The organism is Streptomyces sp. NPDC002754, assembly GCF_053592315.1.
The window spans coordinates 224,662-280,005 of sequence record NZ_JBSFVM010000009.1 but is presented as its reverse complement, the minus strand read 5'-3'; the positions used below and the strand labels follow the sequence as shown (position 1 = coordinate 280,005).

The window sequence follows — 55,344 nt, the reverse complement described above, 5'->3', positions numbered from 1 at the left end:
ACTTCGCGTTGGGGCGTTCGGCGCGCATCGCGTCGTGCACCAGCGCCTTGACCACCAGGATCGCAGCCGCCTGCTGCGGTCCCGCCTCACCCCCCGCCTTACGGAAGGAGTCGCCGAGCGCGAGCGTCCACGCCTCGGCCGCGGCCTTCGAAGCGGCGTACGCGGCGTTGCCCGCGGTCGGCTTGGAGGCGCCCGCGGCGCTGATGAGCAGGTAGCGGCCGCGGTCGCTGCGGGACAGGCCCTCGTAGAACGCGAGGGAGGTGTGCTGCACCGTGCGGATCAGGAGCTTTTCGAGCAGCTCCCAGTCGGCGAGGTCGGTGTCGGCGAACGTGGCGCCGCCGCGCCAGCCGCCCACGAGGTGCACGAGGCCGTCGACACGGCCGAAGTCCTTCTCGATGCGCCCGGCCCAGTCACGGGTGGCGTGCAGGTCGAGCAGGTCGACGTTGTCGCCGATGACCGTGGCCCCGCCGTGCGCGTAGCGCGCCTCGTCGACGGCCGCCACCAGGCGCTCCGCGTCCGCGTCGGCGCCGATCACGGTGGCGCCGGCCTCCGCGAGCCGCTTGAGGGTGGCCTGGCCCGCCGGTCCCGCTGCTCCGGCGACCGCGATCACCGCACCGTCCAGTGAGTCCCTGGTCCCGCTGGTGTCGCTCATGACAGTCGCCTCCTGCTGCTTTTCGCCGTGGCTCACGCGGCCCCCGATGCAAGCACCGGCTCCACTGGAGCGGCATTCGCCGCGCCCTTCTCTGCGACGCTCTCCGCGGTGATCCCCTTCGTAGAAGCGATCACCTTCTTCAGCTTCTTCGAAAGCGCCTCATAAAACATGCTGAGCGGAAACTCGTCGGGAAGCACCTCGTCCACGAGTTTGCGCGGCGGCAGGGACGTGTCCAGGGCGTCGGGGCCCTTCGCCCAGGTGGAGCCCGGGTGCGGGGACAGGTACGTGGACACCAGGTCGTACGCGGCGAACCAGTGCACCAGCTTCGGGCGGTCGATGCCGTCGCGGTACAGCTTCTCGATCTCGCCGCACAGCTGGTTGGTCACCTCGGGGGCGCGCTGCCAGTCGATGTGCAGCTTGTTGTCCGTCCAGCGCACCACGTCGTGCTTGTGCAGGTACGCGAAGAGCAGCTGGCCACCCAGACCGTCGTAGTTCTTGACGCGGTCGCCGGTGACCGGGAAGCGGAACATCCGGTCGAAGAGCACGGCGTACTGCACGTCGCGCGCCTGCGGGACGCCGTCGGCCTCCAGCTTCACGGCCTCCTTGAAGGCGGTGAGGTCGCAGCGCAGCTCTTCGAGGCCGTACATCCAGAACGGCTGGCGCTGCTTGATCATGAACGGGTCGAAGGGCAGGTCGCCGTGGCTGTGCGTGCGGTCGTGGACCATGTCCCACAGTACGAAGGCCTGCTGGCAGCGGTCCTGGTCGGCGACCATCTCCTCGATGTCCTTGGGCAGTTCGACGCCGAGGATGTCGACGGCGGCCTCGGTGACGCGGCGGAAGCGGGCCGCCTCGCGGTCGCAGAAGATGCCGCCCCAGGAGAACCGCTCGGGCGCCTCGCGCACGGCGATCGTCTCCGGGAAGAGCACCGCCGAGTTCGTGTCGTACCCGGAGGTGAAGTCCTCGAAGGTGATTCCGCAGAACAGCGGGTTGTCGTAACGGGTCGCCTCGAGTTCGGCGAGCCACTGCGGCCACACCATCTTCAGGACGACGGCTTCCAGATTGCGGTCCGGGTTGCCGTTCTGCGTGTACATCGGGAAGAGCACCAGGTGCTGGAGGCCGTCCCGACGCTGGGCCGCGGGCTGGAAGGCGAGCAGCGAGTCCAGGAAGTCCGGGACCCCGAAGCCGTCCCGCACCCAGCGGCTCAGGTCGCGCACGAGCGCCTCGTGGTACGCGGCGTCGTGCGGCAGCAGCGGGGCGAGCTCGTCGACCGCGGCTATGACACGGCCCACGATCCGCTCGGCGTCGGCCTTCGCCGGGGCGCCTTCGGCCTCGAAGTCGATCGAGCCGTCCTTGCTCTGCAGAGGCCTGAACTCCTCCACGGCGTCCTTGAGCAAGGGCCAGGCCGGGTGTTCCACCACCCTGGGTCCGACCACCTGGACCGGAGAGGCCGGAGAATCCGTCTCCCCCGCGCCGGCCTGCACAAGAATTTCCGTCATGTCCCAACCTCCACGGGAGAACCTCGCGTAAGGACACCGTATGCACGCGAGGTTCTCGACCACAAGGGGGATCTCGGGAAATTATCCTGCACTACCCCCTTGATCGCCGCTGTTTTTCCTGTGACGGGCGGTGGTCGCGATCGCCTTTGCCGCTCCGGCGAGGGCCTGCCGGGCGTCGTCGAGCAGCTCCGGGAAGCCGAAGAATCCGTGGAACATCCGCGGGAAGTGGTCCTCCGTGACCGCGACGCCCGCGTCGCGCAGCGCCTTCCCGTACGCCCGGCCCTCGTCGCACAGCGGGTCGCAGCCGGCGGTGACGATGTGCGCGGCGGGCAGCCCGGCGAGGTCCTCGGCGAGGAGCGGCGATACGTGGCGGTGGGCGGGGTCCCCGTCGGCGCCCAGGTACTGCTCGCGGAACCAGCCGCAGTGGGCGGCGGTGAGGAAGTAGCCCTCGGCGTTGGCAGCGAAGGAGCCGGACTTCTGGCGGGCGTCGGTGGCCGGGTAGACGAGGACCTGGCGAGCGATGTCGGGGCCGTCCTCGTCGCGTGCGATCTGTGCGACGACCGCGGCGAGGTTCCCGCCCGCGCTGTCGCCCGCCACCGTCAATGCCTGTGGGTCGGCGCCCAGTTCGCGCGCGTGGTCGGCGGTCCAGCACAGGGCGGCGTACGCGTCCTCGACGGCGGCGGGGAACGGGGCCTCGGGCGCGAGCCGGTAGTCGACCGATACGACGACGGCGCCGGCGTCACGACACAGGGCGCGGGCCGTGCGGTCGTGGCTGTCGAGGTCGCAGATGACCCAGCCGCCGCCGTGGAAGAAGACGACGACGGGGCGGGATCCCGGCGCGTCCGGCTCCGCATCCGCCTCCGGCTTCGGCCGGTACACGCGCACGGGTATCGCGGGCGCGCCCGGCGGTCCGGGTATCGCGCGGTCCTCGACGGACCCCACCGCGGGGGCGGGGAACGGTGACTCGGGGGCGGCGGCGAGGATCCGGCGGGCCTCGGCGGCGTCGGTGACGGTGCCGCCGAGGTCAGGGAAGGCGGTGGCGATGGCGTCGACGAGGGGACGGGCCTCTGGCGCGAGGCGGTCGAGCGGGTGGGGGGTCATGGGCGGCTCCTTGGTTCGGCTCGGCGAGGTTCGGCGGGGGTGGGTGCGGGTGCGGTCGGCCGGGGGCGACGTCACGGGGCTCTGCCCCGGACCCCGCGCCTCAATCGCCGGCGGGGCTTAAATTGCTCGCCGGGCAGCGGGGGTTTACGGGGCAATCGCCGGCGGGGCTTGAAAATGCTCACCGTCGGCGGGGCTTGAAAGTACTCACCACCGGAGGGGCTTGAATTGTCGATCGCCGGCCGGACTTGGCTGGTCAAAAGGCGGCGGGGCTTGATGCGTGCCGGAAGTGTGGGATCACTTTCTCGCCCCATTGCCGAAGCGTCTCCATGCACGCCTCCTGCGGCACCGTGCCCATCTGGATGAGGCACATGATTTCGTCGGCGCCCGCGTCGCGGAGGCGTTCGACGTAGGCGATGGCGTCGTCGGCGGTGCCGTACGCGTGGTCGGCGTTGAAGGTGGCCGTGGCGGTGGGGCGGACGGGGATGTGGTGCTCGTGGAGGCGGGCCACGACCTGTTCGGCGGCCCGGCGCATCTCCTCCGCCTCGTCCGCGCCTTCCACGACGGCCTCGTCGGGGATGCCCGCGCCGCCGTACCAGTGCCCGATGGACTGCGCGAAGAAGCGCTGGCCGCGGATGCCGATGCCGCGGGCCGTCTCCCGGTCGTCGAGCACGATCGTCGGGCAGAGCACGGAGAAGTGGTCGTTGACGACGGAGGAGACATGGCGCTCCGTGGTGCGGGCCGTGATCGCCGCGTCGTAGGCGGCGCGCATGTCGGCGATCGCCTCCGGGCCCGCGAAGCCCATCACCAGGGCGCCGACGCCGAGTTCGGCGGCCTGGCGCAGCGTCTCCGTGCGGCTGCACGCGAGGAAGAGGGGTGGGTGCGGGGTCTGGGCGGGGCGCGGCAGGATCGGGTGCGGGTCGATGTCGAGGAGCGGCCCGTGGTGCTCCAGCTCGTCCTTCTCCCACGCCTTCCCGATGATCCGCAGCGCCTCCTCGACCTCCTGCGTGGTCCGCTCCTTGTCGACTCCGCAGAGCGACGTCTCCTGCGTGGTGCCGCCACGCCCGGCCCCGAGGTCGAGCCGCCCGCCGGACAACAGGTCGAGCATGGCGGCGCGTTCGGCCACGCGCGCGGGGTGGTTGAAGTTGAACGGCATGCACACCACACCGTGCCCGACGCGGATGCGGGAGGTGCGGGCCGCGACCCAGGTCAGGAAGATCTCCGGAGCGGACATGTGGGCGTACCACTTGAGGGAGTGGTGCTCGACCGCCCAGATCCGGTCGAAGCCCATCTCCTCGGCAAACACGGCCTGTTCGACGCTGTCGCGCAGCAGCTGGTGCTCGCGTTCGACGGTGGGGTCGGCGAGCTGGGCCTCGAAGATGACGCTGAACTTCACGGTGCCTCCCGGACGTGGAGCTGCCATATGACTAATAGCTATATGACGAGCCGTCAGAGATGGGAAGGGGTGCGACGCTCCGGACACGCTTTACGCTTCCCCGGTAGCCCCCTCGACCCCCTGGAGTCACCCGTGTTCGACCCCGCCCCGCCCTACCCGTACGACGGGACCCCCGAGCCGCACCCGCTGCTCGCGCCCGTCCTCGGGCTCCTCGGCACCTGGAGCGGCCGGGGAAGCGGCGAGTACCCCACCCTGGACAGCGACTTCACGTACGCGCAGGAGGTCACGTTCAGCCACGACGGCAGGCCCTTTCTGCGGTACGAGGCGCGGGCCTGGCTGATCGACGCCGACGACGCCCCCGTGCGGCCCGCCGCACGCGAGAGCGGCTGGTGGCGGATTCAGCCCGAGGGCCGCGTCGAGGCGCTGATCACGCAGCCCACCGGGATCGCGGAGGTCATGGTCGGTGCCGTCACCGACGGCACGGTCGAGCTCACGACGCACGCCGTGGGCCTCACGCCGACCGCCAAGCAGGTCGACGCCACGGGACGCCGCTACACGCTCACCGACGACGACACCCTCACGTTCAGCCACCGGCTCGCGGCCGTCGGCCAACCGCTCCAGCACCACCTCGCGGCGCGGCTGCGCCGAAAGTAGCTCTTGCGTCCGTGACCTCCGCTGGATTCAATGCGGAGCCATGCCGACCACGCAGCAGCTGCCGCCGACCGCCTGGGCCGTTCTCGGTCTGCTGTCCTTCCCGCCCGGCGAGCGGACCGGGTACGAGCTGAAGAAGTGGGCGGACGCGTCGCTGCGCTTCTTCTACGGCTCCCCCGCGTTCAGCCAGATCTACGCCGAGCTGCGCAGGCTGGAGCGGCTCGGCTACGCCACGTCCAGGCGCTCGGGCCCGGAGGAGCCGCGCACCAAGCGCACGTACGCCATCACGCGCGCGGGCAGGGACGCGCTCGCCGCGTGGGCGGCCGACGACCGGGACACGGCCGCCGTGTCGCTGCGGCACCCGGTGCTGCTGCGCGTATGGCTGGGGCATCTCGCCGCCCCGGGGCGGCTGCGCACCCTGGTCGAGGAGCATGTGGCGCGCGCCGAGGGCGAGTTGAAGGAGGTGCGGGACGCGGCCGCGCGGGCACAGGGCGTGGAGGCGTGGGCGCACCCGCAGATCGCGCTGCGCTGGAGCGAGCGGCACCTCGCGGCCGAAGTCGAGCTCGCGCGCGGCATGTTGGCGGACCTGGACGCGCTGCCCGCCATCCCCGAAGTCAACGCCGACGGGGACGCGCCCACCACCGGGTGAGCGAACTCGCGCCGAGGGTGACCTGCCCGGTAGGACGGGGCCGGACCCCTGCCCGTACCGCTCGGAGGCGCATCCGCCATGAGTACCCGTGCCGTCCTCGTCGCCGCCGTGATCACTGGACTGATCCTCGGGGTCGTGGGTGCCCGAACCCACGACTCCGCTCCTTCTCGCAGGCACGGTTCCCTCGCGCAGACGGCCCGTTAGTGTACGAGTCTGTCGCGTCCGCGCGGCAGCACCGAGCCGCAGTCGACGGAGGCGAGACGACCTTGAACTTCCTCACCATCGGACATCGCGGAGCCATGGGTGTCGAACCCGAGAACACCCTGAGGTCCTTCGTCGCCGCCGAGCGCGGAGGACTGGACATCATCGAACTCGACCTGCACCTGAGCAAGGACGGCGCGCTCGTCGTCATGCACGACGCCGACGTCGACCGGACCACGGACGGCCAGGGCCCGATCGCCGAGAAGACCCTCGCCGAGATCCGCGGCCTCGACGCCGGGCGCGGCGAGCGCGTGCCGGTCTTCGAGGAAGTGCTCGACGCGGTCGGCTCCCCGCTGCAGGCAGAGATCAAGGACACCGCCGCGGCCCAGGCGCTCGCCGATGTCCTGCTGCGCCGCGACCTTGTGCACCGGGTCGAGGTGATCTCGTTCCACGACGAGGCGATCGCGGAGATCGCCCGGCTCGTGCCCGGCGTACGCACGGCGCTCGTGGCCAGCCGCTACGGGACGGGCGTCGTCGAGCGGGCCGTCACCGCGGGGGCCACGACGCTGGTGCTCAACATCCGGCGGCTCACGCAGGAGGTCGTCGAGCATGCCCGCAAGTCCGACCTGCGGATCATCGGCTGGGTCGTGAACACCCAGGACGATCTGCGGCTCGTACGGGCGCTCGGCCTCGACGGCGCGACCACGGACTACCCGGAGATCAAGCGCACGGGCCGCTTCACCGCGTGACCTGTGTGCCTACGCGAGCGGCTTGACGAGCAGTTCGAACTTGAGGTCGTCGCGCTGCGGGATGCCGAAGCGCTCGTCGCCGTACGGGAACGGGATGGTCAGTCCCGTACGGCAGTAGCCGCGGCGCTCGTACCAGGCGATGAGGTCCTCGCGGGCGTCGATCACCGTCATGTGCATCTCGCCCACGCCCCACGTCTCGCGGGCCCTGCGCTCCGCCTCCGCGATGATCGTCTTGCCGAGGCCGGCGCCCTGCTGGGCGGGGCTGACCGCGAACATGCCGAAGTAGGCGTGCTCTCCGCGGTGCTCCAGCTGGCAGCAGGCGACGACCGCGCCGTCCCGCTCCACCGTGAGCAGCCGGCTGTCGGGGTCCTCGATGACCTCGAGCACGCCCTGAGGGTCGGTCCGCTGCCCTTCGAGGATGTCCGCCTCCGTGGTCCAGCCGGTCCGGCTGGAGTCCCCCCGGTAGGCCGACTCGATGAGGGCGACGAGCACGTCGACGTCCTCGGGCCCGGCGTCACGGAAGACAAGGTCGACGGTGGTCATGTGAGGGCCTCCAGGTTGAGGGACGGCGTGTGTGCGGGGCGCCGTCGAGATTAACGCGAGCGGACTACGCTGCGTCGGCATGGTTCACGTACTGAGCAGCAGGGTCCTGATCCGGCCGACCGACCCCGAGCGGTCGCGGGCGTTCTACGGGGAGGCGTTGGGCCTCGCGGTCTACCGGGAGTTCGGCACCGGGCCCGAGCGGGGCACCGTGTACTTCCTGGGCGGCGGCTTCCTGGAGGTGGCGGGCCGCTCCGCGGAGCCTGTGGTGCCGAGCCTCAAGCTGTGGATGCAGGTGGCGGACGTGCACGCGGCGCACGCGGAGCTGGTGGAGCGGGGCGTCACGGTGGTCCGGGAGCCGGTCAAGGAGCCGTGGGGCCTGATCGAAATGTGGATCACGGATCCGGACGGCCACGAGATCATCCTCGTCGAGGTGCCGCAGGAGCATCCGATCCGCTACCGGCCGGGCATCTGAGCCGCTCCGTAGGCCCGCCTCGCTCGAACGGCCTACGGCGGGGCGCCCCGCGCAGGGGGTTGTCCTGACGCGGCGGGGCGCGGGTGAGGAGTCTGGTTCCGTGCCCCGATCGCGTGCGGTGGCCCGGCCCGGGACGGAGGATGGCGGGAGTTCGGGATTCGGGCGTGCCGAATCCGGATACGCAGGGATCAACGACGCCTCACCGGTGCCACGCAGCCCACCCCAGGAGAGATCCGACATGACCACTCCGCGGAACACCAGCGCTTCCCGTACGTCGTCCGTCCCCCGGATCCTGATCATCGGCGCGGGATTCGCCGGTATGGAGTGCGCGCACAAGCTGGAGAAGGAGCTCAAGCCCGGAGAGGCGGTGCTGCGGCTCATCAGCCCCACCGCGCACCAGCTGTATCTGCCACTGCTTCCGCACGTGGCCTCCGGCGTGCTCACCCCGCAGTCCGTGGCGGTGCCGCTGCGCAGGATGCTGCGGCGCACCCAGATCGTGCCGGGCGGCGCGATCGGCGTCGACCCGCAGGCGAAGGCCGTCGTCGTACGGAAGATAAACGGTGAGGTCAGTGTCGAGCACTACGACTACCTGGTGCTCACGCCGGGCAGTGTGACGCGCCAGTTCGACATCCCGGGCCTGGACAAGTACGCGGTCGGCGTGAAGACGCTCGCCGAGGCGGCCTGGATCCGCGACCACGTGATCACGCAGCTGGACCTGGCGGCGGCAAGCTCCGACCCCGCCGAGCGCGAGGCGCGCCTGCAGTTCGTCGTGGTCGGCGGCGGCTACGCGGGCACGGAGACGGCGGCGTATCTGCAGCGCCTGACGACCGCGGCGGTCAAGCGCTACCCCGGGCTCGACCCGAAGCTCATCAAGTGGCACCTGGTCGACGTGGCACCCAAGCTCATGCCGGAGCTGGGCGAGCGGCTCGGCGACAAGGCGATGGACATCCTGGAGCGGCGCGGGCTGCACGTCTCGCTCGGGGTGTCGGTGGCGAGCGTCACGGAGGACACGGTGACGCTCACCGACGGGCGCGAGCTGCCCTGCCACACGCTGATCTGGACGGCCGGTGTCGCGCCCAGCCCACTCGTGGCGACCCTCGGTTCGGAGACCAACCGCGGCCGGCTCGTGGTGACGCCCGAACTGACCGTGCCCGGGCTCGACGGGGTCTTCGCGCTCGGCGACGCGGCCGCCGTGCCCGACCTCGTCAAGGGCGGCGACGCGATGTGCCCGCCGACCGCGCAGCACGCGATGCGGCAGGGCTGGGCGGCGGCCCGCAACATCCTCGCCTCGGTGCGCGGCATCCCGCTGGAGCCCTACCGCCACAAGGACCTCGGCCTCGTCGTCGACCTGGGCGGCATCCAGGCGGTGTCGAAGCCGCTGGGCATCCAGCTGACCGGGCTGCCCGCCCAGGTCGTGGCGCGCGGCTACCACATCGGCGCGCTGCGCACCATGACGGCGCGGTTCCGCACAGCGGCCAACTGGGCCCTCAACGCGGTCGCGGGCGACGACTTCGTCCGCACCGGCTTCCAGCGGAACCGTCCCGCGACGCTCAGGGACTTCGAGATGACCGACGCGTATCTCTCCGCCGAGGAGCTCCACGAGGTGATCGCGGCGCGGGTCGACGGCCGCTCGATGACCCCGGAGAAGCCGGAACTTCCCCTCAGCTGACCCCACCGCTGCCTTCTGGGCCACCCGAACCGGGAAAGGCCCGTCAGGAACATGGCCAGGACCATGACGTTCTTGCGGCCCTTCTGGTCTCCCCAGTGGCCGAGCACCGCGGCACCGATGGGGCGCGCGACGTAGCCCACGGCATAGGTGGCCGCGGCCTCCTCGGCATCGTCCGCCTGGTGGCGGGCGGACGATGCCGAGGTCTCGGCCCGGCGGGCCCAACTCCCCGGCACCCCTTGTCCGGACCCGCGCGCCCCGCTTAGGGTCGACGTAACGGAAAGCGCTTTCCCCTCCGACAGCTCTCCGCGAGGACCCCGCATGCCAAGCCCCGCCCGCCAGGGATCCCGCCTGCGTGCCGCCGTCGTCGGCACCGGCGCGATCGTCACCGGCAGCCACCTGCCCGCCCTCACCTCCCTGCGCGACCGCGTCGAACTCGTCGCCGCCGTCGACGTGGACCAGAGCCGCCTCGACGGATTCCGCGCCCAGGCCGCGGAGGCCGGGTTCGCGGACGTCTCCGTGCACACCGACCTGACCGCGATGCTCGAAGAGGCGCGGCCCGATCTCGTTCTCATCGGCACCCCGCCGGTGTTCCACCGCGAACAGACCGTCGCGGCCCTCAAGTCCGGCGCCTGGGTGCTGTGCGAGAAGCCGCTCACCCTCTCCCTCGCCGAGTACGACGAGATCGCCGCCGCCGAGGAAGCCAGTGGCGCCTACGCGTCCGTCGTCTTCCAGCACCGCTACGGCTCGGGCGCGGTGCACGCCCGCTCGCTGCTGACCGGGGGCGCGCTCGGCCGCCCGCTCGTCGCCCACTGTCAGACGACCTGGTACCGCGACGCCGCCTATTACGAAGTTCCGTGGCGCGGTAAGTGGGCCAGTGAGGGCGGCGGCCCCGTCATGGGCCACGGCATCCACCAGTACGACCTGATGCTGCATCTGCTCGGTGAGTGGACCGAGATCCGGGCGATGGCGGCCCGGCTGGTGCACGACACGGAGAGCGAGGACGTGTCGACCGCGCTCGTCCGCTTCAAGGACGGCGCCCTCGGTACGGTCGTCAACTCCGTGCTCTCGCCCGACGAGACGAGCCGCATCCGCATCGACTGCGAGAAGGCCACCGTCGAGCTGACCCACCTGTACGGACACGGCAACGACGACTGGCGCTACACCCCGGCCCCCGGCAGCCAGCAGCCGCCCGCGCCCACCGCCGACGTACCCAGTTCACACACCGCGCAGCTGACCGCGCTGCTCGACGCGTACGACGCCGGCGCCCGCCCGCCCGGCAGCGGACAGAGCGCCCGCAGCACGCTGGAGTTCGCCGCCGCGCTGTACAAGTCGGCGTTCACCGGTGCCACGGTCGCGGCCGGTGAGATCGGTCCCGGCGACCCGTTCTACGCCGCGATGCACGGCGGCCACCCGGATTGGAGCCCGAAGCAGTGAGTTCCGCAGCAGTGAGCAGCGACATCGGGAACAGCCTTCAGGTCGACCACCTCCTCGGCGACCGCGTCGTGGTGCGCTCCGCGGCCACCGGCGCCGACCTCTTCTCCTACGTCTACAAGCCGGACCCGGACGCCTTCGAGGCCCGCAAGCCGTACGTGCATCCGCTGCGCACCCTGTCCGGCAACCTGGTCTCGGGCTACCGGCCCAATGACCACCGCTGGCACAAGGGCCTGCAGATGACGGCCAGTCACCTCTCGGGGCAGAACTTCTGGGGCGGCAACTGCTATGTCCACGGCGAGGGTTACCTCCCCCTGCACGACCGGATCGGCTCGATGCGGCACGACGGCTTCGACGCCGTCGAGGCCGGTGGCGACGAGCTGAGCCTCACCGAGCGCCTGTCCTGGATCGAGAACGGCGGCGACGAGTGGGCCCGCGAGCGGCGCGGCGTGCGGGTGCACTCCGTGGATCCGGAGTCCGGTTCGTACGCCGTCGACTGGTCGATCGAGCTGACGAACACCCGCGCCGACGGCGAGGCCCTGCGCTTCGGCTCGCCGACCACGGCGGGGCGCGAGATGGCCGGCTACACGGGTCTTCAGTGGCGCGGGCCGCGCGACTTCACGGGCGGCAAGGTCTTCGGGCCCCGAGGGGACGCCTCCGACAGCGAGTTGATGGGGACGCAGGGCCCGTGGCTGGCGTTCACCGGGGAGCACGACGACGTCGACGCGCACTCCACGCTGGTGTTCGAGCACGCCCCGGAGAATGCCGGGGCGATCCACGCCTCGCACTGGTTCGTGCGCTCGGAGCCGATTCCGACGGTCGCGTTCTCCTGGGCGTTCTTCGAGGAGTTCGCGTTGCCGCCGGGCGAGACGTTCCGCTATCGGTACCGGATCGTGGTCGCGGACGGCGCCTGGGACGAGGAGCGGGTGGCCGGCCGCCTGAAGGAGCTGGCGTGGTGAGCCTCGACCGGCCGCTGCCCGGCGGGATCGGCCTCTCGCACATCTCCGCGTACGACTGGCAGGCGGCGGACGGCGTCTGTGGCGGCAGCCCGCATCTGCACCTGGTGTGCACGGAGGCGTACGTCGTGACGGGCGGGCGCGGCGCGGTGCAGACGCTGAGCCCGGACGGCTACCGCGACACACCCCTGGAGGCGGGTTCGCTCGCGTGGTTCGAGCCGGGCACGGTGCACCGCATGGTGCAGGGCGAGGATCTGCGGATCACGGTCCTGATGCAGAACAGTGGGCTTCCGGAGGCGGGCGACGCGGTGTTCACGTTCCCGCCGGAGTATCTGGCCGACCCGGACAAGTACGCGGCCGCGGCCGCACTTCCCGGCCCGGCGGGCCCCGAGGCGGAGGCGGCCGCGCGCCGTCGTCGGGACCTCGCGGTCGAGGGGTATCTGCCGCTGCGCGAAGCCCTCTCCGCGGGCGACGCGGAACCGCTCCGCACCTTCCAGCGGGCGGCCGCCGCCCTGGTCCGCCCGCGCGTCGCGGCCTGGCGCGAGCTGTGGCGCACCGGCGCCCTGGCCACGGCCGAGCGCACGGGCGCCCAACTCGACGCCCTGGAAAAGGGCGACGCCGACGGCTACCTGGCCGCGTCGACCACCCACACCGCGACGCCCACCCGCCACGGCGGCCTGGGCATGTGCGGCCGCCGCGAGGAGTACGGCATCGAGGGAGCGACGGTGCCGCGCTGACCGTGCAGGCACCTACCTCAGCGCGCGGACAGGCTTGAGTGCGGCCCGCTCCCCAGCCGCCCCTCCAGCTGGAGCAGCAACTCCCCCAGCAGGCCGCTGAGTTGTGCGTCCTTCCCCTCGCCGAGGCCCGAAAGGACCGCCCCCTCGTACGCGAGTTGGCTCGGCAGGATCTCGTCGACGAGGGCCCGGCCCTCGTCGGTCAGGCTCAGATGGGAGACGCGGCGGTCGCGGGTGTCGCCGCGGCGGGAGACGAGGCCGCGTTCCTGGAGCTGCTTGAGGCGCTTGGTGACGGCGGCGCCGGAGGCGAAGGTCTCGCGGGCGAGGTCGCCGGGGGTGAGTTCGCGGCCGGTCCTGCGCAACGTGCCGAGCAGGTCGAACTCGGCCCTGGTCAGGCCCGCGTGCCGCAGCGGCGCGTCCTCGGCCTGCTGGAGCAGTGCGGCGCACCGGTTGATGCGCCCGATGATCTCCATGGGGCCGGTGTCGATGTCGGGGCGTACGGCCTGCCACTGCCGTACGACCGACGACACGATGTCGAGCGGCGCCGTTGCCGCCGCGCCTTGCTGCGTACTCATGCCTGCCTGACCGGACCTTCCTCATGGGCCGAACGCTGTGCGTCCGCCACTATCCGCTACTGCTGGGTGCCCGCACCACTCGGGGAGGCGGCGACGCCCGTCCGGGCCGCCTGCCGGCGCACCGTGGCCGCGAGCGTACGGTGCCCGGACTGCTCGGTGGCGAGCACCCGTTCCTCGGGCAGGGCGCGCTGCCACCACTCGCCGGCCGCGGCGTCGGCGGCGGCGCGCAGTTCGACGAGGGCGGCGGCGAGGCCGCGGCGGGCCGTCTCCAGCGCGGCGTGGCCGGGGGCGGGCAGCGCGAGGGTGCGCTCGGCGGCCTCGCGGGCGGTGTCGCTGGTGGTGAGTGCCTGCTCGATGCCGTCGGTGGCGCGCCGGTTGGTGACGGCGATGGCCGCGACGATGCCGAGTACGGCACCGACGAGGGTTTCGACGATGCGGTCGCCGATCAGCTCACCGGGCTCCTGGTAGCGGGCGAACTCGGTGACCAGGAGCGCCATCGGCGTCACGCACAGGCTGCCGAGCCAGTAGTTGCGGGCCATGAACGCCTCGGCGCCGAAGGCGCAGGCGAGGCAGAGCACGACGAGGGCGAGCAGGCTGGCATGGGCGAGCGGGACGACCGCGGCGAATACGAGCACGCCCCCGACGTTGCCGACGACGCGCTGTACGCCACGCTTCCAGGACAGCGTGAGGTTGGCCTGGTAGATCGAGGCGGCGGTGACCAGGGCCCAGTAGGGGCGGCCGAAACCGAGGGCGAGCGAACCGTATCCGGCGAGGGCGCAGCCGATGAACGTACGCAGGACGATGGGCAGCAGCGGCGAGCCGGGGCCGATCCGCCGCCACAACGAGGGCTTGCCGCCCGCGAGCTCGGCCTCGATGCCGAGGAGCTCGTCGTCCATCCCGGCGATCCGGGCGGGCCGCGGCACCGAGCCCCCGCCTCGCAGACCGCCCGCCCAGGCGCGCAGCCGGTCCGCGTCGGTGTCGCCGGGGGCGGCGATGGCGACCTCGGCGCGCAGCACGAGCCGCTCCAGGGCGCGCCGCGCCTCGGTGCGCGCCCCGGTGGCGAGCAGCGACTGCCACGCGGCGTGCACGGCCGCGGCCGCGGCGCCACGTGCGGGCGCGTGCTCGGGCCGCTCGACGTACGCGGCGGCGGCGTTCAGCGCGCGGGCGGTGGCGCGGCGCTCGGGCCCGTGGGGGCGGACGAGGGCGGGGGCCATGCCCACGATCCAGGAGACGGCTCCGGCGGCCAGCGTCAGCGCGAGATGCCCGGGCACCTGCCCGATGATCTGCGGCGCGAACAGCATCGCGGAGCTGATGAACGTGAAGATGAGGTTGCCGGGGGGTCCGATCCGGGTGGCGTCGCACAGCCCCTTCTGCGCGGCGGCGAGCAGCGCGCCGACGGCGACGAGGACGGCCGCGGACGAGGTGAGCGAGGCGGAGACCATGGCGACGACGATGCTCGCGACCATCCCGGCGACCACCCACGCGAGGGCACGCGCGCGTGCCGCGTACGGGAGGTTGTGCCCGTACAGGGCGCACAGGCTGCCCGCCATCGTGTACATGGCGAGGTCAAGGCGGCCCAGGGCGAGCAGTGTCACGTTCGGTATCGCGGTGGCGACGACCACGCTGGTCGCGGGCTTGAACCAGACGTCCGACGGCTTGTTGAGGCGCAGCACTCCGGCGAGCGGGAGGCGATGGACGGCGGGGGTGCGAAGTGACGGGGGTGTGCTGCTCATAAGAAAACCTTAGCAGGTATTTTACCCGTAAACGATGTCGAGTGTTCAGATGCACATTTCTCGCGCGCGACCATCCGTGCTCCTCTGCGCCGCCATACGCCCCTGCGCGCCTGGGCATCTCCCTGACGGACACCGACGACGAGACGGACACGATGGGGGACCCGGTGCACGGACCGCTCTCGGCCGCCTGGCTGCTGGTCGCACTGTGCGCGGCGACCGGCGCGTACTGCCTGCTGCGCCTGCGCAGCGACGTCGAGGAGCAGCGCCGCACGGCCGGCGGCGAGGCCCTGATGGGATTCGGGATGGCGCTGATGGCGGTCCCGGCGGCGGTGCTCACGCCCCCGCACTGGGCGTGGCTGCTGTACGCGGCCGTGTTCGGGGCCGCCGCGCTGCACGCCCTGTGGACCTCCCGGACGGGCACCCATCACCTGCATCACCTGGTGGGCACGTTCGCCATGGCGTACATGGCGGTGGCGATGGCCGTCCGCCCCGCGGCCCACGCGCACCACGGCGGGGCCGGCGCCCCGGTCCTCACGGGCGCCCTCCTCCTCTACTTCACGGTCTACGTCCTGTGGTCGGGCGCCCGCCTCGTTCCGGCCACGACGGCCACGACGGCAACCGGCCCGGCGGTAGCCACCGGCGGCTGGGGCGACCGCCCGGAACTGGCGCGTGCGTGCCGGCTTTCGATGGGGATCGGGATGCTGGCGATGCTGCTCACGATGTAGCGGGCCGATGCCGCTGACATGTAGCGGGCCGATCAACGAAACCGTGGCGTGCGTCACTTGACGCGCCAGGTCATACCCGTGGGTAGCGCTCGCCTCATAAGGTGACGGACATGACGGTCCCCGTAGCACTGTTGCTACTCGGCGCCCTTGCCGCCCTGGTCGCGCCGAGGTTGCTCGCGCGCGCGGACTGGACGGAGCGGGAGCCGATCGTCGCGCTGTGGGCGTGGCAGTGCGTGGTGGCGGGTGTGTTGCTGTGCTGCGCCCTGTCGATGACGTTGAGCGCGGCGGCCGCCTGGGGCGCCGTGCGCGGGCATGTGTTCGCGGCGGCGCCGCACGGGGTCGTGGACGCGTACGCGCTGCGCGCCGCGGGGCCGTGGGCGGCGACCGTCGCCGTGACGCTCGCCCTGGGCGGGGCGTGGACGGCGGCGATGCTGGTGCGCGAGGTGCGCAACGCACGGGCGCGGCGGCGCGCCAGGCGGGCCGAACTCCTGGAGCGCGCACCGCTGTTGCCCGGCGAGGAGCCGGGCCCCGATCGCCTCGTCATCCTGGAGGGCAAGCGCCCGGACGCCTGGTGGATGTCGGGGTCGACGCCCCAATTGATCATCACCACGGCCGCGTTGCAGCGCCTGAAGGGCCGCCAACTGGACGCGGTGCTCGCGCACGAGACGGGTCACGCGCGGTGGCGGCACGACTGGCTGCTGCACTGTTCGGGCGCGCTGGCCTCCGGCTTTCCGCAGGTGCCGGTCTTCGCCTCGTTCCGGAACGAGATGCACCGACTGGTCGAGCTGGCGGCGGACGACGTCGCGTCGCGCCGCTTCGGCCGCATGAGCATCGCGCTCGCGCTGGTCGAACTCAATGAGGACCGGGGAGTGTTCGGCCCCTGCCCGACGCCGCACGCGCAGGTCCCGCAGCGCGTGCACCGGCTGCTCGCGCCGCCCTCGCGCCTGACGCCTGCGCACCGGCTGCGCCTCACGGCGGCCGCGGCGCTGGTCCCGCTGGTTCCCCTCCTGGTCACCTTCGTCCCCGCCCTGCGAGCACTGGGGTAGCACCACGCCGCACCGCCCACCGGGATGGCACGCGCGGCGCCCGATGAGCGAGGATCGTCCCCATGCACCCGGTACGGCTCGACTCCCCGCCCCGACGCCCCCGCCCCGTCCTCGCGCTCACCACCGCCGCACTGGCCCTGCCCTCCGCCCTCCTGCTCGTCCTTGTGGCGTTCCGGTGGGGCCCGCTCATGGACCTCGACCGGGACGTCGCCGGCTCGCTGCACGGACGGGCCCTCGCCGATCCCGGTGTCACGCACGTCAACCGCGTCCTCACCGACTGGGTATGGGACCCCTGGACGATGCGGCTCCTGTGCGCGGTGATCGTGCTGGTCCTCGTATGGCGCCTGCGGGACTGGCTGCTCGCGGGCTGGGTGGCGGCCACCTGCCTGGTCGGCACGCTGCTGCAACAGGGCCTGAAGGCGGCCGTCGACCGGCCGCGCCCCGTGTGGCGCGAGCCGGTGGACTCGGCGCACTATGCCGCGTTCCCCTCCGGGCACGCGATGACGGCGACCGTGGTGTGCGCGCTCGTCCTGTGGCTGCTGCGGCGGTACGGGGCCGGGCGCACGCTGTGGCGCACCGCGCTCGCGCTCGCCGTGGTGTCGGTGCTCGGCGTCGGCCTCACCCGGCTGTGGCTGGGGGTGCACTGGCCGTCGGACGTGCTGGCCGGCTGGCTGCTCGGGGCGCTGACGGTGGTCGTGTCCACGGCGGCGTACGGGAAGTGGGTCGCTCCCAACGCCCGCGCTTGACCTGTGCGTTCGGCACGTCGGAGGATCGACGGCATGACGATCAAAGCCGTGCTGTTCGACTTCTCCGGGACGCTCTTCCGGATCGAGTCCACTGAATCCTGGCTGCGCGCCGTACTCGACGAGAGCGAACTCGTGCTGCCGGACGAGGAGTTCACGCGGGCGGCCGAGGGCCTGGAGGCGGCGGGGGCGCTGCCCGGCGGCAGCACGCATCAGGTGAACGTCCCCGAACACCTCGCCGAGCTCGTCGCCGTACGCGACGTCGACGCTACGCGGCACCGCGCCGCGTACACGGGCCTGGCCCGCGAGGTCCCGCTGCCCGACGAGCGGCTCTACGACGCCCTGTACGACCGGCACATGACGCCCGCCGCCTGGCAGCCCTACCCGGACGCCCGTGAGGTGCTCGCCGGTCTGCGCGAGCGCGGTGTCCCGGTGGCCGTGGTCAGCAACATCGGCTGGGACCCGCGCCCCGTCTTCGTCGGACACGACCTCGACCAGTACGTCGACGCTTACGTCCTGTCGTACCGGCACGGCGTGACGAAGCCGGATCCGCGGCTGTTCGCCGCTGCCTGCGAGGAGTTGGGCGTGGCGCCCGGTGACGCGCTGATGGTGGGCGACGACCGGCACGCGGACGGCGGGGCCGCGGAGCTGGGCTGTGCGGTGCACTTCGTGGACCATCTGCCGGCCGAGACCCGGCCGGACGGGTTGCGACCGGTGCTCGGCCTGATCTGAACCGGCTTCACGTGAAGCGGCGACACCTGAAGCGCCGACACCTGACGACCCCGCACGTGACGCGGCTGCATTTGGACGATCCCCCGCGTCGCCCAAATGCAGCCGGCCCTCCCGCGCACACCACACCCAACAGGCCGGTGGCCGGGAAGCGCTGAGTATAGTTGGCTCCTAGCCAGTCAACGCAGGAGTCAAGAATGTCCCCCCGCAGCGCATCGGTCAATGAGGAGTTGCGCCGACGTTCCCGCGAACGGCTCCTGCAGGCGACGTTGGAGCTCGTCGGGGAGCGCGGGTACGAGGCGACGACGCTCGGCGACATCGCGGACCGCGCCCGTTCGGCGCGCGGTCTGGTCTCGTACTACTTCCCGGGCAAGCGGCAGTTGCTGCAGTCCGCCGTGCACCGGCTGATGCACCGGACGCTCGAGGAGACCCTGGAGCGCGAGCCCAGGACGGAGAGCGGGGACGAGCGGCTGGCCCGCGCGATCGACGCGATCCTCGGCCTCGTCCGCGACCAACCCGTCCTCATGCGCACGCACATGGCGGGGATCCTGCAGGCCGAGGGCTTTGTGCAGTGCCCGGAGCAGCAGCGGCTCGCGGCGCTGCTGCGCGACACCGTCGTACGGCACGGGACGCTCGATGTCGACACGGGCTATCCGATGCTGCGCGCCGTGCTGATGGGCGCCGTGTTCTCGATGCTGGTGCCCGGGGTGCCGATGCGGCTCGCCCCGATGCGCGCCGAGCTGTTCCGCCGCTACGAACTGGAGTGGCAGTGGGGTTTCCCGCCGGACGACGAGGATGACGCGTCGTCCGACGGGAGCCCCGCCCACGGCAGACCGGCCGATTTCTCGCGCTACTTCGAGCCGCTGTCACCGGCCGTCAACGGTGAGCGGACCGGTCAGCCGAAGTAGTCCGGCTGGGTCTGGACGTTGAGCTCGCCCAGCCGGATCTTGGCGGCCGGGTCGGTCCTGGCGTCCTTGATCTTCAGGACGTCGAAGCCCTTCGCGATGTCGTTCGAGTAGACGTACCCGTTGTAGTAGTACGCCGACCAGGAGCCGCCCGTCGTCATCTTGTCCGTGGTGAGCGGGCCGCGCTCGAAGTAGCCGATCTCCTTGGGCTTCGCGGAGTCGGTGAAGTCCCAGACGGAGACGCCGCCCTGGTACCAGGCCTGCACCATGAGGTCCTTGCCCTTGACCGGGATCAGCGAGCCGTTGTGCGCGACACAGTTCTCGGTGTCGGCCTGGTGGCGCGGGATCTTGAAGTAGCTCTTGAAGACGAGCTTGCGCTTGTCGCCCTTGCCGGTGATGTCGTAGATGCCGTCGGCGCCGCGGTCCGGGCCGATCTCCGCGTTGCAGGTGGCCGCGCCACCGCCGCCCAGCTCGTCGGTGAAGACGACCTTGTTGGCCTTCTGGTTGAAGGTCGCCGAGTGCCAGAACGCGAAGTTGACGTTGTCCTGGACCTGGTCGATGACCTTCGGGTTCGCCGGGTCCTTGATGGAGAACAGGATGCCGTCGCCCATGCAGGCGCCCGCCGCGAGGTCCTTGGAGGGCAGGACCGTGATGTCGTGGCAGCCGGTGGTCTTGGAGACGCCCGGGTTGGTGGGCGCGCCGGGGTTGCCGCCGCCGTCCTCGCCCTCACCGGGGAAGAGGACCGGGAAGTTCACCACGGCAGCCTTCTGCGGCGCCTTGCGGGGCACCTTGATGACCGAGATGCCGTCGTGCGGCGGCTGGCAGTCCGGGAACGTCGCGCTCGGCGAGTACGAGGAGACGTACACGTAGACGTTCTTCTTCTCGGGCACCAGGGTGTGCGTGTGCGAGCCGCACGAGGTCTCGACGGCGGAGACGTACTTCGGGTTCGCCTTGTCGCTGATGTCGAAGACCTTCATGCCCTCCCAGGACGACTTCTCGGTCGCCGGCTGGGTGGTGGAGGCGCAGGAGTCGTCGCTGCGGGAGCTGTCCGTGGAGAGGAACAGCAGGTTCCCGGAGACGGAGACGTCGTTCTGGGAGCCGGGACACAGCACCTGGGCGACCGTCTTCGGCGCCTTCGGGTTGCTGATGTCGAAGACGCGGAACCCGTCGTAGTTCCCGGCGAAGGCGTACTTGCCCTGGAAGGCGAGGTCCGAGTTGGTGCCGGGCAGCGCGTCCTTGGGGATGTTGGTGACGTGCTGGATGTTGTCGGAGTGGACGATCTCGTCCTGGCCGGGTATGTCGCCGGCGGATATCGCCTTCTCGACCTCGGTCTCGGTGCTCTTTGAAACGCTCTTGGGAGCCGACGACTTGTCGCCCGGGTCGGGCGTCGCCGAGACGGGGCCCGCGGCGAGCAGCGCCGCGAGGAGTCCGGCCGCCGCGGTGGCAACTCCCAGGCGTCTGCGCCGTGTTCGGGGGGAGTACAGGGTCACTGTTGTCTCCTTGAGTGACGGTGACTTCGCTCGTACGTGAACGATTCACGGATCTCCCCGAGTATCGTCTTCCTCATGCACAGATCAATAGGTGGCAACGCAATCGTCATGAAAGTTGCTGCCGCCGCGCTGGCGGCGGTGTCGGCGCTGGCATTGACCGGATGCGACTCGGGGGGCTCGGACGAGGCCGGTGGGTCCAACTCCCGCCCGTCCGACGGACCTTCGGTCATCGCGCCGGGCAAACCGGGCGACGCGGCCGAGACCTTGTCGGCCAAGGACGCGAAACAGCGCGGGTCGGACGACACCCCGAACTCCGCCGACGTGACCTACGCGCAGATGATGATCCCGCACCACGAGCAGGCCCTGAAGATGACCCGACTGGCCCCGAAACAGGCCGAGTCGGAGCAGGTCAAGGGGCTCGCCGAGCGGATCACCGCCGCGCAGGGGCCGGAGATCGAGACGATGCGCGGCTGGTTGCAGAAGTACGGTCGCGACACCGCACCCGAGGGCCACCACGCGCACGACGCGATGCCGGGGATGGCGACGGAGGCACAGCTGAAGAAGTTGAAGGCGGCCAGCGGCAAGGCGTTCGACGAGCTGTTCCTGAAGCTGATGATCACGCATCACCAGGGGGCCGTGACGATGGCCACGGAGGTCAAGAGCGGCGGGAACAACGTGCAGGTCGAAGAGATGGCCGACGATGTGATCGCGCAGCAGACCAGCGAGATCGAGCGGATGCGCGACATGTCCTGAGCGCCGCCGCGCCCTCTCCCCCACCGGGCCTCCCGGTGTCATGCTGAGACACATCAGCACCCCGGCGGAGGGAGCCTCCCGTGCCGCACATCGCCGTCGTCGGCTCGGGTCCGAGCGGGGTCTACACCGCGCAGGGCCTCGTGGGGCAGGATCGCGTTCCGGACATCCGCGTCGATGTGCTCGACCGGCTCCCCTGCCCGTACGGGCTCGTGCGCTACGGCGTCGCACCGGACCACGAGAAGATCAAGTCGTTGCAGAACAATCTGCGCGCGGTCCTGGAGGACGAGCGGGTCCGCTTCCTCGGCGGCGTGGAGATCGGCCGGGCCCTGCCGCCCGCGAAGCTCCTGGAGCTGTACGACGCGGTGGTGTACTGCGTGGGCGCGGCGGCCGACCGGCGGCTCGGGTTGCCGGGCGAGGACCTGCCGGGCAGTTGGTCGGCGACCGACTTCGTGGCCTGGTACAGCGCCCACCCGGACGCGGTCGACGGCGGCTTCGTACGGGGCGTGCACACGGCCGTCGCCATCGGCGTGGGCAATGTGTCGGTGGACGTGACCCGGATGCTGGCCCGCGGCGCCGCCGAACTCCTGCCCACGGACATGCCGGGCGCCGCGCTCGACACACTCGCCGCGAGCGAGGTCCGGGACGTGCACATGGTGGGTCGGCGCGGCCCCTCGCAGGCCCGTTTCACCACGAAGGAACTGCGCGAGCTGGGCGGCCTTCCGGACACGCAAGTACGGGTCGATGAGCGCGAGTTGACGCTCGACCCGGCGTACGACGACCCCTCCGCGCTGCCCGCCGCTCAGCGGCGCAACGTGGAGGTGCTGCGCAGCTGGGCCGCCGAGCCACCACGGCGTACGCGGCGCCGGATCCATCTGCGCTTCTACCTGCGGCCTACCGAGGTGCTCGCGGGCGGCGACGGCCGGGTGGCCGGGGTGCGCTTCGAGCGGACGCGGCCCGACGGACACGGGGGCGTGACCGGCACGGGTGACTTCGAGGAGATCGGGGCGGAGCTGGTGCTGCGGTCGGTGGGCTATCGCGGAGTGCCGCTGGAGGGCCTGCCGTTCGACGAGAGGAGCGGCACCGTGCCGCATGCGGCGGGGCGGGTGCTGCGGGACGCGCGGGTGACGCCGGGCGAGTACGTCGCCGGGTGGATCAAGCGCGGCCCGACCGGCGTGATCGGCACCAACCGCCCCTGCGCCAAGGAGACGGTCACCTCACTCCTGGACGACGCCGCCGCGCTCGCGGACCCCGCCCTCGTAGGCACCACGCGGGATCCGCTGAGCGGGCTGATCGCGGCCGGGGCGCGGCCCGTGCGGTGGGACGGGTGGCGGGCGATCGAGCGGGCCGAGGCGGAGTTGGGGCGGGGGCTCGGGCGGGGCTCGGTGAAGATCCCGGACTGGGACGGCCTGTTGGGCGCGGCGCGGGGTTCGTAGGCAACGCCAGCCAGCCCCGTTCAGCGCCCGCCGGTCCCGTTCAGCGCCCATCGGCCTCGTTTCAGCGCCCGTCGAGCCGGCCCTCCTGCCGGGCGGCCGCGTCGAGGACGGCGTCGAGGAGGCCGGGGAAGAGTGTGTCCAGGTCGGCCCGGCGCAGGCCGTTGAGCTTGGCGGTCCCCCGGTAGACCTGCTCGATCACTCCGGCCTCGCGCAGCACACGGAAGTGGTGCGTGGTGGTCGACTTGCTGACGGGCAGGTCGAAGGCCGAACAGGACAGCTCGGCCTCCGCCGAGGCCGCCATCTCCCGGACGACGGCGAGCCGCATCGGGTCGGACAGCGCGTGCAGCACCGCTTCGAGCCGGATGTCCGTGCGGTCGGGGTGCGCGAGCGTGCGGCCGCCGGCGGCGGTCCCGATGTGCGGTGCTGCGGTCGTCATGGACGACTCCCCTTTTGCGGCGCGGGTGGCTGGATGCGTGCGGTGCGTCACGGCCATTGTACGAGAATCATCGTAGTTTGACATCTGCCGTACTACGGCGGCTATCGTACTAACGAGGTCCTCGCCGCCATCCGCGAGGCAATTCCGCGATCCACACCGAATGGAGTCCGCCGTGAGCGCACTGTTCGAGCCCTACACCCTGCGGTCCGTGACCATCCCCAACCGTGTGTGGATGCCGCCGATGTGCCAGTACAGCGCGGCTCCCGAGGGTCCGCTCACCGGTGCGCCGAACGACTGGCACTTCCAGCACTACGGGGCGCGCGCCGCGGGCGGCACCGGCCTGATCATCGTCGAGGCGACGGCCGTCTCCCCCGAGGGCCGGATCTCCCCGCAGGACCTCGGGATCTGGAACGACGCGCAGGTCGAGGCGTTCCGCCGGATCACATCGTTCCTGAAGACGCAGAACACGGTGCCGGGCATCCAGCTCGGTCATGCCGGCCGCAAGGCGTCGACCGATCAGCCCTGGAAGGGTGGCGCGCCGGTGGGGCCGGACGCGTACGGCTGGGAGGCCGTCGCCCCGAGTGCGGTTGCCTTCGACGAGCAGCACCCGGTCCCGGCCGAGCTGACCGTGGACGGCATCAAGGAGATCGTCCAGCAGTTCGTCGACGCCGCCCGCCGCTCCCTTGACGCCGGTTTCCAGGTCATCGAGCTGCACGGCGCGCACGGCTACCTCATCGGCGAGTTCCTCTCCCCGCACTCCAACAAGCGCACCGACGAGTACGGCGGCTCCTACGAGAACCGCACCCGGTTCGCCCTCGAGGTCGTGGACGCGGTCCGCGAGGTGTGGCCCGAGGAGCTGCCGCTGCTCTTCCGTATCTCCGCGACCGACTGGCTGGACGGCGAGGAGGGCTGGACGGGCGACGACACCGTCCGGTTCGCCGCCGAGCTGAAGACCCACGGCGTGGACCTGATCGACGTATCGACCGGTGGCAACGCGGCGGGCGTCCGCATCCCGCTCGGCCCCGGCTACCAGGTTCCCTTCGCGGCCCGCGTCCGTAACGAGGCCGGGGTCCCGGCCGCAGCGGTCGGCCTCATCACCGAGGTCGAGCAGGCCGAGAAGATCCTCGCCAACGGTGAGGCCGACGCGGTCCTCCTCGGCCGCGAGCTCCTCCGCGACCCGTCCTTCGCCCGCCACGCGGCGCGCGAGCTGGGCGCGCAGAGCCACGTGCCGGACCAGTACCACCGCTCGGTCTGAGCGGACGGCCGTACGCCCCCGTGGTCCGCCGACCACGGGGGCGTACGCGTGACCTCGGGCACGCGGCTCACCGCGCCCGGTCGGCCCCGCCCACATGTTCCGTCGGTCCACCGAAGGGGAGGACCAGGGTCCGGCTCGCCATCAGCCAGCGGCCGTCCAGCCTGCGGAAGGTGTCCTCGTAGTGGCCGATGTTCGCGGGTGGCCGGGCAGGGACGATCGTGTCGCCGGTGCAGCCGTCGACCCGGTAGGTGGCGAAGTATGTGGTGGCGGTTGCGGTGTCCGGCGTGTCGACGGTGACCAGGATGTTCGTGCACATCCGCCGGGAGAGGCGGTCGGCCGGGCGGCCGTCGAAGTAGGCGCGAAGGGCCTGTCGGCCCTCGATCCTCCGGTTGTCGTAGGGCCATGCCCAGACGCCGTCGGGGGTGAAGAGCTCGCAGACCGTGCCCGGGTCCCCGAGGTCGAGGCGGCGCACGAGTTCCAGGATCAGTCGCTCGCAGGAGCGTTCCGCCAGGAGGCGTTCCAGTGGGCCGAGTTCGTCCGTCGGGTTCTCCTCGATCATCCGCCAGTCCTATCAACTGGGCCCGTGCGCCTGCGAGTTCTTTGCGAAACGGCGACGCGTCGCGTCGTCCGCCGGCAGGAACGTCTCCAGGTGCAGCCCCTCCAGGGCGGCGTCGGCGGGCGTGGTGAGCTGCACGGAGGTACTGAAGAAGCGCAGTGGTCCGGCGCCCGGCACGTCGAGTTCGAGGGTGAGGACGGGGCTGCCGGTGGGAGCGGTGCGGGGCACGGAGGCGAGGTGCCGCGCCGTCTCCTCGGCCAGCGCGAAGTGGCGTGGGTCATGGGTGCGTTCGGCGCGGTGGACCAGCTGGTGGTGCAGGTGGGAGGCCCACTGGGTGAAGTTGCGGATCCGCGGGGCGAGGCCCTCCTCGTGCACGCACAGCCGGATGACGTTGATCGGGGGTTCGAGGAGCCGGGGCGCACACCCTTCGAGCAGCGTGGCCACACCCTCGTTGGCGTCGACGACGTCCCAGTAGGTGTCCAACAACAGTGCCGGGTACGGCATATGGGCGTCGAGGAGCCCCCGCAGTCCGTCCATGACGACCGATAGCGAGGCGTCCGCCAGGTCCCGGTCCCGGTAGTGCGGCGCGTAGCCGCCCGCGAGGAGCAGCTGGTTGCGGGCGCGCAGCGGGACGTCGAGATGGTCGGCCAGGTGGAGGATCATCTCGGGCGTCGGGTGCGCCCTGCCGGTCTCCACGCGGCTGAGGTGCCGGGTGGAGACGGCGGAGCGGTTGGACAGCTCCTGCTGGCTGAAGCGGCGCCGTTCCCGCCAACCGCGCAGCAGCGGGCCGACGGTGCGGTCGGCCGCCGGGGCGGTGGAGTCCACGAGGGTGCTCATGGCGGGCAGCGTAACCGCGGTCCGGCGTACTCCTCATGACCTCACAGGTCATGGAGGTCCTGCCGCGGCCCGCCCACAGTGGTGACACCGAGACACACCGACACACCCCGATCCACCGGAGGTTCCACCATGACCGCACACCACGCCGCCGACGCCTACCTCGCCACCTGGAACGCCCAGGGCGAGCAGCGCACGAAGCTCATCGCCGAGCACTGGGCGTCCGACGCCACGTACACCGACCCGCTGGCCGAGGTGGCGGGGCACGCCGCGCTCGACGCCCTGATCGACGGGGTGCACCAGCAGTTCCCCGGCTGCGTGTTCACGCCGGTCGGTGAAGTGGACGCACACCACAGGCAGTTGAGGTTCCAGTGGGGCCTCGGCCCCGAGGGTACCGAGCCGCTGGCGATCGGATTCGACGTCCTGGTCCTGGACGACGAGGGCCGGATCCAGGACGTCAGGGGCTTCCTCGACAAGGTGCCGACGGCCTGATCCGACCGCCCGACCCTACGACTCCGCGTCCGCGGTCCGCCCGTCCCCCGGGTTCACGACGCGCGCGAGGAACGAACGGGTGCGCTCGTGGCGGGGGTTGGCAAGCACCTCGTCCGGGCGGCCCTCCTCGACGACCACGCCGTCGTCCATGAACACGACGCGGTCCGCGACCTCGCGGGCGAAGCCCATCTCGTGGGTGACGACCAGCATCGTCATGCCCTCGTCGGCGAGCGAGCGCATCACGCCGAGCACGTCGCCCACGAGCTCCGGGTCGAGCGCGCTGGTCGGCTCGTCGAACAGCATCAGCTCGGGCCCCATCGACAGGGCGCGGGCGATGGCCACACGCTGCTGCTGGCCGCCGGAGAGCTGGGACGGGAAGGCGGTCTCCTTGTCGGCGAGGCCGACGCGTTCGAGGTTCGCGCGCCCCGTCCGCTCCGCGTCGGCCCGGTCGCGTCCGAGGACCCGGCGCTGCGCGATGGTGAGGTTCTCCAGGACGTTCAGGTGCGGAAAGAGGTTGAACTGCTGGAAGACCATGCCGATCCGGCGGCGTACGCGGTCGATGTCGAGGTCCGAGTCGGTGAGGTCGGCGCCCGCCACCACCACCCGCCCGGACGTGGGCTCTTCCAGCAGGTTGGTGCAGCGCAGCAGCGTGGACTTGCCGGAGCCGGAGGGGCCGATGACGCAGACCACCTCGCCCTGCGCGACGGTGAAGTCGACCCCGCGCAGCACCTCCAGGTCGCCGAAGGACTTGTGCAGTCCCTGGATCTCGATGGCCGCGGTCGTCATGTCGGTGTCCTCGTCCCGGTGCCCACTGGTGGTTTCCTTCGTCATGCCGGCCTCACCTGGCCTTCGCGTGCCGCGCTTCGAGGCGGCGTACGAGATAGCCGAGCGGGATGGTGACCAGCAGGTAGCACAGGCCCGCGACGAAGATGGGGGTGCTGTTGGCGGACTCGCCCGCCAGGTCGCGGCCGAACTTGGTGAGGTCACGGGTCTCCAGGGAGACACCGAGGAACAGGACCAGCGAGGAGTCCTTGAACAGCAGCACCAGTTCGTTGGTGAGCGGCGGCACGATGACGCGGAATGCCTGCGGGATGATGATCGAGCGCATGGCCAGGGAGCGCGACATGCCCAGCGTGCGGGCGGCCTCCATCTGACCGCGCGGCACCGCCTGGATGCCGGCCCTGATCGTCTCCGCCATGTACGCGGCCGCAACCAGGCCGAGCGCGACGGCCACCTGCCCGTACACCCCGCCGGGCAGCGCCGTGCCGGGGAAGGCGAGCGGCACGCCGACGCCGATGAAGATGAAGATGAGCAGGGCGGGCAGCCCGCGGAAGAACTCGATGTAGATCGAGGCGAGCCAGCGGTAGGGGGCCACGGACGAGAGTCGCATCAGGGCGATGACCAGGCCGAGGATCAGACCGACACCGAAGCCGGAGAGGGTGTAGATCACCGTGTTGACCAGTGCGGTGGTGATCAGGTCCGGGAACATCTGCCGGGCGACGGTCGGGTCGAGGAACTGGCGCTGCAGCTGCCCCCAGTCGGCGAGCGACGCGACGAGCAGCACCGCGGCCACGAGGACCGCGTACTGGACGCCCTGGGTGACCTTGCGCCGACGACGCGGCGACATGCGCGGCCGGTCCGCGGTCGCACGCTCCGAACTTCCGTCCGCGTGCGGTGTCTTCACGGTGCTCACTTCGAGGTCACGTCCTTCGGCATCGGGCCGATCCACTTCTCGTACAACTTCTTGTACGTCCCGTCCTTCTTTGCTTGCGCGATCGTGTCGCTGATCGCGGCGCGCAGCTTGGGGTTGCCGTTCTTCTTCACGGCGAAGCCGTACTGCTCGCCGGTGGGGATGGCGCCGACCACCTTGAATTTGGCCGCGTCGTCGGCGTTGGTCTTGAGCCAGTTCCGGGCGACCGGGTAGTCCTGGATCAGCAGGTCGACCTGGCCGGTGCGCAGCCCGTTCAGCTCGGCGTCGGAGCTCTCGAAGGACACCGAGTCGATGCCCTTGTCGTGCGCCAGGGACTCGCCGGTGGTCGCGGCCTGCGAGCCGAGCGTCCACTTCCCGTGCTGGACGTCCTCGATCGTCTTCGCGTCGACGCCCTTGCGGGCGAGCAGCGCCTGCTCACCGTCGAAGTAGGGGTCGGCGAAGTCGAGGTTCTGCTTGCGCTCGTCGGTGATCGTCATGCCGGCGGCGGCGACGTCGCACAGGCCCGCGTTGAGGTCGGCGCCGGTCTTGATCGTCTCGAAGGACTTGTCGATGACGTCCTGTTTCAGCCCGAGCCGCTTCGCCACGAGGTCCATCAGGGAGACGTCGAAGCCGACGACCTTGCCGTCCTTCTCGAACTGGAACGGCGCGAACGGCAGATGCGTACAGGTCGTGAGCCGGCCCTTGTGGACCAGCTTCACCCCGTCCGCGGTGGTCGTGGCCTCGGCGCCCTTGCTGCACGAGGTGGTCACGGCCACGAGGCCGGCCGCGACCGCGAGCGCGGCGCAGCGGTGGAACAGTCGTGTGGATGAACTCACGGGCTTCCCTGGGACAAGGCGTGGGGGGGGCGGTGCGCGACACGGAGACCCGTCAGCACGGCCCCGAGTGCGGACCTGCGCTGACCTCGGGGAACACCGCGACTGGGCCACTTTGATGCATATTCACGCTCAGGTCAACATTTTTATGCGGGTTCGTTCACGGCGACAACGGCCGGAGTTAATTTGCCTTTCAAATGCAACATTAATAACCTGCGCCCATGCGGTTGACGCGATTCACGGATCTCGCCCTGCGCGTACTGATGCGCCTCGCGGTCGAGGAGGGCGAACTGCCCACCACCCGCGCGGTCGCGGGCGCCATGGAGGTGCCGTACACGCACACCGCGAAGGCCGTCGCCAAGCTCCAGCGGATGGGGCTCGTGGAGGCGCGGCGCGGCCGGGGCGGCGGGCTCGCGCTCACCGGGGCCGGCCGGTCGGCCTCCATCGGCGCACTCGTGCGCGAACTCGAGGGGCCGGGGGACGTCGTGGACTGCGAGGGGACGACGCCCTGCCCCCTGCGTTCGGCCTGCCGCCTGCGGCAAGCACTCCGCGAGGCCCAGGAGGCGTTCTTCGCGACGCTCGACCCGCTCAGCCTCAACGACCTCGTCAAGGCGCCCACCGGCCCGTTGTTGGTGGCCCTTTCGCCGCCTACCGGGGCGGGCTGAGCAGCCCAGCACCCCCGTCTTCCGGGCGTCGGTGCACGTCCACCCGGCAACCACCCCCCGCCTTTAAATACGCATCTGAGATTCAGATTAAGGAGTCCTGTCGATGCTCACCGACCAGTCGGCCGCCGTCGTCCGCACCACCCTCCCCGCTGTGGGCGCCGCCATCGAGGACATCACCGGCCTCTTCTACGAGAAGCTGTTCGCGGCCCACCCCGCGCTGCTGCACGACCTGTTCAACCGCGGCAACCAGGCGGCCGGCACGCAGCGCCAGGCGCTCGCCGGTTCGATCGCCGCGTTCGCCGGGTACCTCGTCGACCACCCGGACGACCGGCCCGACGCGATGCTGGCCCGCATCGCGCACAAGCACGCCTCCCTGGGCGTACGCGCCGAGCAGTACCCGGTCGTGCACCAGCACCTCTTCGAGGCCATCGCCGAGGTGCTCGGCGACGCGGTCACCGACGAGGTCGCGGCGGCCTGGGACGAGGTGTACTGGCTGATGGCGAACGCCCTCGTCGCGATCGAGCAGCGGCTCTACGCGGAGCGGGGCGTGGTCGACGGTGACGTCTGGCGGGAGTGGGAGGTGGCGTCCCGCGCCGAGGAGACACCCGACGTCGCGTCCTTCCTGCTGCGGCCGGCGGACGGCGCCGCCGCACCGGCGTTCAGGGCGGGGCAGTACGTGTCCGTGCAGGTCGAACTCCCGGACGGGGCGCGGCAGATACGCCAGTACAGCCTGACCGGCGCGCCCGCCGCCGCGGGGCGTTCCATCGCGGTGAAGCGGGTCGACGGCGGCGGTGCGGGTCCTGATGGCGAGGTGTCGAACCATCTGCACCGCCATGTGCGGGAGGGCGATCGGCTGCGGGTCTCCGCGCCGTACGGGGACCTCGTGCTGGCCGTCGACGAGGCGCCGCTGCTGCTCGTCTCCGCCGGGATCGGGTGTACGCCGATCCTCGCGATGCTGGAGGATCTGGTGGCTGCCCGACATGCGGGGCCGGTCACCGTCGTGCATGCCGACCGTTCTCCCGGGACGCATGCGTCGCGTGCGGAGCATGCGGCGCTCGCCGCGAAGCTCTCCGAGGGTGCGGCCCACTTCTGGTATGAGGAGGGGGCTCCGGCCGGTGGGAACACGGGGTTCGCGGATCTTACGGAGGTGGCCGTGGGAGCCGGCACGCGAGCGTACCTGTGTGGGCCGTTGCCCTTTATGCGGGCGATGCGAGGACAGTTGCTGGGCAAGGGGGTGGCGGCGGCCGACCTCCACTACGAGGTGTTCGGGCCGGATTTGTGGCTCGCCGCGACGGCGTGATGCCGGGGCTCTGCCCCGGACCCCGCTGCCTCTCGTCCGACAGCGGGGCTTGATCGACCGGTGCGAACTCTTCTGGCAGGGTGGGCCGCTGGGCGATCCGTTCAGCCTGCACCCAACCCGCTCAGCCTGCACCCAACCCGCCGAGGAGTCCTCGCGATGAGCCGTCGTACGTCCAGACAACGTGTCGTCACCCTGTCCGCCCTGGTGTGTCTGCTGGGTCTGACCGCCGCCGCGCCGGCCGCTCCCACGGCGGTGCACCAGAGCGGCAAGAAGGCGAGCCTGCTCGATTCGGTGCCCAAGTCCGTTGTGCTGCGCGTGTGTACGACCGGGGACTACAAGCCGTTCACGTACAAGGACCCGAAGGACGGTTCGTACAGCGGCATCGACATCGACATGGCGAAGGAACTGGCCAAGAGTCTCGACGCGAAGGCCACGTGGGTGGACACCACGTGGGCCGACCTGTCGGGCGACCTGGCCGCCGGGAAGTGCGACGTCGCCGTCGGCGGTGTCTCGATCACGCTGCCGCGCGCCCGCCAGGTGTACTTCAGCGAGCCGACCCGCGAGGACGGCAAGACGCCGATCGTGCGCTGCGCCGACAAGGACAAGTACCAGACGCTCAAGGACATCGACCAGGCGGGAACGACGGTCGTCGTCAACCCCGGTGGCACCAATGAGCAGTTCGCCCGCGCGAACATCAAGCAGGCCACCATCAAGGTCCACCCGGACAACCGCACGATCTTCGACGAGATCGTGGCGGGCCGGGCGGACGTGATGATGACGGACGCGAGCGAGACGCTCTACCAGTCCAAGCTCCACCCCGAGCTGTGCTCGATCCACCCCGACAAGCCGTTCTCGTTCGCCGAGAAGGCCTACGCGACGCCGCGCGGCGACCGCGACTTCCATGAGTACGTCGACCAGTTCGTGCATCTGGCGACGCATGACGGCACGTACAAGAAGTACGAGTCGGAGTGGCTGAGTTGATGCCTACAGGAGGGTGGGCGTGAGGTCGGGGCCGACCCCGGCCTCGTAGGCGTCCTCGTCGAACGGGTACAGCGGGCGCTCCACCCGGTGGTGTCCCAGGCGCAGCAGGTCCTGGTCGACGCCGCCGGGGGTGAGCGCGAGCAGCCAGTCGGCGGCCATGTCGTGCAGCTCCGGCTCCAGGTAGCCGATCTTGACGACGACCACGTCGTACGTCCGCGGGTCGATGCCGAGGCCGCCCTCGGCCGGACCCGTGAAGTCGGCGAGGGTGTGGAACGGCTTGCGGCGTTCGACGAGGATCACGGTGAGGCCGCCGACGCGGACCGCCGCCATGTCGACACCGCGGGCGTAGGCCCCGCCTGCCTCGCCGTCCTTCTTGTCGGCCGCGCGCTGCAACGCCTCGACGGTGCCGGTGAGTTCGTAGGGACCGCCGTGGTTCGCGTCGACCTTGCCGCCGACGGAGAGCGTGACCGACGCGCCGACTCCCGCTTCGAAGCAGGCGGCGACGGCGTCCGGGTCGGTGATGCCGGGGTGCACGGCCGTGACCTTCCCCGTGCGGATCGCGTCGTTCTCAAGGAGCTTGCCCAGCATGTACGCGAGGTCGCCCGCGCCGCCCGCGGTCGGGTTGTCGCCTGAGTCGCTGATGAGGAAGGGCCGCTTGTCGGAGGCGACGGCCTTGTCGATGCACTCCTCGGCGCTGCCGGTCGGACCGACGAAGAGGAAGTCCTTGCGGGCGTCCCAGTAGCGGCGGGCCAGCGACTCGGCTTCCTGCGCGGCGAGTTCGGCGTCGTCGCCGGTGACCACGATGGCCGCCTTGCAGCGCGGCTCGTCGGCCCAGGCGTAGCCGACCCACATCGCGGCGTCGAGGATGCCGTCCTTCTGCTCGATGTCGGCGAGCGAGGCGTAGAGGGACTTGGCGGGCTCCAGGCGGGTGCTGGTCTTCTCGCCGGGCAGCAGGACCGGGACCTGGACCCAGGCCCTGTGCGGTCGGGCACCTTCGCGCAGGCAGTGCACGAGGTTGCGGGCGGCGCGCTCGCGGGTGTCCCAGGCGTCCTCGTGCGGGGCGAGGCGGTGCGCGGTGAGCAGGTCGATGGGCTCGGCGAAGCGGCGCGAGACGTTGCCGTGCAGGTCCATGCCCGTGGAGATCATGGGCCGGCCGCCGTCGGGCGTGCCGTTGTGGTCGAGGGCCGCGCGGACCGCCTCGGTCAGGTCGCCCTCGGCGTCGGTGAGGCCGACGACGCTCATGGCGCCGTGGATGTCGTAGACGAGACCGTCGAGCGGGCCCGCCTCCCGTATGCGGGTGACGAGTTCGTTCTTGAGGATCAGGTACGACTCGGCCTCGACCGGGCCGCCGGGCAGCGAGGTCGCGTGCAGCAGCGGCACCCACTCGACCGTCTCGGCGAGGTCCGAGTCGGCCCGCGTCCACGTGTAGCGGTCGAGGAGGTCCTGCCCTCGCGTCTGCCGGAAGTCCTCGGTGGTGGACCGGTGCGGGCAGAACGTGGACGACTCGATACCGATGCCGCCGATGCCGATGCGCAGGCGGCGGCCGGTGATCGGGGTGGTGCTCGTCATGCGTGGACGCTCTCTTCCTTGAAGGCGGGGGCGGCGGCCGACAGGTTCTTGTGCAGCGCCGTGAGGCCCGCGCCGAGCAGGCCCGCGTCGCGGCCTGCGGCCGTCGTGGTGATCTCGAGGTCTGCCGTGGCGAGCGGCAGACAGCGCTCGTACAGCACGCCGCGGACGGCGGCGACGAGAGGTTCGGCGGTGGCGAGTACGCCGCCGATGGCGACGGCCCGCGGGTTGAAGAAGTTCACGACGACGGAGAGCACGGTGCCGATGTGCCGTCCCGCGGCGCGTACGAGGGTGGTGGCGACGGGGTCGCCGTCGGCGACGAGCTGGAGCAGCTCCGTGGTGTTCGCCACGTCGACGCCCTGCGCGGCGAGTTCGCGGATGAGGGCCGCGCCGCTCGCGACGGTCTCCAGGCAGCCGATGTTCCCGCAGGAGCAGGGCCGCTCGCCGGCCTCCTCCACGCGGACGTGGCTGATGTCGCCCGCGCTGCCGTTGGCTCCGTCGTGCGGCCGGCCCGCGACGATGACGCCGCTGCCGATGCCGCGGCCTGCCTTCACGACGACCATGTGGTCGAGCTCGGGCCGGGACGTGCGGTGCTCGCCGACCGCCATCATCGTGGCGTCATTGGCGACGGTCACCGGCATGCCGAGCCGCTCGGTGAGGACGTCGCGCAGCGGGTAGCGGTGCCAGCCCGGCATCCGCGAGGGGCTCAGCACGCGGCCGTCCGCCGGGTCGACGGGGCCCGGGAAGGAGACGCCGAGCGCGCGCACGGTCCGCCCCGACTCCCGCTGCGTCTCGGCGAGCCGGGCCACTTGGGCGCACAGCCAGTCGACGGCGGACTCGGGTCCCGCGGTGATGTCGTGCGGCAGGTCCTCGGCGTCGTGCACGGCCGCGCCGAGGTCGACGGCGCCGAGCCGCGCGTGCCGGCTGCCGAGATCGGCGGCGAGCGCGACACCGCCCTGCGCCTTGATCCGCAGCAGCCGGGGCCTGCGTCCGCCGCGCGAGGCGCCCTCGCCGGACTCGGTGAGCACGCCCTGGGCCACCAGCTCCTGCACGCGCAGCGAGACGGTGGAGGGTGCGAGGCCCAGTTCCCTGACGAGGTCGGCGCGGGACGCGGCGGCTCCGGACGAGACGAGCCGGAGTATGTGCTGGGCCGAGCCCGGCTCGCCTTCGTTCACGGTGTCCGTCATCCGGTCCCCCTGGGTCGTACGCCGAGACGCACTTACTTCGATGAGTTCGTTCGATGCCAGACCGAACACTAACCATCACCGAACCAGGTTCGCCAGACCCCCCGGATTTTTAGTTACTTTCCGAATGAACCTATTGACTTGTTTCGAACGGTCGACTTAGCGTTCGAGCGCCCCTCGTCGAATCTTCACACGGGGCTGGATCCCGTCCCCTTGGAGGCCCTTCGGCATGCGTTCTCTCAGGTCAAAGGCGTCCGCCGCGCTCGCCCTCGCGGCGGCGCTCGTGACGCTCACCGGCTGTACGCACGAGGCCGGCAGCATCGCCGTGGGCCGCACGGGCGGCACCCCTGTCGAGGGCGGCACGGCCACCATGGCCCTGCCCCCGGCGGCGACCCCGAACTGGATCTTCCCGATCGCGCCGCCCGGCTACGCCGCGTCGTACAACGCCGGGATCCAGCAACTCCTGTTCCTTCCCGTGTACGACGCCGTGCAGAGCAAGGGCGAACTCACCACACAGGGCCCCGGCACCCTCGGCCTCGAACCGAAGTACAGCGACGGGAACAAGACGGTCACCATCCCGCTGCGCAAGGGAGTCAAGTGGTCCGACGGGACCGAAGTGACCTCCCGGGACCTTGAGTTCGCCTTCAACCTCACCAAGGCGAACAAAGCCGACTGGGGCGGCTACTCGGTCGGGGCGTTCCCCGACAACGTCAAGAAGTTCGAGATCGTCGACGACCACACGGCCCGGCTGCGCCTGGACCGCTCGTACAACCCGGACTGGTTCACCGCGAACCAGCTCTCCCGGATGCGCGCCCTGCCCCAGCACGCCTGGGACGCCACGAAGGACGGCGGGAAGATCGGGGACTTCGACCGTACGGCCAAGGGCGCCAAGGCCGTCTTCGCGAGACTCACCGAGCACTCCAAGCACCTGGGCTCGTACGCGACCGACCCGCTCTGGAAGACCGTCAACGGGCCCTGGAAGCTGGCCGGCTGGCGGGACACCGGGCAGGTCACCATCGCCGCGAACGAGAAGTACACCGGGCCGAAGTCGGAGCGCCCGCACCTCGACAAGGTCGTCTTCAAGCCGTTCACCACCGCCGACTCCGAGTACAACGTGCTGCGCTCGGGCGGCGTCGACTACGGCTACATCCCGCCCTCTGTGATGGCGCAGAAGGAGAGCTTCGAGGACAAGGGGTACCGCGTCGATCCGTGGGAGGGCTGGGCGGCCACCTACATCGTCTACAACTTCAACTCCACGCACGCGGGCCCCGCGATGAACCAGCTCTACATCCGGCAGGCGATGCAGCACCTCGTCGACCAGGACGCGATGAGCAAGGTCATCTGGCAGGGCAGCGCGACACCCACGCTCGGCCCCGTCCCGGTCACGCCCAAGAGCCAGTACCTGTCCAAGGACATGGCGAAGAACCAGTACCCGTTCTCCGTCTCCAAGGCCAGGTCCCTGCTGTCCGCGCACGGCTGGAAGACGGTCGACGGCACGGCCCACTGCGTCCGGCCCGGTACAGGTGACGACGAGTGCGGCAAGGGCATCGGCAAGAACGACCCGCTGGAGCTGACGCTGCTCACGCAGTCCGGCTCGACCGAGACGACGAACATGATGCAGGAGCTCAAGTCCTCGCTCAGCAAGGCGGGCGTCGACCTGACCGTGCGCCAGCAGCCGCTCAACTCCGTGCTCGGCAACTCCGTTCCGTGCAAGAAGGACGACCCCGGCTGCACGTGGGACATGTCCTTCTTCGGCACCGCGGGCAGCTGGTACTACCCGCTCAACCCGAGCGGCGAGCAGCTGTTCTCCACGGGCGCCTCCTCCAACTTCGGCAACTACAGCGACAAGAAGGCCGACCGGCTGATCCGCGCGGTGCAGTACGCACCCGACATGAAGGCGATGCACAAGTACGGCTCGTACCTCGCCGAGCAACTGCCGGTGATGTGGATGCCCAACCCCGCGTACCAGGTGTCGGTGATCCGCAATGACCTGCGGGGCATCGAGCAGAACCCGACGGTCACGTTCGCGCCACAGCACTGGTACTACGTCAAGAACTCCAAGAGCGTAAAGAAGGAGGCCGAGAAGTGACCGGCTTTCTGGTCAAGCGTTTCCTTCAGGCGCTCGTCGTCCTGTTCCTCGTCTCGATCATCGTCTTCACCCTGCTGCACCTGCTGCCGGGCGGCCCCGCCCGCGCGATCCTCGGCCCCAAGGGCACACCGCAGCAGATCGAGCACTTCAACCACCTTCAGGGCTACGACCGTTCGCTGCCCACGCAGTACGGGATGTACCTCAAGCGGCTGTTCACCGGCGACCTCGGCGAGTCGTACAAGCTCAACTCGCCCGTGTTCGACCTGCTCACCCAGCGGCTGCCGAAGACACTCCTGCTCACCCTCCTGTCGACGGTGCTCGCGGTGATCATCGCGGTGCCGCTCGGCCTGCTCCAGGCGGTGCGGCGCGGCAAGGCGTCCGACTACGCGCTGACCGGGGTCGCGTTCCTGATGTACGCGACCCCGGTGTTCTTCCTCGGCCTCATCATGATCATCCTGTTCGCACAGGTGTTGCCGATCTTCCCGGCGGAGGCCCCGCAGGGCGAGTCGATCGGACAACTTCTCGGCGACATATCGGGGTTGGTCCTCCCGGTCGTGACCATGGCGTTCGGCATCGTGGCCATGTTCAGCCGCTACATGCGCTCGGCGGTCCTCGACAACCTCACCGAGGAATACGTGCGCACGGCCATGGCGAAGGGCCAGTCGAGCCGCCGGATCATGGTCAAGCACGTGCTGCGCAACGCCCTGATCCCGCTCGCCACCCTGCTCGGCCTCTACTTGCCGACCCTGTTCAGCGGTGCCCTCGTCGTCGAGTCGATGTTCAACTACCCCGGCATGGGGCTGCTGTTCTGGAACGCCGCGCAGGGCTCGGACTTCCCCGTCCTCCTCGGCGTGACCCTCGTCGTCGGCATCGCGACCGTCCTCGGCTCGCTGATCACCGACATCCTGTACGCCGTCCTCGACCCCCGGATCCGGAGCGTGTCATGACCACTGCTGTGACGACCCCTCCCATACCGGGACAGGAGGAGACCGCGCAGGCCACGCCCTCGCTGGCCCGCCGCACCCTGCGCGTGTTCACGGGCAACAAGCTGGCCCTGAGCGGCGTCATCCTGCTCGTCCTGCTGCTGGCCTTCTGCTACCTGGGCCCGCTGGTCCACCCGACCGAGCAGATCCACACCGACCTGTCCCAGGCGAACCTCTCGCCCGGCACGTCAGGACACCTCCTGGGCACGACCGACCTCGGCTACGACATGCTCGGCCGGCTCATGGTCGCGGGGCAGACGTCCCTCGAAATCGGCCTGGCGGCCGGCCTGTTGGCGACCCTGTTCGGCACCGTGTACGGCGCCGTCGCCGGATACTTCGGCGGCTGGGTCGACGCGGCGATGATGCGGATCACCGACGCCGCGCTCGCCATCCCGGCGATGTTCCTCCTCGTGGTCGTCGCCGCGATCATCACGCCCACCAAGGGCATCCTGATCCTCATCATCGCGTGCGTCGCCTGGCTCTCCCCCGCCCGCCTGGTGCGCGGCGAGGCGCTGTCGCTGCGCAACCGGGAGTACGTCCAGGCGATGCGGATGATGGGCGGTGGCGGCGCGCGTGCGGTGTTCAAGCACATCGTGCCGAACGCCATCGGCACGGTCATCGTCAACTGCACGTTCCAGATCGCCGACGCCATCCTCTACGTCAGCTACCTGGCCTTCCTCGGCCTTTCGATCCCGCCGCCGTCCGCCGACTGGGGCTCGATGCTGTCCTCCGGCATCACCTACACGCAGAACGGCTACTGGTGGCTGATCTTCCCGCCGGGCATCGCGATCGTCCTCGTCGTCGCCGCGTTCAACTTCATCGGCGACGGACTGCGCGACGCGTTCGAAGTACGGCTGCGCAAGTAGCGCCCACGTGGAACAAGGCCGGGACCAGGCCGGGACCAGGCAACGCAAGGGATCTAGGAAAGCTGACATGACCGAGCCTCTGCTCAGGATCGACGACCTGCGCGTCGACATCTCCACACGCGACCGCACCGTCCACGCCCTCGACGGGGTCTCGCTCGAACTGGCGCCGGGAGAAGCACTCGGCATCGTCGGCGAGTCCGGCTGCGGAAAGACCATGACCGCGCTCAGCGTCCTCGGCCTGCTGCCCTCCGGCGGCGAGGTGACCGGTGGACGCATCATGTTCGAGGGCCAGGACCTGGCCGCCGCGTCCGCGCCGGTCCTCCAGGACGTGCGCGGCAACACCATCGGCATGGTGTTCCAGGACCCGCTGACCTCCCTGAACCCGACGATGACCATCGGCGCGCAGGTCGCGGAGCCGCTGCTGCTGCACCGGGACGTGACCAAGAAGGAGGCGTGGGCGCGCGCCGAGGAGACGCTGCGGCTGGTCGGCATGCCGCAGCCGGCCGAGCGGATGAAGGCGTATCCGCACCAGCTCTCCGGCGGCATGCGCCAGCGCGTGGCCATCGCCATGGCGCTGGTCTGCGAGCCGAAGCTGCTGATCGCGGACGAGCCGACCACCGCGCTCGACGTGACGACTCAGCACCAGATTCTGGAGCTCATCGACGGACTGCGCGAGCGGCTCGGCATGGCGATGATCCTGGTCACGCACGACCTCGGCGTCATCGCGAACCGGGTCGACAAGGTGGCCGTCATGTACGCGGGCCAGGTCGCGGAACAGTCCGATGTACGGGGCCTGTTCGCCCGCCCGCGGCACCGCTACACGGAGGCGCTGTTCGCGGCGCTGCCCGAGCGTGCGGCGGACAACGAGACGGAGCTGCACACCATCCCCGGCCTGCCGCCGAGCCTGACGGTGCGGCCCACGGGGTGCCGGTTCGCGCCGCGCTGCCTGTTCGCGACGGACGACTGCCGGACCCTTGAGCCGTTCCTCGAGGAGGACGAAGTGCAGGGCGCGGACCACCGGTTCGCGTGCTTCCACCCGGTGCCGACGGCGGCGGACGCCGCCGCGTCGGGTGAGGTGGTGGCACCCGCGCCGATCCCTCCGCAGGACGCGCCCGCCTCCGACGTCCTGGTCGAACTCGACGCCCTGGTCAAGGAGTTCCCGCTCAAGGGCGGCCCGTTCTCGCGCAGCAAGGGCACGGTCAGCGCGGTCGGCGGGGTGTCGCTGAGCATCCGCAAGGGCGAGACGTTCGGCATGGTCGGCGAGTCCGGCTGCGGCAAGACGACGCTCGGCCGGATCGTGGCGGGCCTGGAGGAGCCGACGGCGGGTGCCGTACGTTTCGGGGGCCGGGACCGCGCGGAGTTGTCGCGCTCGGAGCGACGCGCGCACCGCCGCGACGTCCAGCTGATGTTCCAGGACTCGACGGCGGCGATGGACCCGCGCATGCGGGTCGGCGAGATCCTGCGCGAGCCGCTCGTCATCCAGGGCGTCGGCGACAAGGCCGAGCAGGAGAAGCTGATCGGCGAACTCCTCGACGCGGTGGGCCTGCCGCGCGGCGCGGTGCAGCGCTACCCGCACGAGTTCTCCGGCGGCCAGCGCCAACGCCTTGGTCTGGCAAGGGCGTTGACGCTCTCCCCCGATCTGGTGGTGGCGGACGAGCCGGTGTCGGCGCTCGACGTGTCGGTGCAGGCGCAGATTCTGAACCTGATGCGGGAGTTGCAGCGCGAACGCGGCCTCACCTACCTGTTCATCTCGCACGACCTGGCGGTGGTCCGCTACCTCGCGGACACGGTCGGGGTGATGTACCTGGGCAAGCTGGTGGAGGTGGGTCCTGCCGAGCAGGTCTACAACCATCCGCTGCACCCGTACACGCGGGGCCTGCTGGACACGGTGAACGTGCCGGATCCGGAGGCGGCCGCCGTGGGTACCCCGCTGACGGGCGAGACGCCGTCGGCGGCGAAGCCCCCGTCGGGCTGCCGGTTCCGCACGCGGTGCCCGATCGCGCAGGACGTCTGCGCGACGACGGAGCCGCCGGTTTCGACGCCGGACTCGGCGGGTCACCGGGTGGCGTGCCACTTCCCGCTGGCGGTGCCGACACCGGCCTGACCTGCGGAGACGGTCCATGCGGGGGCCGTTGTCAGTGGTGGGATGCAGACTGACCGACACCTGGAAACAACGACGTTTCGAAAGGTTCGGCATGACTGACGTACTACTGGCGGTAGGCACCCGCAAGGGCCTCTTTCTGGGCCGCAAGCGCGACGGCGGCCCGTTCGAGTTCGACGAGAGCCCGTACTTCAACGCGCAGGCGGTGTACTCGGCCGCCATCGACACCCGCGGGGAGCGACCACGGCTCCTCGCGGGCGGCGACAGCGCGCACTACGGGCCATCCGTCTTCCACTCGGACGACCTGGGCCGCACCTGGACCGAGCCGTCCAAGCCGGCCGTCAGGTTCCCCGAATTCACCGGGACTTCACTGGAGCGGGTGTGGCAACTGCACCCTGCTGCCGCCGAGCCGGACGTGGTGTACGCGGGCACGGAACCGGCGGCGCTGTACCGCTCGGAGGACCGTGGCGAGACCTTCGAGCTGTGCCGCCCGCTGTGGGAGCACCCCACGCGCTCGCAGTGGGTCCCGGGCGGCGGCGGAGAGGGCCTGCACACGATCCTGACGGATGAGCGGAACCCGGCCGCCGTGACTGTGGCCGTCTCCACGGCGGGCGTCTTCCGCACGGCGGACGGCGGCGAGAGCTGGGACCCGGCGAACTCCGGGGTGGCCGCGGTCTTCCTGCCCGACCCGAACCCCGAGTTCGGCCAGTGCGTGCACAAGGTGACGCGGGACGCCGTCGACCCCGACCGCCTCTACCTGCAGAACCACTGGGGCGTGTACCGCAGCGACGACGGCGGCGGAAAGTGGCTCGACATCGGCGAGGGCCTCCCCTCGACCTTCGGCTTCGCCGCGGCCGCGCACCCGCACCGCGGCGACACGGCGTACATCTTCCCCATCACCGCGGACATGGACCGCGTCCCGGCCGACCACCGATGTCGTGTCTACCGCACCCAGGACGCCGGCACGACCTGGGAACCCCTGGCCCACGGCCTCCCGGCGGAGGACCACTACGGCACGGTCCTGCGCGACGCCCTGTGCACGGACGACAACGACCCGGCGGGCGTCTACTTCGGCAACCGCAACGGCGAGGTGTTCGCGTCCCCGGACGACGGCGACACCTGGCAGCAGGTGGCGTCGCATCTGCCGGATGTGTTGTGTGTGCGGGCGGCGGTGGTGGGTTGAGAGTGACCGGGGTTGCGGTTGCGGGGCTCTGCCCCGGGCCCCGCTGCTCAAGCGCCGCAGGGGCTTTATATGGCTGATTGCGCTTGATCTGCCTGTTTCAGTAGGCGTTGGAGCCGCAAGCCCCGATGCGCGTCCAGTTCACCGGATCGGCCCGACCGTACCGACTCCGCGAACTCCCGCCGCAGGACCGGCCAGCATTCCTCGTGGTCGATCCCGGCCGTGTCGTAGACGAGCTCCGGGCCAGGGCCGAAGAGTTCGATGCGGGTCAGGGCGCGGTCCCGTGCGACCGTTCCCGACAGGGATGCCTGGCTCACCGCGCCGTTCTCGTGTTCGCAGGTCAGCTCGAGCCAGCGGCGGGAGTCGCCCGTGGCGCGGATCGACGCGATCGGGCCGATCGCCGCGTCGAGAAGGTCGAGGAGGTGGGGGCCCAGGTCGTAGAGGGCGCCGTGTTCCAGGCGCCAGGACGTGGCGAAGTCGCCGCCCAGGAAGGCTCCGTGGAGGTAGCAGGAGCGGGCGCCCGTCACCTCGGTGCGCCGCGCCTGCTCGATGAAGCGGCGCGTCGTCGGGTGGTAGCGCTTCGTCAGGACGAGTTGGGAGACGACGCCCGCGTCGTCGACGGCGTCCACCAGGCGTTCGGCCGAGGACAGGTCCAGGGCCAAGGGCTTCTCCAGGAGCAACGCTTTGCCGGCCTTCGCTGCCCTCGGCGCCAACTCGGCCTGTACGGAGGGCGGTACGGCGAAGGCGACCGCCTCGCAGTGGTCGAGGAGTTCGTCGAAGCTCGCCGCGACTGCCGCGCCATAGGGTTCGGCCGTCGCGCGGGCCGCGTCCGTCCGGCGGGCCCAGACGGCGGTCAGCCGCGTCTCGGGGCCCGCGGCGAGCATGCGGGCGTGCATGGTGCGGGCCCAGGGGCCGGCGCCGACGAGTGCGACCCGGACGGGGTCGTGGGGCCATGCGGTGTTGTCCGTCACTGGGTTCCTTGCGGTTCTTGTGCGTCGTCCGACGCGGCGAGCGCGCGCAGGCGGGCGTCCGCGCGTTCGGGGGCGTAGAGGACATCGACGACCATCGCCGCCGCTCCGATCAGGCCCGCGTGGTCGCCGAGCCGGGAAGTGACGACGTCGAGGTGGGCGGTGGTGCGCGGCATCGCCCGCTGGTAGAGGAGTTCGCGGACTCCGGTGAGGAAGGGGATGCTCGCGAGGTCGCCCGCGAGCACCAGGACACCGGGGTTGAGGAGGGTCACGACCGTGGCCAGGACCTCGCCGGCGCGCTGACCCGCTTCGCGGGCGAGGCGGACGGCGTCGGGATGCCCCTGTTCCAGGAGGGCCTTGACGTCGGCCCCGGTGGCGACCGCCATGCCCTGGTGGGAGAGGTCCCTGGCGAGCGCGCGGCCGCTGGCCACCGCCGCCAGACAGCCGTAGGAGCCGCACATGCACAGGGCGTCGGGCTTGTCGTGGAGACGGATGTGGCCGATGTCGCCGGCCCCGCCGTCGATGCCGCGGAAGATCTCGTTGTTGACGACGACGCCCGCGCCGATGCCCGTGGACACCTTGATGAGGACGAAGGCGGCGCAGTCGGGGTGGCCCGCCTGGTGTTCGGCCAGGGCCATCAGGTTGGCGTCGTTGTCGACGAAGACAGGGACCGTCCGGCCCGTCGCGTCCTCCATCGAGGCGCCCACGTGCTCGGCGTACGCCTCCCGCATCCGCTCCCTGATCGGGAAGCGGTCCCAGCCCGGCATGATCGGCGGCTGGACGACCTGTCCCGTCTCCCACTCCACCGGGCCCGGCACCGAAAGGCCGATGCCGCAGATCCGCTCGGGCGGGGTGGCGGAGGCGGCGAGCAACTCCGGGAAGCAGCCCGCCAGTCGGTCGAGCACCCGGTCGGGTCCGTCGCCGATGTCGAGGTCGAGGGTCCGCTCCGCGAGGAGCGTGCCCCCGAGGTCGAGCACGGCCACGCGCGCGTGCCGGGTCTCCAGGTCCACCGCGAGGACGGCCGCGTGAGCGGGGTCGAAGGCGATGCGGTGCGAGGGCCGCCCGCCGGTGGACGTGCCGGAGTCCTGGCGCAGCCAGCCCGCCCGGTCGAGTTCGTCGAGGCGGAAGCCGACCGTGGAGCGGGACAGGCCGGTCGCGCGTTGCAGCTCGGCGCGGGTGTTGGCCTGGCCGCCGCGGATCAGCTGCAGCAGTCGGCCCGCGCTCGCCGGGCCGGTCGTGCTCATCGTCTTCTTCCCCCTGGTCAATGGAGTCGTTTCTCCCCGGTCAGCTCTTGTCCGCGCCGGCGGTGAGACCCTCGGTCAGCAGGCGTTCGGCTGCGAAGAACAGGATTACCACGGGGATGGTCAGCACCACGGACCCGGCCATCAGCACCGTCTTCGAGACCTCGATGCCGTTGGACAGCTGGGCGAGTCCGAGCGACACCGTCCACTTGTCGGGGTCGGCGGCCAGGAAGAGGAGCGCGAAGAGGAATTCGTTCCACGCGATCATCAGCACGTAGAGGCCCGTCGCCATGAGAGAGGGCAGGGCGAGCGGAAGGATGATCTTCCGGACCGTCTGAAGTCGACTGCAGCCGTCGAGCGCCGCCGCTTCTTCGATCGAGTACGGGATGGTGACCAGGTAGTTCTTGAGCATGTAGATCGCGACGGGCACGGTCTGCGCCACGTAGACGATCGCCAGACCGATCAGGCTCGACGACAGGCCGATCTTCGCGAACATCACGAACAGCGGGACCGCGAGCAGCGTCGAGGGGAACATGTAGACCGCGAGGAACAGGGCGCTGACCTGGCGGTTTCCGAAGAACTTCAGGCGACTGATCGCGTACGCGCCGGGGACCGCCGCGAGCAGCGTCAGGGCGACCGTTCCGAGGGACACCAGGGCCGAATTGCGCAGGAGCTGGAGGAAGCCCTGGCCACCGTCGTCGGTGGAGCGCAGCACCTCGGTGTACGTGTCGAGGGTGAACTGCTTGGCCGACACCCACAGCGAGCCGGGGTCGAGCAGCAGCGAGTCGATCGGCTTCACCGAAAGCAGCAGCATGTAGTAGAAGGGCACGATCGTGATCAGCGCGAGGAACGCGATGACCACCCACCGTGCGATGCCGAAGAACCGCTCCTCGAACTGCGCGCGCGTCATGGCCCGCTTGCCGGGACCCGTATGCGTGCTGGTCACGACTCCTCCTGGACCTTGTTGCCGAAGAACTTGAAGTACAGGCCCAGCAGGACCATGAGGACGACGGCCAGGACGAGGGCCTGGGCGGCAGCGGCGCCGACGTCGTAGCGCGAGGTGAGGAAGTCGTAGACGCGCACGGCCGCGACGTCGGTGCCGGCGCCGCCGCCGGTCAGCAGGTAGACGTCGTCGAACTTGTTGAACGTCATGATGAAGCGCAGCACGCACAGCAACGCGATCACCGGCATGAGCTGCGGCAGCATGACGTGCCGGAAGCGCTGGGTGGGCGTGGCGCCGTCGACCATCGCGGCTTCCTCCAGGCCGTCCGGGACCGCCTGGAGGCGGGCGAGGATGAAGAGGAAGGCGAAGGGGAAGTAGCGCCAGCACTCGAAGGCGATCACCGTGAGCAGCGCGAGCGGGATGTCGAAGTGCAGGCCCAGGACATGGACTTCGTACGCGCGCGTGGACAGGAACGCGATCGGGTCGTCCCAGCCGAAGAGCTTCTGTCCCCACTCGTTGACGATGCCGTACTGCGGGCTGAGCGCGACCTCCCACACGAACGCGACGGCCACGACCGGCGCCACGTACGGCAGCAGCATCGCGGCGCGCAGCAGGCCGCGCCCCCGGAAGGGCTTGCGCAGGGCCAGCGCGGCGACCAGGCCGAGGGCGACGGAGCCGAAGGTGGCGCCGACGGTGTACAGGAGCGTGGTGCCGAGGCTGGACCAGAAGCCGGCGGAGTCGAAGACCTGCGAGAAGTTGCGCAGGCTCCAGTTGCCGAACAGGCCCATGCCCTGGATGTCGACGAGCTTGGCGCGCTGGAAGGCGAGCAGCACCGTCCACAGGATCGGCAGCACCACGACGACGAGGACGACGAGGAAGGTGGGGCTGACGAAGGCGAGACCCGCGCGGTTGGTGCGGCGGCTCGCGGTCATGGGCCTGCGGGGGCGGCGGCCTGGCGGGGTCGGTGATCCGTCGGGTGGGTTGCGGCGCTGCGTCGCGCCGGTGGTGGCGGTAGTCATGGCGAGGCTTTCGTGGGTCCGGCGGAGGGGCTACTGCAGGGACTTCTTCAGGGCGGCGACCTCTTCCTCGGCCTCGCGCGAGGCCTCGCGGGGTGAGGTCTGGCCCGCGGTCATGGCGCCGATGGCCTTCGGGACCGGCAGTTCGCCGTTGGTGGCGCCGACCAGTGCGCCCTCGCCCTGCTCGATGCCCCAGCGGCGCAGATCGCCGATGCCGGCGGCCAGTTGGTCGAGGAGCTGCGGCGAGTAGACCTCGTCGAGGGGCTTGCGCTCACCGACGCCGATCTTGCTGTGCCGCCAGGCGGCCATGTACTTCTCGGGCTCGGCGGCGGTGCCGCGGCGGACCGGGATCTTGCCCTCGGGGGCCTGTCCGAACCAGGACTCGTAGCCGCTGCCCATCATGTACTCGATGAACTCGCGGGAGGCGTCCGTCTCCGCGGTCTTGGTGGTGACCCAGGAGGTGATCTCGCCGAACTGTGCGGCCTTGCTCGCCCGGGCGCCCTTGAGCGCGGTGACGATGCCGGTGTTGTCGGCGAGGAACTGCTTGTCCTTGCCGTCGCACTGCGGGCAGCTGGGCAAGGCGTCCTTGCGCAGGCCCGCCAGCTCGTCCAGGAGGAACGAGGACCAGATCATCATCGACGAGCGGCCCGAGAAGTAGGTGGCGCGCGTCGAGTCGACGGTCTGTGTGCCGGGGGCTCCGTACTCGCGCGCCAGCTTGTCGTACGTGTCGAAGGCCTTGACGCACTGCGGGGAGCCGAGGGCGACCTCGCCGCGCTCGTCGACGAGTTGGCAGTCGTTGGCCAGCGCGAGGCTCTCGAAGCTCTGCGAGGTGAAGACGTCCGAGGGGTCGGTGGCGGCAGACACACCGTCGTGCCCCTTGGTGGTGAGCTTCTTGGCGGCGGTGACGAGCTTGTTGTACGTGTCCGGCTTGTCGAGGCCCGCCTTGGCGAAGTCGTCCTTGCGATAGACGAGGAGCTGCAGCCAGGCGTCGGAGGGGACGCCGAGGCTGACCTTGCCGTCGCTGGTGAGCTTGAGGGCGTTCTTGTCGAACGTCCCCGGGCCCAGCTTATTGACGATCTGTCGGGGTATGTCGGTGTTGAGCAGACCGTTGCTGTACATCTGCCAGGTCTGGCCCATGGGGGCCGCGCCGATCACGTCGGGCAGCTTTCCGGACGCCGCCGCGGACATGATGAGCTGGGGCATCTGCCCCTCGTCGACGCCGACGAGATGCACCTTGACACCGGTCTTCTTCTCGAAGCCGTCGATGATCCTCTGCGTCGCCGCGACGCGGTCCGGGAGGTTCTCCTGGGACCACACGGTGATCTCTCGGTCCGGTGTACCCGGACCTGTGCTGCTGGAGCAGCCGGTGAGCAGCCCTGTGCCCAAGGCTGCCGTGGCGCCGACCGCGATCGCCCTCGACCGCCGCGTCCTGGTGCGCATTGCCCGTCCTCATCGCCGGCTTACGTCTGTCAAGCACGCATCTCAGCACTACTTTTGCATGTTGACAAGACATAAGTTGCGGATATTCTCGACCCAACCAACAGGCACACCACTCTTTTTCGGAGCCGTCCGTGGAACGCGTCGTTCAATTCGCAGGTCCTCGCCAGGTGGAGGTGGCCGAGCACGAAAGCCTGGAGCTGCCGCCGGGCCACCTGCGCGTCCACACCCGCTACTCGGGCATCTCGGCCGGCACGGAGCTGACCGCCTACCGCGGCACGAACCCCTATCTGACCCGGACCTGGGACGCCGATGCCCGGCTCTTCCGCGACGACGAGGCCGGTATCTCGTACCCGGTCGTCGGCTGGGGCTACTCCGAGGTCGGCGAAGTCACCGAGGTCTCCCCGGAGTTGGCCGGCACACCCGGCATGCCCGAGGTCGGCGATCTCGTGTGGGGCATCTGGGGCCACCGCAGCGAGGGCATCGTTCCGGCCGAGCGCATGATCGGCCACACCCTCCCGGCGGGCCTCGAACCCCTGGCGGGCGCCTTCGCCCGGGTCGGCGCCATCGCGTACAACGCGGTCCTGGCCGGCGGCATCAACCTCGGCGAGGACGTCGCCGTGTTCGGTCAGGGCGTCATCGGCCTGATCGCCACCCGCCTCGCCCAGCTCAGCGGCGCCCGCGTCACCGCGGTCGACGCGATGGACGCCCGCCTGGAGTCGGCGAAGAAGTACGGCGCCCACGCCACGCTCAACGCCCGCACGGACGCGGTCGCCGAACGCATCCGCGAGGCCACCGGGGGCCGCGGCACCGACCTCGCCATCGAGATCAGCGGCGCCTACCCGGCGCTGCACACGGCCGTCCGCTCGGTGACCGTCGGCGGCCGCGTCGTCGCCTCCGGCTTCTACCAGGGCGACGGCATCGGGCTGCGGCTCGGCGACGAGTTCCACCACAACCGGGTGGAGATCGTCTGCTCGCAGATCGGCGGCGTGCCGGGACCGCTGTCCGGCCGCTGGACCGTGGAGCGCCTCCAGCAGACGTTCCTGCGGCTCGTCGCCGAGGGGCAGGTGGACGTGGAGTCCCTCGTCAGCCATGTCGTCCCGGTCGCGGATGCGGCCGAGGCCTACGTGCTGCTCGACGAACGCCCCGCCGACGCCCTCCAGGTCGTCCTGGAATTCTGAGAGGTACCTCGAAACATGCTGAAGATCGCTGCCCAGGAACAGCTGCTGCCCGGCGAGAGCCTCCAGCGGAAGTGGGAGTTCGCGCAGGGCGCCGGCTACGACGCCATCGAGCTGCGCGCCAAGGGCGACCTGCACTTCGCTTCCCGGCTCCCGGAGTTGAAGCAGGCACTCAAGGACGGCGTGGTCATGCCGACCGTGTGCGTCGACATGCTGCACTTCTTCGGCGCCTTCGACGATGGGCTGCGCCGCGACGCGATCGCCCAGATGAAGTCGCAGCTGTCCGTCATCGCGGAACTCGGCGGGCTCGGCGCGCAGACCCCGGCCTCGTACGGGATGTTCTCGCGCCGGCTGCCCCCGTTCGAGCCGCCGCGCTCGGAGGAGCAGGACCGCGAGATCCTGCTCGAAGGGCTCACCGAGCTCGGCGAGCACGCGTCCGCCGAGGGCGTCACGCTCTACCTCGAACCGCTCAACCGGTACGAGGACCACATGGTCAACCGCCTTGAGCAGGCCGCCGAGTTGATCAAGGAGGTCGGTCTCGACTCGGTCCGGATCGGCATCGACAGCTACCACATGAACATCGAGGAGTCCGACCCCGCGCAGGCGATTCTCACCCACGCCCCCTACATCGGGCACGCCCAGGTCTCGGACTCCAACCGCTTCCAGCCGGGCGCGGGACACCTCGACTGGCAGGCATGGCTGGGCGCCCTGCACATCGCCGGCTACGAGGGGTACCTCGCGGCCGAGTGCCGGCTGACCGGCGACCCGGTCGAGGCGGTCCGCTCCGTCCCCGCTTTCCTCAAGGGGTCCGGCGCGTGACCGCTCTCCTCGACCGGCCCGCCCGCACCGCCGCCGCGGACCTGACCCTGCGGCGCGGTGCGGGCCGGGTCCTCCTCGACAACTGGGTGGGGACGAGCACGGTGCCGTCCCGAACTCTCTATCCGCACCAGTGGAGTTGGGACTCGGCGTTCATCGCGATCGGCCTGCGGCACCTGTCCGCGCGCCGGGCGCAGCGCGAGCTGGAGTCGCTGCTCGGGGCACAGTGGGGCGACGGACGGGTCCCGCACATCGTGTTCAACGCGGCGGTGCCGAACGGGGCGTACTTCCCGAGCCCCGACTTCTGGCGCTCGTCCACGGCGGGCGCCGGGGTGGACGCGCCCCTCTCGCCCGAGACGTCGGGCATCGTCCAGCCACCCGTACACGCACTCGCCGCCTGGCTGGTGCACCGGGCCGACCCCGCCGAGTCGCGGCGTCGCGGCTTCCTGCCCCGGGTGTATCCGCGCCTCGTGGCCTGGCACCGCTACCTCCTCGACCGGCGCGACCTGGGTGGCGGTGGCCTCGCTGCGATCGTGCACCCGTGGGAGCCCGGCATGGACAACAGCCCTTGCTGGGACGCCCCGTTGGCCCGCGTAACCCCGGCGGACCCCGGCAGCTACCGGCGCGCCGACCTCGACCACGGCCACCCGGCGGACCGACCGACCGACCTCGACTATGGACGCTATGTGCGGCTCGCCGTCGACTACCGCGACGCGGGGTACGACGACCGTACGGCCGCGCACCCGTTCCGGCTCGAGGACCCGTGCGTGAACGCCCTGTTGATCGCAAGCGAGTTGGCGCTCGCCGAGATCGCGGGGTGCCTGGGCGTCGACGCGGCGGCCCACGAGGCGCGGGCCGCGCAGCTCACCGACGCGCTGGTGACACGTCTGTGGGACGACGAGGCGGGTCTTTTCCGGGCCCGCGACCTCGTCGACGACACATTTGTGCCGGCCCGCAGCGTGGCGGGACTCGTCCCGCTGCTCGCCCCCGGTCTGCCCGAAGCGGTCGTGGACCGTCTGGTGTCGACGCTGGACGGCCCTGCCTTCCACACCGGCTCCACGGCCCTCGTGCCGAGTTACGACCTGACGGGCCCAGCCTTCGACCCGACCCGGTACTGGCGGGGCCCGGCCTGGTTCAACACCGCGTGGCTCATCGAGCGCGGGCTGCGCACCCAGGGCCGGCACCCGCACGCCGACCGGATCCGCGCCGCGTTCCTCGACACGGCGGGCACCTCCGGCTTCGCGGAGTACGTCGATCCGACCACGGGCGCGGCGCGCGGCGCCCGCTCGTTCTCGTGGACGGCGGCGCTCGCCCTCGACCTGCTGAACTCCGAGGAGGCAGCCCGATGAGCGGTGCCGCTCCCCGCACTCAACTCGTGCGCGACGCCACGTTCGCGCACCTCGACCCCGATGGGGGTGTCACGGGTACGCGCGGGGCCACGCCTGACGGGCTGTTCGTGCGCGACGCCCGGCACCTGAGCCGCTGGCAACTCACCGTCGACGGCAGCGCGCCCGTCGTCCTCTCCCCCACCGGGCCGGCCGGCGAGTGCGTACTCACTCCGGAAGGGACTCGCGACGCGCCGCCCGCGTACACCGTGTTCCGTCAACAGGCCGTCACAGCAGGCGAGTTCACGGACACCTTGCAGCTGGTCAGCAACAGCCCGGATCCGCTCGTCGCCGAGGTCGTCATCACCGCGGACGCCGACTTCGCCGACACCTTCGAACTGCGTGCGGACGAACGCAGCTACCCGAAGCCCGGTGCGGAACACACGGCTCACCGCACGGACACCGGCGTCGAGTTCGACTACCGCCGGGCCGACTGGCACGCGCGCACCGTCGTGTCCGCGGCGCCTGCACCCGATTCCGTACGCGGATACGGCCCGTACGAGCTGGTGTGGCGGCTGAGTCTGGCGCCGCACGGCCGGGCCGAGCTGCGGCTGAACGTCACGGCGCAGCCGCACGGCGGGCCGCAGCTCGCGGCGGACCGGGTTCGTGGCGGCGAGTATGAACTCACCGACGTATCAGGCGACTTGGGTCGTGCATGCGCCCAAGGCATTGCAGATCTGGACCTGTTGACGATCTCCGCTCCCGGCGTGGACGGCGAACCCGTCAGCATCCCGGCGGCCGGTGTGCCGTGGTTCCTCACCCTGTTCGGCCGGGACTCGCTGCTCACCTCGTACTTCATGCTCCCCTACCGTCCCGCCCTCGCGGTCGGCACGCTGAGCGCGCTCGCCGCGACGCAAGGGCGGGAGTACGACGCGTTCCGCGGCGAGCAGCCCGGCCGCATCGTGCACGAGACGCGACGCGGCGAACTCGCCCACTTCCGCCAGGTTCCGTACGGGCGTTACTACGGGACGATCGACGCGACGCCGCTGTTCCTGGTGCTGCTGCACGCCCACTGCGAGACGACGAAGGACACGGCGCTCGCCACCCGCCTGGAGGCGCACGCCCGCTCCGCCGTCGACTGGATGCTCGGCGACGGCGGCCTGCGCGAGCACGGATATCTCGTGTACGAGCCGGACCCGAACGGTCTCGTCAACCAGAACTGGAAGGACTCCGCCGGCGCCATCTGCTTCAAGGACGGCACCCAGGCGGAGGGCCCCATCGCCGTGTCCGAGGCACAGGGCTACGCGTACGACGCGCTGCGCCGCACCGCCCGCCTGGCCGCGGAGGTGTGGCAGGACGGCGCGTACGCACGGGAGTTGGACCGTCTGGCCGACGAGCTGCGGGCGCGCTTCACCCTCGACTTCTGGCTGGCCGGGGACGACTTCCCGGCACTCGCCCTCGACGGCGCGGGCCGCCCGGTCGACGCGCTCGCCTCGGACGCGGGACATCTGCTGTGGTCGGGCATCCTCGACAAGGACCGCGCGCGACGCGTGGGAGCGCGACTCCTCGAACCGGACTTCTTCTCCGGCTGGGCGATCCGCACGCTCGCCGCGGGTCAACGCCCCTACCACCCGCTGTCGTACCACCGCGGCAGCGCCTGGCCGCACGACAACGCCGTCATCGCGCTCGGCCTCGCCCGCTACGGGCTCGGCGACGAGCTGCGCCGGATGGCGTCCGGGCTGGTCGACGCGGCGGCCGGGCACGGGCACCGGCTCCCCGAGGTGCTCGGCGGCTACGAACGCACCGACGCCGCCCGCCCGGTCCCCTACCCGCACTCCTGCTCCCCGCAGGCGTGGGCGGCCGCGACACCGTGGGCGCTGCGCACCGCCCTTACCACGGTGGGTGATTGACGGCGGCCGGTTGAGGTGGGGCGCCGGGGCGGCAGTAGGGTGACGCTCGTGGCACCACGACCTCTGCATGAAATCGTCGAAGCGGGCTGGGCGAAGGCCCTCGAGCCCGTGGCCGGACAGATCTCCGCGATGGGGGAATTCCTCCGCGCGGAGATCGGCGCCGGGCGCACCTACCTCCCGGCGGGCGCCAACGTGTTGCGCGCCTTCCAGCAGCCGTTCGACGAGGTGCGGGTGTTGATCGTCGGGCAGGATCCGTATCCGACGCCGGGGCACGCCGTCGGTCTGTCGTTCTCGGTGGCCCCGGACGTACGGCCCCTGCCGCCCAGCCTCATCAACATCTACCGCGAGCTGAACGCGGACCTGGGCCTGCCGCAGCCCTCGAACGGGGACCTGACGCCGTGGGCGCGGCAGGGTGTGCTGCTCCTCAACAGGTCGCTCACCGTGGCCCCGCGCCGCCCGGCCTCGCACCGCGACAAGGGCTGGGAGCAGGTCACCGAGCAGGCGATCCGCGCCCTGGCCGCGCGCGGGACGCCGCTCGTGTCGATTCTGTGGGGCCGTGACGCGCGCAATCTGCGGCCGCTGCTCAGCGACTATCCGGCGGTCGAGTCCTCGCACCCCTCCCCCATGTCGGCGGACCGCGGCTTCTTCGGCTCCCGCCCGTTCAGCCGGGCCAACGACCTTCTCGAACGCCAGGGCGCGCAGCCCGTCGACTGGCGGCTGCCGTGACCAGGACCCCGGCCGAGTGGGTGCTCGGGGTGGACTCGGGCGGCTCGGGGCTCCGGGTCGCCCTCGCGCCGGCCGACGACATCGGGAGCGCGCTGACGACCGCTTCTTCCGTACCTGTACGTACGTCAGGGTCCGGCATCGACCCCGGGCACATGGTCGAGCAACTCGTGCCGCTGACCCGCGAGTTGCTGGGCCGGGCCGGTGATGTCGCGGTGTCCGCCACCGCGTTGGGGGCGGCCGGGATGGCGACGCTCGGCGACGGGCTGCGGGCCGAGCTGCCGGGGGCGCTCGCGCGTGAACTGGGCCTCGAACGGCTCGCGTTGGCCGCCGACGGAGTCACCGCGTACGCGGGTGCGCTCGGGCAGCGGCGCGGCGCGGTCGTCGCTGCGGGCACCGGGATGATCGCCCTCGGCACCGACCTCGGGAGCTGGCGGCGGGCCGACGGGTGGGGACACCTGCTCGGGGACCGCGGCGGCGGCGCGTGGATCGGACAGGCCGGGCTCGACGCCGCGATGCGCGCCTTCGACGGGCGGCGCGGCGGGAGCAAGGCGCTGCTCGCGCTCGCCGAGGAACGCTTCGGTCCCGCCATCGAACTGCCGGGCCGGATCTACCCGCGCACCGACCGACCGGCGGCGCTGGCCTCCTTCGCCCCCGACGTGGCGCGCTGCGCCGTCGACGACCCAGTCGCCGCCGACATCCTGCGCCGGGCCGCCGCCCATGTCGCCGAGGCCGCCGAGGCGGTCTGCCCGGCCGACGGCGGCGAGGTCGCCCTGACCGGTGGCCTTTTCAAGATGGGCGAGCCGCTGCTCGGCCCACTGCGGGACGAGCTGGCCGAGCAGCTCCCGCGGGCCACGGTCGTGACCGCCGCCGGCGACCCGCTGCACGGGGCTCTCGTGATCGCCTCCGCGCTCACCGCGGACGAACTCGGGCTGCCGCTCGACCGGCGCCTACTGAATGTGCCGTAATTCACTTCGAATACCCCGTCGAATATCCCGCACACCCCTCCGGACCAGGACACTTGCAGGATTCGTAACTGAAAGGACAATCTCGGACGGAAACCGCTCACCTGCACCCTGACCGAACAACGAACCCGGTCGAGCCAGTAGCATGCGGCGCCATGAGCACCCCCACTGGGCCCGCATCCGGCCTGCCCGTACGAATGCCGCGCCCCCGACAGTCCGGACGTCACCGTCGTCCGGAACCCGTGGCCGCCCCTGAGGGCGCGCCGTCTCTTGTGCTCGCGGTGCCCGGCACGCCCAGCGCCGCGACGCGCATGCTCGCCGACGAGGTCGTGAGCATCGCCCGTTCCGAGCTGCCCGGTCTGGACGCGCGGGTGGGCTTCGTGGAGGGTGAGCTCACCGACTTCCCGATCTCGGCGGAGTTCCCCTCGCTGGCGTCCGTGCTCGCGCACGCCGCGAAGGAGCGCACCGCCCGCTACGAGCAGGCGCTCGCGGCCGGTGTCGAGGCGCGGGAGCCGGCCGGGCCCGTCGGCGTCGTCGTGCCGCTGCTCGCAGGACCGGACAACGCCCAGCTGCGGCAGATCCGGCAGGCCATCGCCGACAGCCGGGTCGCCGCGGAGCTGACCGACGTACTCGGACCGCACCCGCTGCTCGCGGAGGCGCTGCACGTGCGGCTCTCGGAGGCCGGCCTGGCCCGCGCCGACCGCGCCCGCCTCTTCGCCGTGACCACGGCCGCGGACGGGATCATCCTCGCCTCCATAGGCGGCGAGGAAGCGGTGCAGGCCGCCGGGATCACCGGCATGCTGCTCGCCGCGCGGCTCGCTGTGCCGGTGATGGCCGCGGCGCTCGACGAGGAGGGGGCGGTCGCCGCCACCGCCGAGCAGCTGCGCGGTTCCGGTTCGCAGCAGCTGGCGCTCGCGCCGTATCTCGTCGGTCCGGAGCTCGATCCGTCCGTGCTTGAGGCTGCCGCCAAGGATGCGGGGTG

At 71.0% G+C, this 55,344-nt stretch carries 54 protein-coding genes (2 of these 54 cut by a window edge); 33 read left to right on the top strand and 21 right to left on the bottom strand.

What is annotated here, in order from left to right; all coding sequences use genetic code 11:
- The 4 genes from ACWD2L_RS21215 to ACWD2L_RS21200 all read right to left on the bottom strand — a co-directional run.
- On the bottom strand, positions 1-652 hold the 5' portion of the coding sequence (locus ACWD2L_RS21215) for an SDR family NAD(P)-dependent oxidoreductase (protein ID WP_351330554.1). It extends 110 nt beyond the left edge of the window; the window shows 652 of its 762 coding nt (coding positions 1-652); its start codon is at positions 650-652; its stop codon lies off the left edge, out of view.
- A 32-nt stretch (positions 653-684) separates the two neighbouring features.
- Positions 685-2,148: a DUF6421 family protein gene (locus tag ACWD2L_RS21210; protein ID WP_351330556.1), complete on the bottom strand. Its 1,464-nt coding sequence runs from the start codon at positions 2,146-2,148 to the stop codon at positions 685-687.
- A gap of 81 nt (positions 2,149-2,229) precedes the next feature.
- Entirely contained in the window at positions 2,230-3,249 is a 1,020-nt protein-coding gene (locus tag ACWD2L_RS21205) for an alpha/beta hydrolase (RefSeq protein ID WP_351330558.1), read from the bottom strand.
- Between the two features lie 253 nt (positions 3,250-3,502).
- Complete coding sequence (locus ACWD2L_RS21200) at positions 3,503-4,642, bottom strand: LLM class flavin-dependent oxidoreductase (RefSeq protein ID WP_351330560.1); 1,140 nt, start codon at positions 4,640-4,642, stop codon at positions 3,503-3,505.
- 132 nt (positions 4,643-4,774) lie between these two features.
- Between ACWD2L_RS21200 and ACWD2L_RS21195 the strand changes: the two genes are divergently transcribed.
- From ACWD2L_RS21195 to ACWD2L_RS21180, 4 genes are all read left to right on the top strand, one after another.
- Positions 4,775-5,296 carry an FABP family protein gene (locus tag ACWD2L_RS21195; RefSeq protein ID WP_351330562.1) on the top strand — a complete coding sequence of 174 codons (522 nt, stop codon included), beginning with the start codon at positions 4,775-4,777 and terminating at the stop codon, positions 5,294-5,296.
- Between the two features lie 40 nt (positions 5,297-5,336).
- Positions 5,337-5,942: a PadR family transcriptional regulator gene (locus ACWD2L_RS21190; protein WP_351330563.1), complete on the top strand. Its 606-nt coding sequence runs from the start codon at positions 5,337-5,339 to the stop codon at positions 5,940-5,942.
- A gap of 78 nt (positions 5,943-6,020) precedes the next feature.
- Entirely contained in the window at positions 6,021-6,146 is a 126-nt protein-coding gene (locus tag ACWD2L_RS21185; protein ID WP_351330565.1) for a hypothetical protein, read from the top strand.
- Between the two features lie 62 nt (positions 6,147-6,208).
- Positions 6,209-6,892, top strand: a complete 684-nt coding sequence (locus tag ACWD2L_RS21180; RefSeq protein ID WP_351330567.1) for a glycerophosphodiester phosphodiesterase — start codon at positions 6,209-6,211, stop codon at positions 6,890-6,892.
- A gap of 9 nt (positions 6,893-6,901) precedes the next feature.
- Here ACWD2L_RS21180 and ACWD2L_RS21175 read toward each other — a convergent pair whose 3' ends face one another.
- Positions 6,902-7,435 carry a GNAT family N-acetyltransferase gene (locus ACWD2L_RS21175; protein ID WP_351330569.1) on the bottom strand — a complete coding sequence of 178 codons (534 nt, stop codon included), beginning with the start codon at positions 7,433-7,435 and terminating at the stop codon, positions 6,902-6,904.
- A 79-nt stretch (positions 7,436-7,514) separates the two neighbouring features.
- Between ACWD2L_RS21175 and ACWD2L_RS21170 the strand changes: the two genes are divergently transcribed.
- The 5 genes from ACWD2L_RS21170 (at position 7,515) to ACWD2L_RS21150 (ending at position 12,700) form a co-directional block, all read left to right on the top strand.
- On the top strand, positions 7,515-7,907 hold the full coding sequence (locus ACWD2L_RS21170; protein ID WP_351330571.1) for a VOC family protein: 393 nt from the start codon (positions 7,515-7,517) through the stop codon (positions 7,905-7,907).
- 238 nt (positions 7,908-8,145) lie between these two features.
- Positions 8,146-9,576 (top strand): NAD(P)/FAD-dependent oxidoreductase, encoded by a 1,431-nt coding sequence (locus tag ACWD2L_RS21165; RefSeq protein WP_351330573.1) that lies wholly within the window; start codon positions 8,146-8,148, stop codon positions 9,574-9,576.
- 318 nt (positions 9,577-9,894) lie between these two features.
- Complete coding sequence (locus ACWD2L_RS21160; protein WP_351330575.1) at positions 9,895-11,010, top strand: Gfo/Idh/MocA family protein; 1,116 nt, start codon at positions 9,895-9,897, stop codon at positions 11,008-11,010.
- On the top strand, positions 11,007-11,966 hold the full coding sequence (locus ACWD2L_RS21155) for a DUF6807 domain-containing protein (protein ID WP_351330576.1): 960 nt from the start codon (positions 11,007-11,009) through the stop codon (positions 11,964-11,966). The genes ACWD2L_RS21160 and ACWD2L_RS21155 overlap by 4 nt, the downstream gene beginning before the upstream one ends.
- Positions 11,960-12,700 carry a cupin domain-containing protein gene (locus ACWD2L_RS21150; RefSeq protein ID WP_351330577.1) on the top strand — a complete coding sequence of 247 codons (741 nt, stop codon included), beginning with the start codon at positions 11,960-11,962 and terminating at the stop codon, positions 12,698-12,700. The genes ACWD2L_RS21155 and ACWD2L_RS21150 overlap by 7 nt, the downstream gene beginning before the upstream one ends.
- 17 nt (positions 12,701-12,717) lie before the next feature.
- Here the strand turns inward: ACWD2L_RS21150 and ACWD2L_RS21145 are convergent, their stop codons facing one another.
- Positions 12,718-13,272 carry a MarR family winged helix-turn-helix transcriptional regulator gene (locus ACWD2L_RS21145; RefSeq protein ID WP_351330579.1) on the bottom strand — a complete coding sequence of 185 codons (555 nt, stop codon included), beginning with the start codon at positions 13,270-13,272 and terminating at the stop codon, positions 12,718-12,720.
- 56 nt (positions 13,273-13,328) lie between these two features.
- Positions 13,329-15,005: an FUSC family protein gene (locus ACWD2L_RS21140; RefSeq protein ID WP_351330581.1), complete on the bottom strand. Its 1,677-nt coding sequence runs from the start codon at positions 15,003-15,005 to the stop codon at positions 13,329-13,331.
- 164 nt (positions 15,006-15,169) lie between these two features.
- On the opposite strand from ACWD2L_RS21140, the gene ACWD2L_RS21135 reads away from it, so the two are divergent.
- The 5 genes from ACWD2L_RS21135 to ACWD2L_RS21115 all read left to right on the top strand — a co-directional run bounded on the left by ACWD2L_RS21135 (position 15,170) and on the right by ACWD2L_RS21115 (position 19,156).
- Complete coding sequence (locus ACWD2L_RS21135) at positions 15,170-15,730, top strand: DUF5134 domain-containing protein (RefSeq protein WP_351330583.1); 561 nt, start codon at positions 15,170-15,172, stop codon at positions 15,728-15,730.
- A gap of 110 nt (positions 15,731-15,840) precedes the next feature.
- Complete coding sequence (locus ACWD2L_RS21130) at positions 15,841-16,776, top strand: M56 family metallopeptidase (protein WP_351330584.1); 936 nt, start codon at positions 15,841-15,843, stop codon at positions 16,774-16,776.
- Between the two features lie 62 nt (positions 16,777-16,838).
- A complete protein-coding gene (locus ACWD2L_RS21125) occupies positions 16,839-17,522 on the top strand; it encodes a phosphatase PAP2 family protein (RefSeq protein WP_351330585.1) in 684 nt (227 codons plus the stop codon).
- 33 nt (positions 17,523-17,555) lie between these two features.
- Entirely contained in the window at positions 17,556-18,251 is a 696-nt protein-coding gene (locus ACWD2L_RS21120) for an HAD family hydrolase (RefSeq protein WP_351330586.1), read from the top strand.
- A 194-nt stretch (positions 18,252-18,445) separates the two neighbouring features.
- The gene (locus tag ACWD2L_RS21115) at positions 18,446-19,156 is read left to right on the top strand and encodes a TetR/AcrR family transcriptional regulator (protein ID WP_351330588.1); all 711 of its coding nucleotides are present in this window, start codon (positions 18,446-18,448) and stop codon (positions 19,154-19,156) included.
- On the opposite strand, the gene ACWD2L_RS21110 is transcribed toward ACWD2L_RS21115, so the two are convergent.
- On the bottom strand, positions 19,144-20,643 hold the full coding sequence (locus ACWD2L_RS21110) for an LVIVD repeat-containing protein (RefSeq protein ID WP_351330590.1): 1,500 nt from the start codon (positions 20,641-20,643) through the stop codon (positions 19,144-19,146). The genes ACWD2L_RS21115 and ACWD2L_RS21110 overlap by 13 nt on opposite strands.
- A 108-nt stretch (positions 20,644-20,751) precedes the next feature.
- On the opposite strand from ACWD2L_RS21110, the gene ACWD2L_RS21105 reads away from it, so the two are divergent.
- Both ACWD2L_RS21105 and ACWD2L_RS21100 read left to right on the top strand, forming a co-directional pair.
- A complete protein-coding gene (locus ACWD2L_RS21105; RefSeq protein ID WP_451190488.1) occupies positions 20,752-21,396 on the top strand; it encodes a DUF305 domain-containing protein in 645 nt (214 codons plus the stop codon).
- Positions 21,397-21,476: 80 nt separating this feature from the next.
- Positions 21,477-22,829 (top strand): ferredoxin--NADP reductase domain-containing protein, encoded by a 1,353-nt coding sequence (locus ACWD2L_RS21100; protein ID WP_351330594.1) that lies wholly within the window; start codon positions 21,477-21,479, stop codon positions 22,827-22,829.
- Positions 22,830-22,890: 61 nt separating this feature from the next.
- Here ACWD2L_RS21100 and ACWD2L_RS21095 read toward each other — a convergent pair whose 3' ends face one another.
- Positions 22,891-23,265 (bottom strand): ArsR/SmtB family transcription factor, encoded by a 375-nt coding sequence (locus ACWD2L_RS21095; RefSeq protein ID WP_351330595.1) that lies wholly within the window; start codon positions 23,263-23,265, stop codon positions 22,891-22,893.
- 172 nt (positions 23,266-23,437) lie between these two features.
- Between ACWD2L_RS21095 and ACWD2L_RS21090 the strand changes: the two genes are divergently transcribed.
- Positions 23,438-24,520, top strand: coding sequence for an NADH:flavin oxidoreductase/NADH oxidase (locus tag ACWD2L_RS21090; RefSeq protein WP_351330597.1), 1,083 nt, complete (start codon positions 23,438-23,440; stop codon positions 24,518-24,520).
- 67 nt (positions 24,521-24,587) lie between these two features.
- Here ACWD2L_RS21090 and ACWD2L_RS21085 read toward each other — a convergent pair whose 3' ends face one another.
- The gene (locus ACWD2L_RS21085; protein ID WP_351330598.1) at positions 24,588-25,079 is read right to left on the bottom strand and encodes a nuclear transport factor 2 family protein; all 492 of its coding nucleotides are present in this window, start codon (positions 25,077-25,079) and stop codon (positions 24,588-24,590) included.
- A 12-nt stretch (positions 25,080-25,091) separates the two neighbouring features.
- Entirely contained in the window at positions 25,092-25,913 is an 822-nt protein-coding gene (locus ACWD2L_RS21080; protein WP_351330600.1) for a helix-turn-helix domain-containing protein, read from the bottom strand.
- Between the two features lie 129 nt (positions 25,914-26,042).
- Here ACWD2L_RS21080 and ACWD2L_RS21075 point away from each other — a divergent pair, with 129 nt between their 5' ends.
- Entirely contained in the window at positions 26,043-26,402 is a 360-nt protein-coding gene (locus ACWD2L_RS21075; protein WP_351330602.1) for a nuclear transport factor 2 family protein, read from the top strand.
- Between the two features lie 15 nt (positions 26,403-26,417).
- Here the strand turns inward: ACWD2L_RS21075 and ACWD2L_RS21070 are convergent, their stop codons facing one another.
- The 3 genes from ACWD2L_RS21070 to ACWD2L_RS21060 form a co-directional block, all read right to left on the bottom strand.
- A complete protein-coding gene (locus tag ACWD2L_RS21070; protein WP_351330604.1) occupies positions 26,418-27,233 on the bottom strand; it encodes an amino acid ABC transporter ATP-binding protein in 816 nt (271 codons plus the stop codon).
- A 7-nt stretch (positions 27,234-27,240) separates the two neighbouring features.
- The gene (locus tag ACWD2L_RS21065) at positions 27,241-28,029 is read right to left on the bottom strand and encodes an amino acid ABC transporter permease (protein ID WP_351330652.1); all 789 of its coding nucleotides are present in this window, start codon (positions 28,027-28,029) and stop codon (positions 27,241-27,243) included.
- Positions 28,030-28,091: 62 nt separating this feature from the next.
- Positions 28,092-28,928: an ABC transporter substrate-binding protein gene (locus ACWD2L_RS21060; RefSeq protein WP_351330605.1), complete on the bottom strand. Its 837-nt coding sequence runs from the start codon at positions 28,926-28,928 to the stop codon at positions 28,092-28,094.
- Positions 28,929-29,146: 218 nt separating this feature from the next.
- Here ACWD2L_RS21060 and ACWD2L_RS21055 point away from each other — a divergent pair, with 218 nt between their 5' ends.
- From ACWD2L_RS21055 to ACWD2L_RS21045, 3 genes are all read left to right on the top strand, one after another.
- Positions 29,147-29,590, top strand: a complete 444-nt coding sequence (locus ACWD2L_RS21055; protein WP_351330606.1) for an RrF2 family transcriptional regulator — start codon at positions 29,147-29,149, stop codon at positions 29,588-29,590.
- 103 nt (positions 29,591-29,693) lie between these two features.
- The gene (locus ACWD2L_RS21050; RefSeq protein ID WP_351330608.1) at positions 29,694-30,890 is read left to right on the top strand and encodes a globin domain-containing protein; all 1,197 of its coding nucleotides are present in this window, start codon (positions 29,694-29,696) and stop codon (positions 30,888-30,890) included.
- Between the two features lie 156 nt (positions 30,891-31,046).
- Positions 31,047-31,871, top strand: a complete 825-nt coding sequence (locus ACWD2L_RS21045) for a transporter substrate-binding domain-containing protein (RefSeq protein ID WP_351330609.1) — start codon at positions 31,047-31,049, stop codon at positions 31,869-31,871.
- A 3-nt stretch (positions 31,872-31,874) separates the two neighbouring features.
- Here the strand turns inward: ACWD2L_RS21045 and ACWD2L_RS21040 are convergent, their stop codons facing one another.
- Together ACWD2L_RS21040 and ACWD2L_RS21035 are read right to left on the bottom strand one after the other, a co-directional pair.
- Entirely contained in the window at positions 31,875-33,440 is a 1,566-nt protein-coding gene (locus tag ACWD2L_RS21040) for a M81 family metallopeptidase (RefSeq protein ID WP_351330610.1), read from the bottom strand.
- Positions 33,437-34,624, bottom strand: a complete 1,188-nt coding sequence (locus ACWD2L_RS21035) for an ROK family transcriptional regulator (protein WP_351330611.1) — start codon at positions 34,622-34,624, stop codon at positions 33,437-33,439. The genes ACWD2L_RS21040 and ACWD2L_RS21035 overlap by 4 nt, the downstream gene beginning before the upstream one ends.
- A gap of 226 nt (positions 34,625-34,850) precedes the next feature.
- Here ACWD2L_RS21035 and ACWD2L_RS21030 point away from each other — a divergent pair, with 226 nt between their 5' ends.
- The 5 genes from ACWD2L_RS21030 to ACWD2L_RS21010 all read left to right on the top strand — a co-directional run bounded on the left by ACWD2L_RS21030 (position 34,851) and on the right by ACWD2L_RS21010 (position 41,843).
- On the top strand, positions 34,851-36,710 hold the full coding sequence (locus ACWD2L_RS21030; RefSeq protein WP_351330613.1) for a peptide ABC transporter substrate-binding protein: 1,860 nt from the start codon (positions 34,851-34,853) through the stop codon (positions 36,708-36,710).
- Positions 36,707-37,657 (top strand): ABC transporter permease, encoded by a 951-nt coding sequence (locus tag ACWD2L_RS21025; protein WP_351330614.1) that lies wholly within the window; start codon positions 36,707-36,709, stop codon positions 37,655-37,657. Before ACWD2L_RS21030 ends, ACWD2L_RS21025 begins: the two co-directional genes overlap by 4 nt.
- Entirely contained in the window at positions 37,654-38,559 is a 906-nt protein-coding gene (locus tag ACWD2L_RS21020) for an ABC transporter permease (protein ID WP_351330616.1), read from the top strand. Before ACWD2L_RS21025 ends, ACWD2L_RS21020 begins: the two co-directional genes overlap by 4 nt.
- Positions 38,560-38,626: 67 nt before the next feature.
- A complete protein-coding gene (locus ACWD2L_RS21015; RefSeq protein ID WP_351330618.1) occupies positions 38,627-40,663 on the top strand; it encodes an ABC transporter ATP-binding protein in 2,037 nt (678 codons plus the stop codon).
- A gap of 91 nt (positions 40,664-40,754) precedes the next feature.
- On the top strand, positions 40,755-41,843 hold the full coding sequence (locus tag ACWD2L_RS21010; protein ID WP_351330620.1) for a WD40/YVTN/BNR-like repeat-containing protein: 1,089 nt from the start codon (positions 40,755-40,757) through the stop codon (positions 41,841-41,843).
- A gap of 65 nt (positions 41,844-41,908) precedes the next feature.
- On the opposite strand, the gene ACWD2L_RS21005 is transcribed toward ACWD2L_RS21010, so the two are convergent.
- The 5 genes from ACWD2L_RS21005 to ACWD2L_RS20985 are packed head-to-tail and all read right to left on the bottom strand — an operon-like array spanning position 41,909 to position 47,448.
- The gene (locus tag ACWD2L_RS21005) at positions 41,909-42,811 is read right to left on the bottom strand and encodes a Gfo/Idh/MocA family protein (protein ID WP_351330622.1); all 903 of its coding nucleotides are present in this window, start codon (positions 42,809-42,811) and stop codon (positions 41,909-41,911) included.
- Positions 42,808-44,052, bottom strand: a complete 1,245-nt coding sequence (locus tag ACWD2L_RS21000) for an ROK family transcriptional regulator (protein ID WP_351330624.1) — start codon at positions 44,050-44,052, stop codon at positions 42,808-42,810. Before ACWD2L_RS21000 ends, ACWD2L_RS21005 begins: the two co-directional genes overlap by 4 nt.
- Before the next feature lie 40 nt (positions 44,053-44,092).
- Complete coding sequence (locus ACWD2L_RS20995) at positions 44,093-44,959, bottom strand: carbohydrate ABC transporter permease (protein WP_351330654.1); 867 nt, start codon at positions 44,957-44,959, stop codon at positions 44,093-44,095.
- A 32-nt stretch (positions 44,960-44,991) separates the two neighbouring features.
- Positions 44,992-46,011: a carbohydrate ABC transporter permease gene (locus ACWD2L_RS20990; protein ID WP_351330626.1), complete on the bottom strand. Its 1,020-nt coding sequence runs from the start codon at positions 46,009-46,011 to the stop codon at positions 44,992-44,994.
- Between the two features lie 30 nt (positions 46,012-46,041).
- Complete coding sequence (locus ACWD2L_RS20985) at positions 46,042-47,448, bottom strand: ABC transporter substrate-binding protein (RefSeq protein ID WP_351330628.1); 1,407 nt, start codon at positions 47,446-47,448, stop codon at positions 46,042-46,044.
- Between the two features lie 131 nt (positions 47,449-47,579).
- Here ACWD2L_RS20985 and ACWD2L_RS20980 point away from each other — a divergent pair, with 131 nt between their 5' ends.
- The 7 genes from ACWD2L_RS20980 to ACWD2L_RS20950 all read left to right on the top strand — a co-directional run.
- Positions 47,580-48,626 (top strand): zinc-dependent alcohol dehydrogenase, encoded by a 1,047-nt coding sequence (locus ACWD2L_RS20980; protein WP_351330629.1) that lies wholly within the window; start codon positions 47,580-47,582, stop codon positions 48,624-48,626.
- A gap of 15 nt (positions 48,627-48,641) precedes the next feature.
- Positions 48,642-49,442 (top strand): sugar phosphate isomerase/epimerase family protein, encoded by an 801-nt coding sequence (locus ACWD2L_RS20975; protein WP_351330631.1) that lies wholly within the window; start codon positions 48,642-48,644, stop codon positions 49,440-49,442.
- Positions 49,439-50,788: an MGH1-like glycoside hydrolase domain-containing protein gene (locus ACWD2L_RS20970; RefSeq protein WP_451190474.1), complete on the top strand. Its 1,350-nt coding sequence runs from the start codon at positions 49,439-49,441 to the stop codon at positions 50,786-50,788. The genes ACWD2L_RS20975 and ACWD2L_RS20970 overlap by 4 nt, the downstream gene beginning before the upstream one ends.
- Entirely contained in the window at positions 50,785-52,674 is a 1,890-nt protein-coding gene (locus tag ACWD2L_RS20965; RefSeq protein ID WP_351330971.1) for an amylo-alpha-1,6-glucosidase, read from the top strand. The genes ACWD2L_RS20970 and ACWD2L_RS20965 overlap by 4 nt, the downstream gene beginning before the upstream one ends.
- Before the next feature lie 48 nt (positions 52,675-52,722).
- On the top strand, positions 52,723-53,400 hold the full coding sequence (locus ACWD2L_RS20960) for a uracil-DNA glycosylase (protein WP_351330972.1): 678 nt from the start codon (positions 52,723-52,725) through the stop codon (positions 53,398-53,400).
- Entirely contained in the window at positions 53,397-54,365 is a 969-nt protein-coding gene (locus tag ACWD2L_RS20955; protein WP_351330973.1) for an N-acetylglucosamine kinase, read from the top strand. The genes ACWD2L_RS20960 and ACWD2L_RS20955 overlap by 4 nt, the downstream gene beginning before the upstream one ends.
- A 152-nt stretch (positions 54,366-54,517) precedes the next feature.
- On the top strand, positions 54,518-55,344 hold the 5' portion of the coding sequence (locus ACWD2L_RS20950; RefSeq protein ID WP_351330974.1) for a sirohydrochlorin chelatase. 109 nt of this gene lie beyond the right edge of the window; only the first 827 of its 936 coding nucleotides appear in the window; it begins with the start codon at positions 54,518-54,520; its stop codon lies beyond the right edge, outside the window.

What these genes read in the sequence shown, in the direction of transcription:
- ACWD2L_RS21210 (WP_351330556.1), bottom strand. Translation starts at nt 2,148, where the DNA reads ATGACGGAAATTCTTGTGCAGGCCGGCGCGGGGGAGACGGATTCTCCG.
- ACWD2L_RS21205 (WP_351330558.1), bottom strand. Translation starts at nt 3,249, where the DNA reads ATGACCCCCCACCCGCTCGACCGCCTCGCGCCAGAGGCCCGTCCCCTC.
- ACWD2L_RS21190 (WP_351330563.1), top strand. Translation starts at nt 5,337, where the DNA reads ATGCCGACCACGCAGCAGCTGCCGCCGACCGCCTGGGCCGTTCTCGGT.
- ACWD2L_RS21185 (WP_351330565.1), top strand. Translation starts at nt 6,021, where the DNA reads ATGAGTACCCGTGCCGTCCTCGTCGCCGCCGTGATCACTGGACTGATC.
- ACWD2L_RS21175 (WP_351330569.1), bottom strand. Translation starts at nt 7,435, where the DNA reads ATGACCACCGTCGACCTTGTCTTCCGTGACGCCGGGCCCGAGGACGTC.
- ACWD2L_RS21170 (WP_351330571.1), top strand. Translation starts at nt 7,515, where the DNA reads ATGGTTCACGTACTGAGCAGCAGGGTCCTGATCCGGCCGACCGACCCC.
- ACWD2L_RS21165 (WP_351330573.1), top strand. Translation starts at nt 8,146, where the DNA reads ATGACCACTCCGCGGAACACCAGCGCTTCCCGTACGTCGTCCGTCCCC.
- ACWD2L_RS21160 (WP_351330575.1), top strand. Translation starts at nt 9,895, where the DNA reads ATGCCAAGCCCCGCCCGCCAGGGATCCCGCCTGCGTGCCGCCGTCGTC.
- ACWD2L_RS21145 (WP_351330579.1), bottom strand. Translation starts at nt 13,272, where the DNA reads ATGAGTACGCAGCAAGGCGCGGCGGCAACGGCGCCGCTCGACATCGTG.
- ACWD2L_RS21140 (WP_351330581.1), bottom strand. Translation starts at nt 15,005, where the DNA reads ATGAGCAGCACACCCCCGTCACTTCGCACCCCCGCCGTCCATCGCCTC.
- ACWD2L_RS21130 (WP_351330584.1), top strand. Translation starts at nt 15,841, where the DNA reads ATGACGGTCCCCGTAGCACTGTTGCTACTCGGCGCCCTTGCCGCCCTG.
- ACWD2L_RS21125 (WP_351330585.1), top strand. Translation starts at nt 16,839, where the DNA reads ATGCACCCGGTACGGCTCGACTCCCCGCCCCGACGCCCCCGCCCCGTC.
- ACWD2L_RS21120 (WP_351330586.1), top strand. Translation starts at nt 17,556, where the DNA reads ATGACGATCAAAGCCGTGCTGTTCGACTTCTCCGGGACGCTCTTCCGG.
- ACWD2L_RS21115 (WP_351330588.1), top strand. Translation starts at nt 18,446, where the DNA reads ATGTCCCCCCGCAGCGCATCGGTCAATGAGGAGTTGCGCCGACGTTCC.
- ACWD2L_RS21105 (WP_451190488.1), top strand. Translation starts at nt 20,752, where the DNA reads ATGAAAGTTGCTGCCGCCGCGCTGGCGGCGGTGTCGGCGCTGGCATTG.
- ACWD2L_RS21095 (WP_351330595.1), bottom strand. Translation starts at nt 23,265, where the DNA reads ATGACGACCGCAGCACCGCACATCGGGACCGCCGCCGGCGGCCGCACG.
- ACWD2L_RS21085 (WP_351330598.1), bottom strand. Translation starts at nt 25,079, where the DNA reads ATGATCGAGGAGAACCCGACGGACGAACTCGGCCCACTGGAACGCCTC.
- ACWD2L_RS21080 (WP_351330600.1), bottom strand. Translation starts at nt 25,913, where the DNA reads ATGAGCACCCTCGTGGACTCCACCGCCCCGGCGGCCGACCGCACCGTC.
- ACWD2L_RS21075 (WP_351330602.1), top strand. Translation starts at nt 26,043, where the DNA reads ATGACCGCACACCACGCCGCCGACGCCTACCTCGCCACCTGGAACGCC.
- ACWD2L_RS21070 (WP_351330604.1), bottom strand. Translation starts at nt 27,233, where the DNA reads ATGACGAAGGAAACCACCAGTGGGCACCGGGACGAGGACACCGACATG.
- ACWD2L_RS21065 (WP_351330652.1), bottom strand. Translation starts at nt 28,029, where the DNA reads ATGTCGCCGCGTCGTCGGCGCAAGGTCACCCAGGGCGTCCAGTACGCG.
- ACWD2L_RS21055 (WP_351330606.1), top strand. Translation starts at nt 29,147, where the DNA reads ATGCGGTTGACGCGATTCACGGATCTCGCCCTGCGCGTACTGATGCGC.
- ACWD2L_RS21050 (WP_351330608.1), top strand. Translation starts at nt 29,694, where the DNA reads ATGCTCACCGACCAGTCGGCCGCCGTCGTCCGCACCACCCTCCCCGCT.
- ACWD2L_RS21045 (WP_351330609.1), top strand. Translation starts at nt 31,047, where the DNA reads ATGAGCCGTCGTACGTCCAGACAACGTGTCGTCACCCTGTCCGCCCTG.
- ACWD2L_RS21040 (WP_351330610.1), bottom strand. Translation starts at nt 33,440, where the DNA reads ATGACGAGCACCACCCCGATCACCGGCCGCCGCCTGCGCATCGGCATC.
- ACWD2L_RS21035 (WP_351330611.1), bottom strand. Translation starts at nt 34,624, where the DNA reads ATGACGGACACCGTGAACGAAGGCGAGCCGGGCTCGGCCCAGCACATA.
- ACWD2L_RS21030 (WP_351330613.1), top strand. Translation starts at nt 34,851, where the DNA reads ATGCGTTCTCTCAGGTCAAAGGCGTCCGCCGCGCTCGCCCTCGCGGCG.
- ACWD2L_RS21020 (WP_351330616.1), top strand. Translation starts at nt 37,654, where the DNA reads ATGACCACTGCTGTGACGACCCCTCCCATACCGGGACAGGAGGAGACC.
- ACWD2L_RS21015 (WP_351330618.1), top strand. Translation starts at nt 38,627, where the DNA reads ATGACCGAGCCTCTGCTCAGGATCGACGACCTGCGCGTCGACATCTCC.
- ACWD2L_RS21010 (WP_351330620.1), top strand. Translation starts at nt 40,755, where the DNA reads ATGACTGACGTACTACTGGCGGTAGGCACCCGCAAGGGCCTCTTTCTG.
- ACWD2L_RS21000 (WP_351330624.1), bottom strand. Translation starts at nt 44,052, where the DNA reads ATGAGCACGACCGGCCCGGCGAGCGCGGGCCGACTGCTGCAGCTGATC.
- ACWD2L_RS20995 (WP_351330654.1), bottom strand. Translation starts at nt 44,959, where the DNA reads ATGACGCGCGCGCAGTTCGAGGAGCGGTTCTTCGGCATCGCACGGTGG.
- ACWD2L_RS20990 (WP_351330626.1), bottom strand. Translation starts at nt 46,011, where the DNA reads ATGACTACCGCCACCACCGGCGCGACGCAGCGCCGCAACCCACCCGAC.
- ACWD2L_RS20985 (WP_351330628.1), bottom strand. Translation starts at nt 47,448, where the DNA reads ATGCGCACCAGGACGCGGCGGTCGAGGGCGATCGCGGTCGGCGCCACG.
- ACWD2L_RS20975 (WP_351330631.1), top strand. Translation starts at nt 48,642, where the DNA reads ATGCTGAAGATCGCTGCCCAGGAACAGCTGCTGCCCGGCGAGAGCCTC.
- ACWD2L_RS20965 (WP_351330971.1), top strand. Translation starts at nt 50,785, where the DNA reads ATGAGCGGTGCCGCTCCCCGCACTCAACTCGTGCGCGACGCCACGTTC.